The 57267-nt window shown below is 55.8% G+C and carries 56 protein-coding genes (1 of these 56 only partly in view); 17 read left to right on the forward strand and 39 right to left on the reverse strand.

Going from position 1 to position 57267, the window contains the following annotated elements; genetic code table 11:
* Positions 1–661: the 3' portion of a 3-mercaptopyruvate sulfurtransferase gene (gene sseA / locus IPZ49_RS02180; protein ID WP_063932848.1), read on the forward strand. It extends 185 nt beyond the left edge of the window; 661 of the gene's 846 nt are visible here — the last part of the coding sequence; the start codon falls outside the window, past its left edge; its stop codon occupies positions 659–661.
* The gene (locus IPZ49_RS02185) at positions 661–1431 is read left to right on the forward strand and encodes a MurR/RpiR family transcriptional regulator (protein WP_015572161.1); all 771 of its coding nucleotides are present in this window, start codon (positions 661–663) and stop codon (positions 1429–1431) included. The genes sseA and IPZ49_RS02185 overlap by 1 nt, the downstream gene beginning before the upstream one ends.
* Positions 1432–1448: 17 nt before the next feature.
* Here the strand turns inward: IPZ49_RS02185 and sseB are convergent, their stop codons facing one another.
* The 11 genes from sseB to trmJ form a co-directional block, all read right to left on the reverse strand.
* Positions 1449–2225: an enhanced serine sensitivity protein SseB gene (gene sseB / locus IPZ49_RS02190; RefSeq protein WP_032623766.1), complete on the reverse strand. Its 777-nt coding sequence runs from the start codon at positions 2223–2225 to the stop codon at positions 1449–1451.
* A gap of 96 nt (positions 2226–2321) precedes the next feature.
* On the reverse strand, positions 2322–3608 hold the full coding sequence (gene pepB, locus IPZ49_RS02195) for an aminopeptidase PepB (protein ID WP_063146772.1): 1287 nt from the start codon (positions 3606–3608) through the stop codon (positions 2322–2324).
* A gap of 53 nt (positions 3609–3661) precedes the next feature.
* Complete coding sequence (gene iscX / locus IPZ49_RS02200; protein ID WP_003860650.1) at positions 3662–3862, reverse strand: Fe-S cluster assembly protein IscX; 201 nt, start codon at positions 3860–3862, stop codon at positions 3662–3664.
* Position 3863: 1 nt separating this feature from the next.
* Entirely contained in the window at positions 3864–4199 is a 336-nt protein-coding gene (gene fdx, locus IPZ49_RS02205; RefSeq protein WP_003860652.1) for an ISC system 2Fe-2S type ferredoxin, read from the reverse strand.
* A gap of 1 nt (position 4200) precedes the next feature.
* Positions 4201–6051, reverse strand: a complete 1851-nt coding sequence (gene hscA, locus IPZ49_RS02210) for a Fe-S protein assembly chaperone HscA (RefSeq protein ID WP_063146773.1) — start codon at positions 6049–6051, stop codon at positions 4201–4203.
* Between the two features lie 14 nt (positions 6052–6065).
* Positions 6066–6581 (reverse strand): co-chaperone HscB, encoded by a 516-nt coding sequence (hscB, locus tag IPZ49_RS02215; protein WP_022649017.1) that lies wholly within the window; start codon positions 6579–6581, stop codon positions 6066–6068.
* A 198-nt stretch (positions 6582–6779) separates the two neighbouring features.
* A complete protein-coding gene (gene iscA, locus IPZ49_RS02220) occupies positions 6780–7103 on the reverse strand; it encodes an iron-sulfur cluster assembly protein IscA (RefSeq protein ID WP_003860659.1) in 324 nt (107 codons plus the stop codon).
* 13 nt (positions 7104–7116) lie between these two features.
* Positions 7117–7503, reverse strand: a complete 387-nt coding sequence (gene iscU / locus IPZ49_RS02225; protein ID WP_003860661.1) for a Fe-S cluster assembly scaffold IscU — start codon at positions 7501–7503, stop codon at positions 7117–7119.
* Between the two features lie 24 nt (positions 7504–7527).
* Complete coding sequence (gene iscS, locus IPZ49_RS02230; protein ID WP_006176692.1) at positions 7528–8742, reverse strand: cysteine desulfurase; 1215 nt, start codon at positions 8740–8742, stop codon at positions 7528–7530.
* A 117-nt stretch (positions 8743–8859) separates the two neighbouring features.
* On the reverse strand, positions 8860–9351 hold the full coding sequence (iscR, locus tag IPZ49_RS02235; RefSeq protein WP_003860665.1) for a Fe-S cluster assembly transcriptional regulator IscR: 492 nt from the start codon (positions 9349–9351) through the stop codon (positions 8860–8862).
* 236 nt (positions 9352–9587) lie between these two features.
* Entirely contained in the window at positions 9588–10313 is a 726-nt protein-coding gene (gene trmJ, locus IPZ49_RS02240; RefSeq protein WP_015572157.1) for a tRNA (cytosine(32)/uridine(32)-2'-O)-methyltransferase TrmJ, read from the reverse strand.
* A gap of 132 nt (positions 10314–10445) precedes the next feature.
* Here trmJ and suhB point away from each other — a divergent pair, with 132 nt between their 5' ends.
* A complete protein-coding gene (gene suhB / locus IPZ49_RS02245; protein ID WP_022649020.1) occupies positions 10446–11249 on the forward strand; it encodes an inositol-1-monophosphatase in 804 nt (267 codons plus the stop codon).
* Positions 11250–11309: 60 nt separating this feature from the next.
* On the opposite strand, the gene IPZ49_RS02250 is transcribed toward suhB, so the two are convergent.
* Entirely contained in the window at positions 11310–12290 is a 981-nt protein-coding gene (locus IPZ49_RS02250) for a nickel/cobalt transporter (RefSeq protein ID WP_063146774.1), read from the reverse strand.
* On the reverse strand, positions 12281–12919 hold the full coding sequence (locus IPZ49_RS02255) for a DUF1007 family protein (RefSeq protein ID WP_022649022.1): 639 nt from the start codon (positions 12917–12919) through the stop codon (positions 12281–12283). Before IPZ49_RS02255 ends, IPZ49_RS02250 begins: the two co-directional genes overlap by 10 nt.
* Positions 12920–13044: 125 nt before the next feature.
* On the opposite strand from IPZ49_RS02255, the gene csiE reads away from it, so the two are divergent.
* On the forward strand, positions 13045–14322 hold the full coding sequence (csiE, locus tag IPZ49_RS02260) for a stationary phase inducible protein CsiE (protein ID WP_063146775.1): 1278 nt from the start codon (positions 13045–13047) through the stop codon (positions 14320–14322).
* On the opposite strand, the gene IPZ49_RS02265 is transcribed toward csiE, so the two are convergent.
* Positions 14323–15462 (reverse strand): 3-phenylpropionate MFS transporter, encoded by a 1140-nt coding sequence (locus tag IPZ49_RS02265; protein ID WP_063146776.1) that lies wholly within the window; start codon positions 15460–15462, stop codon positions 14323–14325.
* 172 nt (positions 15463–15634) lie between these two features.
* Here IPZ49_RS02265 and IPZ49_RS02270 point away from each other — a divergent pair, with 172 nt between their 5' ends.
* On the forward strand, positions 15635–16057 hold the full coding sequence (locus IPZ49_RS02270; RefSeq protein WP_022649025.1) for a DoxX family protein: 423 nt from the start codon (positions 15635–15637) through the stop codon (positions 16055–16057).
* A gap of 53 nt (positions 16058–16110) precedes the next feature.
* Here IPZ49_RS02270 and glyA read toward each other — a convergent pair whose 3' ends face one another.
* Positions 16111–17364 (reverse strand): serine hydroxymethyltransferase, encoded by a 1254-nt coding sequence (glyA, locus tag IPZ49_RS02275; protein WP_003860678.1) that lies wholly within the window; start codon positions 17362–17364, stop codon positions 16111–16113.
* Positions 17365–17668: 304 nt separating this feature from the next.
* Between glyA and hmpA the strand changes: the two genes are divergently transcribed.
* On the forward strand, positions 17669–18859 hold the full coding sequence (gene hmpA / locus IPZ49_RS02280; RefSeq protein WP_032623756.1) for an NO-inducible flavohemoprotein: 1191 nt from the start codon (positions 17669–17671) through the stop codon (positions 18857–18859).
* Between the two features lie 80 nt (positions 18860–18939).
* On the opposite strand, the gene glnB is transcribed toward hmpA, so the two are convergent.
* From glnB to purL, 5 genes are all read right to left on the reverse strand, one after another.
* The gene (gene glnB / locus IPZ49_RS02285; protein ID WP_003860685.1) at positions 18940–19278 is read right to left on the reverse strand and encodes a nitrogen regulatory protein P-II; all 339 of its coding nucleotides are present in this window, start codon (positions 19276–19278) and stop codon (positions 18940–18942) included.
* 80 nt (positions 19279–19358) lie between these two features.
* Complete coding sequence (gene glrR, locus IPZ49_RS02290; RefSeq protein ID WP_015572150.1) at positions 19359–20696, reverse strand: two-component system response regulator GlrR; 1338 nt, start codon at positions 20694–20696, stop codon at positions 19359–19361.
* Positions 20693–21445, reverse strand: coding sequence for a two-component system QseEF-associated lipoprotein QseG (gene qseG / locus IPZ49_RS02295; RefSeq protein WP_032623754.1), 753 nt, complete (start codon positions 21443–21445; stop codon positions 20693–20695). The genes glrR and qseG overlap by 4 nt, the downstream gene beginning before the upstream one ends.
* Complete coding sequence (qseE, locus tag IPZ49_RS02300) at positions 21442–22875, reverse strand: two component system sensor histidine kinase QseE/GlrK (RefSeq protein WP_113788122.1); 1434 nt, start codon at positions 22873–22875, stop codon at positions 21442–21444. The genes qseG and qseE overlap by 4 nt, the downstream gene beginning before the upstream one ends.
* Positions 22876–23407: 532 nt before the next feature.
* A complete protein-coding gene (gene purL / locus IPZ49_RS02305; RefSeq protein WP_063146778.1) occupies positions 23408–27295 on the reverse strand; it encodes a phosphoribosylformylglycinamidine synthase in 3888 nt (1295 codons plus the stop codon).
* Between the two features lie 267 nt (positions 27296–27562).
* On the opposite strand from purL, the gene mltF reads away from it, so the two are divergent.
* Positions 27563–29113 (forward strand): membrane-bound lytic murein transglycosylase MltF, encoded by a 1551-nt coding sequence (gene mltF / locus IPZ49_RS02310; RefSeq protein WP_023306718.1) that lies wholly within the window; start codon positions 27563–27565, stop codon positions 29111–29113.
* Here the strand turns inward: mltF and tadA are convergent.
* The 4 genes from tadA to murQ are packed head-to-tail and all read right to left on the reverse strand — an operon-like array spanning position 29001 to position 32474.
* The gene (tadA, locus tag IPZ49_RS02315) at positions 29001–29540 is read right to left on the reverse strand and encodes a tRNA adenosine(34) deaminase TadA (RefSeq protein WP_022651606.1); all 540 of its coding nucleotides are present in this window, start codon (positions 29538–29540) and stop codon (positions 29001–29003) included. The genes mltF and tadA overlap by 113 nt on opposite strands.
* Before the next feature lie 24 nt (positions 29541–29564).
* Positions 29565–30200: a phosphatidylglycerophosphatase C gene (gene yfhb / locus IPZ49_RS02320; RefSeq protein WP_022649033.1), complete on the reverse strand. Its 636-nt coding sequence runs from the start codon at positions 30198–30200 to the stop codon at positions 29565–29567.
* Positions 30201–30203: 3 nt separating this feature from the next.
* Positions 30204–31568: a PTS transporter subunit EIIC gene (locus tag IPZ49_RS02325; RefSeq protein WP_046618955.1), complete on the reverse strand. Its 1365-nt coding sequence runs from the start codon at positions 31566–31568 to the stop codon at positions 30204–30206.
* 9 nt (positions 31569–31577) lie between these two features.
* Positions 31578–32474 carry an N-acetylmuramic acid 6-phosphate etherase gene (murQ, locus tag IPZ49_RS02330; protein ID WP_023306721.1) on the reverse strand — a complete coding sequence of 299 codons (897 nt, stop codon included), beginning with the start codon at positions 32472–32474 and terminating at the stop codon, positions 31578–31580.
* Between the two features lie 118 nt (positions 32475–32592).
* Here murQ and IPZ49_RS02335 point away from each other — a divergent pair, with 118 nt between their 5' ends.
* Positions 32593–33441, forward strand: a complete 849-nt coding sequence (locus IPZ49_RS02335; protein ID WP_023300733.1) for a MurR/RpiR family transcriptional regulator — start codon at positions 32593–32595, stop codon at positions 33439–33441.
* A gap of 56 nt (positions 33442–33497) precedes the next feature.
* Complete coding sequence (locus IPZ49_RS02340; protein WP_023300734.1) at positions 33498–33758, forward strand: YfhL family 4Fe-4S dicluster ferredoxin; 261 nt, start codon at positions 33498–33500, stop codon at positions 33756–33758.
* On the opposite strand, the gene acpS is transcribed toward IPZ49_RS02340, so the two are convergent.
* The 11 genes from acpS to rpoE form a co-directional block, all read right to left on the reverse strand.
* Positions 33755–34135 (reverse strand): holo-ACP synthase, encoded by a 381-nt coding sequence (acpS, locus tag IPZ49_RS02345; protein ID WP_015572144.1) that lies wholly within the window; start codon positions 34133–34135, stop codon positions 33755–33757. The genes IPZ49_RS02340 and acpS overlap by 4 nt on opposite strands.
* A complete protein-coding gene (gene pdxJ / locus IPZ49_RS02350; RefSeq protein ID WP_015572143.1) occupies positions 34135–34866 on the reverse strand; it encodes a pyridoxine 5'-phosphate synthase in 732 nt (243 codons plus the stop codon). Before pdxJ ends, acpS begins: the two co-directional genes overlap by 1 nt.
* A 75-nt stretch (positions 34867–34941) precedes the next feature.
* The gene (recO, locus tag IPZ49_RS02355) at positions 34942–35649 is read right to left on the reverse strand and encodes a DNA repair protein RecO (RefSeq protein ID WP_015572142.1); all 708 of its coding nucleotides are present in this window, start codon (positions 35647–35649) and stop codon (positions 34942–34944) included.
* A 17-nt stretch (positions 35650–35666) separates the two neighbouring features.
* Complete coding sequence (era, locus tag IPZ49_RS02360) at positions 35667–36572, reverse strand: GTPase Era (protein WP_022649038.1); 906 nt, start codon at positions 36570–36572, stop codon at positions 35667–35669.
* Positions 36569–37249, reverse strand: a complete 681-nt coding sequence (rnc, locus tag IPZ49_RS02365) for a ribonuclease III (protein WP_023300736.1) — start codon at positions 37247–37249, stop codon at positions 36569–36571. Before rnc ends, era begins: the two co-directional genes overlap by 4 nt.
* Before the next feature lie 223 nt (positions 37250–37472).
* A complete protein-coding gene (gene lepB / locus IPZ49_RS02370; protein WP_023306724.1) occupies positions 37473–38447 on the reverse strand; it encodes a signal peptidase I in 975 nt (324 codons plus the stop codon).
* A 15-nt stretch (positions 38448–38462) separates the two neighbouring features.
* Positions 38463–40268, reverse strand: a complete 1806-nt coding sequence (gene lepA, locus IPZ49_RS02375; protein ID WP_022649041.1) for a translation elongation factor 4 — start codon at positions 40266–40268, stop codon at positions 38463–38465.
* A 185-nt stretch (positions 40269–40453) separates the two neighbouring features.
* On the reverse strand, positions 40454–40930 hold the full coding sequence (gene rseC / locus IPZ49_RS02380; RefSeq protein WP_022649042.1) for a SoxR-reducing system protein RseC: 477 nt from the start codon (positions 40928–40930) through the stop codon (positions 40454–40456).
* Positions 40927–41880, reverse strand: coding sequence for a sigma-E factor regulatory protein RseB (gene rseB / locus IPZ49_RS02385; RefSeq protein WP_022649043.1), 954 nt, complete (start codon positions 41878–41880; stop codon positions 40927–40929). Before rseB ends, rseC begins: the two co-directional genes overlap by 4 nt.
* Positions 41880–42530 carry an anti-sigma-E factor RseA gene (rseA, locus tag IPZ49_RS02390; protein ID WP_022649044.1) on the reverse strand — a complete coding sequence of 217 codons (651 nt, stop codon included), beginning with the start codon at positions 42528–42530 and terminating at the stop codon, positions 41880–41882. Before rseA ends, rseB begins: the two co-directional genes overlap by 1 nt.
* Positions 42531–42561: 31 nt before the next feature.
* Positions 42562–43137: an RNA polymerase sigma factor RpoE gene (gene rpoE / locus IPZ49_RS02395; protein WP_006176728.1), complete on the reverse strand. Its 576-nt coding sequence runs from the start codon at positions 43135–43137 to the stop codon at positions 42562–42564.
* Positions 43138–43562: 425 nt separating this feature from the next.
* Here rpoE and nadB point away from each other — a divergent pair, with 425 nt between their 5' ends.
* The gene (nadB, locus tag IPZ49_RS02400; RefSeq protein WP_063146779.1) at positions 43563–45182 is read left to right on the forward strand and encodes an L-aspartate oxidase; all 1620 of its coding nucleotides are present in this window, start codon (positions 43563–43565) and stop codon (positions 45180–45182) included.
* On the opposite strand, the gene IPZ49_RS02405 is transcribed toward nadB, so the two are convergent.
* Positions 45167–45904, reverse strand: a complete 738-nt coding sequence (locus tag IPZ49_RS02405) for a tRNA1(Val) (adenine(37)-N6)-methyltransferase (RefSeq protein ID WP_058677483.1) — start codon at positions 45902–45904, stop codon at positions 45167–45169. The genes nadB and IPZ49_RS02405 overlap by 16 nt on opposite strands.
* Before the next feature lie 132 nt (positions 45905–46036).
* On the opposite strand from IPZ49_RS02405, the gene srmB reads away from it, so the two are divergent.
* Positions 46037–47365, forward strand: a complete 1329-nt coding sequence (gene srmB / locus IPZ49_RS02410; RefSeq protein WP_022649047.1) for an ATP-dependent RNA helicase SrmB — start codon at positions 46037–46039, stop codon at positions 47363–47365.
* 52 nt (positions 47366–47417) lie between these two features.
* Here srmB and grcA read toward each other — a convergent pair whose 3' ends face one another.
* Positions 47418–47801: an autonomous glycyl radical cofactor GrcA gene (gene grcA / locus IPZ49_RS02415; protein WP_063146780.1), complete on the reverse strand. Its 384-nt coding sequence runs from the start codon at positions 47799–47801 to the stop codon at positions 47418–47420.
* Positions 47802–48115: 314 nt separating this feature from the next.
* On the opposite strand from grcA, the gene ung reads away from it, so the two are divergent.
* Positions 48116–48805, forward strand: coding sequence for a uracil-DNA glycosylase (gene ung, locus IPZ49_RS02420; RefSeq protein ID WP_038416527.1), 690 nt, complete (start codon positions 48116–48118; stop codon positions 48803–48805).
* A gap of 39 nt (positions 48806–48844) precedes the next feature.
* Here the strand turns inward: ung and IPZ49_RS02425 are convergent, their stop codons facing one another.
* Complete coding sequence (locus tag IPZ49_RS02425; protein ID WP_023300740.1) at positions 48845–49930, reverse strand: tRNA/rRNA methyltransferase; 1086 nt, start codon at positions 49928–49930, stop codon at positions 48845–48847.
* Positions 49931–50134: 204 nt separating this feature from the next.
* Here IPZ49_RS02425 and trxC point away from each other — a divergent pair, with 204 nt between their 5' ends.
* From trxC to IPZ49_RS02450, 5 genes are all read left to right on the forward strand, one after another.
* Positions 50135–50554, forward strand: a complete 420-nt coding sequence (gene trxC, locus IPZ49_RS02430) for a thioredoxin TrxC (RefSeq protein ID WP_003860733.1) — start codon at positions 50135–50137, stop codon at positions 50552–50554.
* Positions 50555–50624: 70 nt separating this feature from the next.
* A complete protein-coding gene (gene tapT / locus IPZ49_RS02435; protein ID WP_022649050.1) occupies positions 50625–51323 on the forward strand; it encodes a tRNA-uridine aminocarboxypropyltransferase in 699 nt (232 codons plus the stop codon).
* 35 nt (positions 51324–51358) lie between these two features.
* Positions 51359–54022 carry a protein lysine acetyltransferase gene (gene pat / locus IPZ49_RS02440; protein ID WP_063146781.1) on the forward strand — a complete coding sequence of 888 codons (2664 nt, stop codon included), beginning with the start codon at positions 51359–51361 and terminating at the stop codon, positions 54020–54022.
* 109 nt (positions 54023–54131) lie between these two features.
* Positions 54132–55487 (forward strand): CDP-diacylglycerol--serine O-phosphatidyltransferase, encoded by a 1356-nt coding sequence (gene pssA, locus IPZ49_RS02445; protein WP_023306731.1) that lies wholly within the window; start codon positions 54132–54134, stop codon positions 55485–55487.
* A gap of 46 nt (positions 55488–55533) precedes the next feature.
* The gene (locus tag IPZ49_RS02450) at positions 55534–55857 is read left to right on the forward strand and encodes a YfiM family lipoprotein (protein ID WP_022649053.1); all 324 of its coding nucleotides are present in this window, start codon (positions 55534–55536) and stop codon (positions 55855–55857) included.
* On the opposite strand, the gene IPZ49_RS02455 is transcribed toward IPZ49_RS02450, so the two are convergent.
* Positions 55854–57161, reverse strand: a complete 1308-nt coding sequence (locus IPZ49_RS02455; protein WP_038416531.1) for an MFS transporter — start codon at positions 57159–57161, stop codon at positions 55854–55856. The two genes, IPZ49_RS02450 and IPZ49_RS02455, sit on opposite strands and share 4 nt — an antisense overlap.
* Positions 57162–57267 lie beyond the last annotated feature (106 nt).

The raw sequence follows: 57267 nt of genomic DNA on the forward strand, positions 1-57267 counted from the left end.
CTCTCCCCTGCCGCACATGCTGCCTCGCCCGGAAGCGTTTTCCGTGGCGATGCGCGAGCTGGGCATCAGCAAAGATAAACATCTTGTTGTTTACGATGAAGGTAATCTGTTTTCCGCGCCGCGAGCGTGGTGGATGCTGAAAAACTTCGGCGTGGAAAAGGTATCGATTCTGGCGGGCGGACTTGCAGGCTGGAAGCGCGACGAACTACCGCTTCAGCAGGGTGACGTCACGCTGCCGGAAGGGGAATTTGATGCCACGTTTGACGCTAACATGGTCAAGCGCCTGACCGACGTGCTGGTCGTGAGCCACGAAAACACGGCGCAAATCGTCGATGCGCGTCCCGCTCCACGTTTCAACGCAGAAGCGGACGAGCCGCGTCCGGGACTGAAACGCGGACATATCCCGGGGGCGCTGAACGTACCGTGGGGCGATCTGGTGTTTGAAGGCGAGCTGAAAACCACCGATGAATTGCGTGCCATTTTTGAACGTCAGGGCGTGGATTTGCATCGTCCGGTTATTGCCAGCTGCGGCTCCGGCGTGACGGCCTGCGTGGTGATCCTGGCGCTGGCAACCCTTGGCGCGAATGACGTGACGCTGTACGACGGCGCCTGGAGTGAATGGGGTGCACGGGACGATCTGCCGGTTGAACCGGCGAAATAATGGATAACCGCCTGGCAACGCTGTTAACGCGCGGGTCGTCGCTGACTCGCGCGGAGTATCGCGTCCTCGCCCACCTCACTGAGCATCCATTGCTGGTGGGCAACATCACGGTGCGCGAGCTGGCGCAGGCGACATTTGTCTCTACCGCGACGATTATGCGGCTGTGTCAGAAGCTGGGGTTTAGCGGCTTTAGCGAGTTTATCTGGCACTGCAAGCAGCTGCTTTCTGACACGCCGCATATCACCGTACAGCCTGAGCAACATGCGGAAATGCCCGCGCTTTTTACCCGGTTCGTTGCCAACTATCAGCAGACCTTCCAGTGGGTCACTCAGGACAAACGCCAGCAGTTTGCCAGCCTGCTGCGCCAGAAAGAGAGCTTCTTTCTCTACGGCGCCGGGTTTTCGTACCTTTTTGCCGAGTACCTGACCAAGAAGTTGCAGGTGCTGGGAAAAACGGCGTTCATCTCCGGGCCGGGAGACAGCCGGAATATTTTTCTCAGCAACGCCGCACGCTATCAGGTATTTATTGCCGTTTCGCGCAGCGGCGAAACGGAGCAGGTGCTGGATAAAGCGCGGATCGCCAAAAACGTCGGCATGACGATCGTCGCGTTTACCCGCGCGTCGGCCAATACGCTGGCAGGTATGGCCGACGTGCATTTTGCCCTCTATGACGAAGCGGTACATTTCGCCGCCGAAGCCGCAGGGGTGACGTCGTTTGAGTCGAATCTGGTGCTGCTGATGGATTTACTGTTGCTGGAAGCAACGGGGTGAAGGTCACCCCGCCGTAATCAGATAATGCGGTTGGTCTTGAGATCGCGCAGGAAGCCGCCCCAGCGACGCTCGTAGAACGGGGTGATGTGCTCGGTAATAAAGTGGCTGATGCCCTGCTCACCTTTCTTCACCTGACAGATATCAATCGGCTCATCGCCCGGCAGGGTGTCGGTCGCCACGCTTCCCGCCGCCTGGATGATCTCGTCGATATCGCCATCGGCCTCAATTCCAATCAGCAGAACAGGCTTTTCGTCAGCGCTCTCTTTGATGGAGCAGAGGAACGCGCGTTTTACCGGCTTGATGGTTTTAAACAGCGTGGTCAGGGAGTCAATCATCTGCGCGGGCGGCTCGGCCACTTCAGACAGTAGCAGCGTTTCGCCCCCTTCCAGCACCTCCTGGGTGCTGAGCGGGTTGCCCTCGTCACCAATCAGATGGCTGATTTCACGTGGAGTGAACTCTTTCCCGGTCGGCAGTTTGGCGTTGAGGAACAGCGTCTGCCCCAGGGTCATTTCGAACAGCGTGCGCACCGGCATCACCACGAACGCCTGTTCGTCTTCTACCGCTTCCTGCAAAGCCTCGAGCGAGGTAAAGAACGGGATCACCGATGTGCCGTCGTCTTTCTCCCAGTGCAGCAGATCCAGGGCGCTGTCTTCGACAACCTGCTCCCCTTCCGCGGCGGTGCCCGGCACCCAGACGGTGGATTCCAGCAGCGTGCGGAAAAAGGCCGGACGGTGGGCGGGCTCGGTCGCCGCCTGCTCCAGCAGGGTTTCTAATTCGTTTTTGGTTTCTGACATAGTTTGGCTACTTCACAATTGCCCGGCGGCGCAACGCTTGCACGGGCCTACGGGTTTTGTAGGCCGGGTAAGCGTAGCGCCACCCGGCAAAAAAGATCACTCAGCCGTCAGCAGGTTCGCCACGGTACGCACACCCAGACCGGTTGCGCCTGCTGACCACTGCTCAACCGCCGCTTTACGGTAGGTTGCGGAGCAGTCAATGTGCAGCCAGCCTTCATGGTAGTTCTCAACGAAGTGAGACAGGAAGCCTGCTGCTGTGCTGGCTCCCGCCGGGTACGCCGCGCTCGCGGTGTTGTTCAGCTCGGCGAAGTTAGACGGCAGCTGGCTGCGGTGGAACTCGGCCAGCGGCAGACGCCAGAACGGCTCGTTTTCCGCCGCCGCGCTGGCCAGCAGGCGAGCGGCCAGCTTGTCGTCGAAGCTGAACAGCGCATGGTAATCGTTGCCAAGGGCAGTTTTCGCAGCGCCGGTCAGGGTCGCCATGTCGATAATCAGCTCCGGCTTCTGCGCAGAGGCGTCGATCAGGCCATCGGCCAGCACCAGACGGCCTTCGGCATCGGTGTTCATCACCTCAACATTTTTACCGTTGCGGTAGCGAATGATGTCGCCCAGCTTGAAGGCATTGCCACTCACCATGTTATCCGCGCAGCACAGGTAGAGCTTTACGCGTTTGTTCAGACCACGGGTGATGGCGAACGCCAGCGCGCCGGTAATGGTCGCCGCGCCGCCCATGTCGGACTTCATGGAGTCCATGAACGCGCTCTGCTTCAGGCTGTAACCGCCGGTATCGAAGGTGATACCTTTCCCGACCAGACAGGCAAAGACCGGCGCTTCTTTATCGCCGGTTGGGTTGTAATCCAGCGCCAGCAGGACCGGAGGACGCTCGGAGCCACGACCCACGGTGTGGATACCCATGTAATGTTGTTCGCGCAGGTCTTCACCTTTGGTGATGCGGTAGGACATCTTGTCGTCCGCCACGCCGCACAGCAGGTCAACCGCGCGCTGCGCCAGCTGCTCAGGCCCCAACTCTTCCGCCGGGGCGTTGATGGTGTCGCGCACCCAGTCGATAATTTTCAGGCGGCTTTCCAGCTCTTTCTGACCGGCTTCATCGAGGTTCGCCCACTCAATTTTACGGGTGCCTTTCGGGCCTTTGTAACCCGCCCAGAAAGCCCAGCTGCGGTCGGTGTCCCAGCCTTCGCCAGCCAGAGTGACATGCTTAATGCCCAGGCCGTCAATTTTACGCGCGGCGCGCTGGATCAGGCCCAAATCATCGTTACCCGTCAGGTGCAGGGTAATACCGTCGTTATTGATGCTCCAGGTGGCTTTCTCGCCCCAGCGTGCGTCGGCTGGCTGCGTGGAGAGCGTAATCTTCATCGCTTCGGTCATTTTATTTGTCCTTATTAGCAAACGGGCCGCCTGAAGGCAGCCCGTTAAGTGATTTACTCTGCTTCATCTAACCAGACTAACAGAATCGCCTCCAGAATTTTTTCATTGGATGCGTTTGGATCGTCGTCAAAATCCTCTAAATCGCAGATCCACTGATGCATGTCGGTGAATCGTACGGTCTTCGGATCGAGATCCGGGTTCGCGTCGTAGAGCGCTTCGCCGATTTCACGGCTGTCTGTCCACTTCAGTCCCATATTAATGCTCGCGTGCGTGGTTGATGGTGTAGCGTGGGAATTCCACGACCAGATCTTCATCGGTCACCGCGGCCTGGCAGCTTAAGCGGCTGTCTGGCTCCAGACCCCATGCTTTGTCCAGCATGTCGTCTTCGTCTTCGGTGCTCTCGGCGAGAGAATCAAAACCTTCACGCACGATGCAGTGGCAGGTGGTACAGGCACAGGATTTTTCACAGGCGTGTTCCACTTCGATACCTGCACGCAGGGCTACATCGAGAATGGTTTCACCGGTCTTCGCTTCCAGAACAGCGCCATCCGGACAGAGGTCCGCATGAGGCAAAATAACAATCTTTGGCATATTAAACCTCGTCCACGGACTGGCCTTTCAGCGCGACGCGGACAGATTTGTCCATGCGGCGAGCAGCGAAGTCCTGGGTTTGTTTATCAACGTTTTTAATGGCTTCTTCTATTGTGTCAGCGTCATTGCCTTCGGCCACGGCGCTTAAGCGCGCAGCAGCCTCGTCAATCACCTGGCGCTCAGCGGCGCTTAACAGCGCGGCATCGGCAGCAAGCGCGCCGTTCAGGCTTTCCAGCACGCGTGCGGCTTCCACTTTTTGTTCCGCCAGCATACGCGCCTTCACATCCTGCTCGGCGTAGCTCATTGAGTCCTGAATCATGGAGGCGATTTCGCCATCAGTCAGGCCGTAGGACGGCTTCACCTGGATAGACGATTCCACGCCGGTGGATTTTTCCATCGCCGTCACGCTCAGCAGACCGTCCGCATCTACCTGGAAGGTGACGCGAATATGCGCCCCGCCCGCCGGCAGCGCCGGAATTCCTCGCAGCGCAAAGCGCGCCAGAGAGCGGCAGTCCTGCACCAGCTCGCGCTCGCCCTGCATCACGTGGATGGACATCGCGGTCTGGCCGTCTTTGAAGGTCGTAAACTCCTGCGCGCGCGCCACCGGAATGGTGGTGTTACGGGGAATAACTTTCTCCACCAGGCCGCCCATGGTTTCTAAACCCAGAGACAGCGGGATGACGTCCAGCAGCAGCATTTCGCTGTCCGGCTTGTTGCCGACCAGGATATCGGCCTGGATAGCGGCACCCACGGCAACCACTTTGTCCGGGTCGATAGAGGTCAGCGGCGTGCGGCCAAAGAATTCCCCTACGCGCTCACGTACCAGCGGCACGCGGGTTGAGCCGCCAACCATGACCACTTCCAGCACCTCGTTAGCCTCAACGCCCGCATCTTTCAATGCGCGACGGCAGGCCAGCAGGGTACGCTTAACCAGAGGCGCAATCAGTTCGCTGAACTGGTCGCGGGTGATCTCACCCTGCCAGCCTGCGACGTTCACGCTGACGGACTGCGCATCGCTCAGGGCGATTTTGGCGTCGATGGCCGCATCCAGCAGTTCACGCTGGACGCGCGCATCGCTGCGATCGCTGATGCCCGCCTGCTCGCGGATGTAGTCCGCCAGCAGATGGTCGAAGTCATCGCCGCCGAGCGCGGAATCCCCGCCGGTGGCCAGCACTTCGAACACACCGCGGCTTAAGCGCAGGATAGAGATATCAAACGTCCCGCCGCCGAGATCGTAAACCGCAATCACCCCTTCCTGACCGGAATCGAGGCCGTAGGCAATGGCTGCCGCTGTCGGTTCGTTCAGCAGACGCAGCACGTGCAGGCCCGCCAGACGCGCGGCGTCTTTGGTGCCCTGACGTTGTGCATCGTCGAAGTAGGCCGGAACGGTGATTACCACGCCGTCCAGATCGCCACCGAGCGTCGCCGTCGCGCGCGCCGCCAGCGCTTTGAGGATGTCAGCGGAAACACGAATCGGGTTCAGCAGACCGGCAGATGTCGCAATCATCGGCAGGCCGTTTTCGCTGGCCTGTAACTGGTACGGCAGATGCGGATAACGGGTCTGGATATCCGCCAGCGAGCGGCCCATCATGCGCTTAACCGAGCTGATGGTGTTAGCCGGATCGCGCGCGGCATTGGCGCGGGCATCAAAGCCGACCGCGTGACCCTGCTGCTGGTAGTGGACCACGGAAGGCAGCAGATGGCGGCCCTGCTCGTCAGCCAGCGTTTCCGCCTGGCCGCTACGCACGGTCGCCACGAGAGAATTGGTGGTGCCCAGGTCAATACCGACCGCCAGACGACGCTGGTGCGGTGCGGCGCTTAAGCCTGGCTCACTAATTTGTAATAAGGCCATAATTGCTTCCGAAATTAAAAATCGAGCAGCTTTTCTTCGAGTTGTTCAGCACTGCTTCGCAGTTTATCGAGAAAACGGAGTTTGCGCACAGTGTCTGCCGCCACGTCCCAGGTCTCGTTGTTCAGTTGCTCAACCATCTGCTGATGGCGGGTATCGAACATGCCCTTTACGCGCTGGAGAAAACGTTCCAGACGCGCTTCGTCTTTAGCCTGTTCAATTTCATCCAGCTCTTCGCGAAGCTCCAGCTGCTCCATCAGAAACGCGGTGTCGCGCACGGTATGCTGTTCGCTCGCCAGATCAAAACCGTGGAGCGAGAGCAGATATTCTGCACGCGCCAGCGGATGACGCAGCGTTTGCCAGGCCTGGTTGATGGTTGCGGAGTGTGATACCGCAGCCAGCTGCTCTGCCTGCGTCCCGCTGGCGAATTTATCCGGATGGTACTGACGCTGGAGATCCTGAAAACGGATCGTCAGCGCCTGGAGATCAATCGGGTATTGAGCGGGTAGTCCGAAGAGAGTGAAGTAATCCATAACAATCTCAGGGGTAGCCTGTTAGAACAAACCCCACGCGCAGCAAAGCCACGGTGGGGTTATACCTTCTTACTTCGCGCTGCAGATGCGTTGTCTGCGCTCGTTCACCCCAGTCACTTACTTAAGTAAGCTCCCGGGGATTCACTCGCTTGCCGCCTTTCTGCAACACGAATTAATCGGTATAACAGCGGAACGCGGTTAAACGTGGAAGCTTTCGCCGCAACCACACTCGTCTTTGACGTTCGGGTTCGTAAATTTGAACCCTTCGTTCAGGCCTTCTTTTACAAAGTCCAGCTGAGTGCCGTTGAGAAATTGCAGGCTTTTGCCATCGACCACCACCTTCACGCCCTTGTCTTCAAACACGGTGTCATCAGACGCCGGTTCGTCAACAAACTCCAGTACGTAAGCCATACCAGAACAGCCGGAGGTACGTACGCCCAGTCGCAGGCCAAAGCCTTTACCACGGTTCGCCAGAAAAGAGCTTACTCGCGCGGCAGCGCTGTCGCTAAGGGTAATCGACATACTCAAACCTCAATTATTTTGCTTCACGTTTGCTTTTGTAATCCGCAATGGCGGCTTTGATCGCGTCTTCTGCCAGAATTGAACAGTGAATTTTCACCGGCGGCAGTTCGAGTTCTTCAGCAATGTCCGTGTTTTTGATTGCCTGTGCTTCGTCCAGAGACTTGCCCTTCACCCACTCGGTGACCAGGGAGCTGGAGGCGATAGCAGAACCGCAGCCGTAGGTCTTGAAGCGCGCGTCTTCAATGATACCTTCATTGTTGACTTTAATCTGCAACTTCATCACGTCGCCACACGCTGGCGCGCCAACCATACCGCTACCGACAGATTCGTCGCTGTTGTCAAAAGAGCCAACGTTGCGCGGGTTCTCGTAATGATCGATAACTTTTTCGCTGTATGCCATGATTGAATTCTCCTTATGTACCGATTAGTGATGTGACCATTCAATGCTGTTCAGATCCACGCCCTGCTTGAACATTTCCCACAGTGGAGAAAGGTCGCGCAGACGGCCGATGGAGTTACGAACCAGTTTGATGGTGTAGTCAATCTCTTCTTCGGTAGTGAAACGACCTAAAGAGAAACGGATAGAGCTGTGTGCCAGCTCGTCAGTCATGCCCAGCGCACGCAGCACGTAGGATGGCTCCAGGCTTGCAGACGTACAGGCAGAACCGGAAGAAACGGCCAGGTCTTTCAGCGCCATGATCAGCGACTCGCCTTCAACATAGTTGAAGCTGACGTTGAGGATGTTCGGCGCGCCCTGCTCGAGATCGCCGTTCAGATAGACTTCTTCCATATCCTTCACGCCGTCCCAAAGACGGTTACGCAGCGTACGCAGGCGTGCCATCTCGCTTTCCATCTCTTCTTTCGCGATGCGATACGCTTCGCCCATGCCCACTATCTGGTGAACAGGCAAAGTACCGGAACGCATGCCGCGCTCGTGACCGCCGCCGTGCATCTGTGCTTCGATGCGGATACGTGGCTTACGACGAACGTACAGCGCGCCGATGCCTTTCGGGCCATAGATTTTGTGACCGGAGAAGGACATCAGGTCCACTTTCAGCTGGCTCAGGTCGATAGGCAGTTTGCCCACGCTCTGGGTCGCATCCACGTGGTAGATGATGCCGCGCGCACGGCACATTTCGCCGATGGTGGCGATGTCCTGCACAACACCGATTTCGTTGTTAACGTGCATGATGGAAACCAGAATGGTGTCATCACGCATCGCCGCTTCGAGCTCTTTCAGGTCGATGATCCCGTTGCTCTGCGGCGCCAGGTAAGTCACTTCGAACCCTTCACGCTCCAGCTGACGGCAGGTGTCCAGCACGGCTTTGTGTTCGGTTTTGCTGGTGATGATGTGCTTGCCTTTTTTCTGATAAAAGTTGGCTGCACCTTTGATCGCCAGGTTGTCGGATTCGGTCGCACCGGAGGTGAAAACAATTTCACGCGGGTCGGCACCGACCAGGTCAGCAATCTGATTACGGGCGATATCAACCGCCTCTTCAGCATGCCAGCCAAAACGGTGTGAACGGGAAGCTGGGTTACCAAAGTTTCCGTCCAGGGTCAGACACTGCATCATTTTCTCGGCAACACGCGGGTCCACCGGCGTGGTTGCGGAGTAGTCGAGATAAATCGGTAATTTCATTGCTCTATAAACTCCGTACATCGCTTCAATGCAAGGAATCAGGCAACCGGCTGGATGTACGACCGAGTACGCGGGGTGTGACCACCCCGGCCTGATTCTGAATACTTATCTTTTTAATTACGCGCGCAGTTTAACGTCGATGGCGTCCTGCGTGCGGGTGCTGCGTTGTGAATCCTGACTGTGCTGACGACCAGAAACATCCAGAACTTCCTGGTTATTAACCAGCTCACCCAGGGTGATGTTATTCAGGAAGCCGGTCAGACGGTCGCTCAGATCGCGCCACAGCGCGTGGGTCAGGCATTTATCGCCGCCCTGGCAGCCGCCTTTGCCCTGGCAACGGGTCGCATCTACGGATTCGTCAACTGCGCTAATCACTTCGCCAACCGCAATACTGCCCGCGTCTTTACCCAGCAGATAACCGCCGCCCGGGCCACGAACGCTGGACACCAGTCCATTTTTACGCAGTCTGGAGAACAGCTGTTCCAGATAAGAGAGGGAGATCCCCTGTCGTTCAGAAATATCAGCCAACGGAACCGGGCCCGCTTCGGAGTTGAGCGCAACGTCCAGCATCGCGGTCACGGCATAACGCCCTTTAGATGTCAGTCTCATGTCTTACTTAACCTCAAACTCGCCCCTGCCCGGGGTTTTTTATTGTAAAATGGGGGTATTGCATAGCAGGGCCAAGTCTGACATTCCTGACTAAATTGGTCAACTATTTACTTGACTGTTTTAGTCAGGTATTTAACCTTCTGTGCCGTATTTTTTGCCCGGCGGCGCTGCGCTTGCACGGGCCTACGGGCTTTGTAGGCCGGGTAAGCGAAGCGCCACCCGGCGAACACACGGCACTACTCTTTATTCTTCTGCTCAATAGACGCCAGGATCCCGCGCAGGATGTTCAGCTCCTGGCTTTCCGGGCGCGCCCGGGTGAACATACGGCGCAGCTTGTTCATCACCTGCCCTGGATGGCCTTCACGGATAAAGCCGGTCGAGAGCAGCGTCTGCTCCAGGTGGCCGTAGAAGCGCTCCAGATCGTCCACCAGCGGGTAGGCCGTCTCTTCTTTAGGTTCGACCGGTTTCTCCTGCGTCGCCAGCCATGCCATGCGCACTTCGTAGGCAATCACCTGCACCGCCATCGCCAGGTTCAGCGAGCTGTATTCCGGGTTTGCGGCAATCGCCACGTGGTAGTGGCATTTCTGTAATTCCTCGTTGGTCAGGCCAACGCGTTCACGACCAAACACCAGCGCAACCGGCGCCTGTTCCGCTTCTGAGATACTTTTCAGGCCGCATTCGCGCGGGTCCAGCATCGGCCAGGGCAGCGTACGGGAGCGCGCGCTGGTCCCCACCACCAGACTGCAACCGGCCAGGGCTTCGTCCAGGGTGTCCACAATCTGTGCATTCCCGATCACGTCGCTGGCGCCGGCCGCCAGCGCAATAGCCTGAGAGTCTGGTTTCACCAGCGGATTAACCAGCCACAGGTTCGTTAAGCCCATGGTTTTCATAGCGCGGGCCACAGAGCCCATGTTGCCGGTGTGCGATGTTTCGACCAGCACGATTCGAATGTTTTGCAGCATAATTTTTAGATGTCTGGATTCAGTGTCTGAAGAATATTCGGGCATATTATCATAAACGAGAGACATAATCCGATCCCGCTGCTATACTCTGCGCCGATTTTCCTGTTCTTTAACATCCAGTGAGAGAGACCGATGCATCCGATGCTGACCATCGCCGTGCGCGCAGCGCGCAAGGCGGGTAATGTAATTGCCAAACACTACGAAACCCCAGACTCCGTAGAAACCAGCCAGAAAGGCAGCAATGATTTCGTGACTAACGTCGATAAAGCCGCCGAAGCGATTATTATCGAAACGATCCGCAAATCTTACCCGCAGCACACCATCATCACCGAAGAAAGCGGTGAACATGAAGGTACCGATCAGGATGTTCAATGGGTTATCGATCCACTGGATGGCACCACCAACTTCGTTAAGCGCCTGCCACACTTCTCTGTGTCTATCGCAGTACGCATCAAAGGCCGTACTGAAGTCGCCGTTGTTTACGATCCAATGCGTAACGAACTGTTCACCGCGACCCGCGGTCAGGGCGCGCAGCTGAACGGCTACCGTCTGCGCTGCAGCAATGCACGCGATCTGGACGGCACGATTCTGGCGACCGGCTTCCCGTTCAAGGCGAAGCAGCACGCAACCACTTATATGAATATCCTCGGCAAACTGTTCACCGAATGCGCGGACTTCCGTCGCACCGGCTCTGCTGCACTGGATCTGGCCTACGTGGCGACCGGCCGCGTTGACGGTTACTTTGAGCTGTCACTGAAGCCGTGGGACTTCGCGGCGGGCGAGCTGATCGCACGTGAAGCTGGCGCGATTGTTTGTGACTTCACCGGCGGCCATAACTATATGTCTACCGGCAACATCGTTGCAGGTAACCCGCGCGTTGTTAAAGCCATGCTGGCAAACATGCGTGAAGAACTGAGCGATGCGCTGAAGCGTTAATCCAGTCTGTTAAGCCCGGTGGCGCTACGCTTACCGGGCCTACAAACCCCTCAGGTATGGCTAAAAAGGCCGCAACCCCCTTCCCACCGGCACCGCACTTATCCACATCGTGACCGCAGCCACCAGCAGAATCACCCCGCCCGCCAGCGCAAGCGTCGTCCAGCCAACCTGTCGCCACAATACCGGCGTTTTATTGCCGCTGAGTTTTACCGCCAGCTGACGGAAGCTGTGCACCAGCAAGGCTAACGAAGAGATAGTCAGAGATGTTCCCGCCGCCATCGCCAGCGCCGAGATCATGCCCCAGCCAAATACACCTATCACTTTGCTGAACAACAGCACCATGATTGCGCCCGAGCACGGACGCATCCCCATTGAGAGAACAATCATCAGGCGCGCACGCCAGTCGTCACCATTCTGTAATTGTTCCTGCGTCGGCAGATGCTGATGCCCGCACCCGCAGTTTTCATGGTGAACGTGATGCGGCGCAAAGATTTTGAATTTTGGTTTTTGCAGCAACGCGCGCAATTTTTTCAGCGCCCGCCAGCAGAGAATCAGCCCCAGCACGCCTACCAGCGCGTAACTTCCCTTCTCCAGCCAGAAGCTGCTCATATGCAGCTGGCGGGCCGGGAGCTGTAGCAGCGAAAGGACGACCACGACCAGCGCAATTGCCACACCGCCCTGAAGTAAAGAGGAAGCCAGCGTCAGGCCGATACTCGATTTCAGCTTCGACGGATGGGTGGCAAGCCAGGTCGTGATGACGATTTTGCCGTGCCCCGGCCCCAGGGCATGCAGCACGCCATAGATAAAGCTGAACGCCAGAAGAGAGCCGCCCGCTTTGGACGGATTTTCCGCCACGGCTTTCAGCAGCCCGCTCATCTGCTGATTAACTTCCCGCTGCCAGAGGATACTTTTCATCATCACCTGCGGCCATGCCTGCCACAGCCAGAGCGCGCCGCCAGACGCTAACAGCAAAAAGAGCGCCAGAGGCCAGAGGTGCAGCCAGCGACGCGGCTTACTGACGGGGGAGGAGATCACTGACATTGTAACGTCACCTCCTGCGCAAACTGTTTTCCTAATTCCATGTCTTCTGGAGGCGCATCTTCTTTATCAAGGGAAACGGCAAAGTTCAGCGTCTCTTCACTGGGCGTCGGCGTGTGCACGGCAATTTTGCAGCTTTTTTGCAATATTTCTGGCAACTGTACGTCGCTGTCCTGGGCGTAATGCATATCGACATAGTAGGTTGGGTCAAACGTGGAAAACCTGTACTTCTGCCCGGCCAGCGGCTGAGGGTGCGCCAGCGGAAGGATAAACGTCAGCACCGCCTGATGGCCGTCGCGGGTCATACCGTACTCCGTGGGACGGTTAAGAAATTTCACCTTTTGTCCGTTGTGCCAGAACTCGGTGAAGTAGTGCTGACCCAGCACGTTGGCCATGACTTCCGCCGCCAGCTTTTTCCAGATCTCGTCGCCGGGCTTTGCGTTTCCGGCATCGTACAGCAGGTCGGCGGAGGTGATTTCATCCATCGTCCAGCGCATCTTCAGGCCGCTGAGCTGTGTGCCGTCCGTCACCAGTTCGGTTTTCAGGCTGATAAAGCTGTGAGGATGTGCGCTGGCGGCGGAGGTGATAACCGCCAAAAATAACGCTGTCACGCTTTGTTTAACTGTTTGCATCAATTCCTCACGTCAAAAATTCTGTGATGTTCGCCAGCAATCCTGAATGAAAGGCCTGCCGGCGCGCTTTTCAGCGCCCATCCTTTAGCTATTCTTATCAAACATTCACACTGGATACCCGACAGATGATGACGACGCTTGAAATTCCATCTGTGCTTTCCAGTTCGCAGCGCCGTTGCCAGGTGCTTTTGATGCTTTACCTGCCCGATGCTGCCGTCACCGCACAGAGCATAATCGCTGCCAACGGCGTGGACGACGTCCTGGCACGGCAAGATATAGCCGAGACGCGCGATGAAATCCAGCGCTATCATCGGCTTGATATCGTCACGCACCATGACGGTTGCTACCGTATTGAGGGCTCCGCCCTGAATCAGCGTTTGTGCCTGCTGCACTGGCTGCGCAGGGCGCTTCGGCTGTGTCCACATTTTGTCGCCCAACAGTTTACCCCTGCCTTAAAAACCGCGCTCAAACAGCACGGCATTGCCCGCCCGCTTTATGACGATGCGAACCTTCGGGCGCTTATCAACTTTTGCGCGCGCAAGCTTCAGCGCCAGTTTGAGTCCCGCGACGTACAGTTTTTACAGCTTTATCTGCAATATTGTCTTATTCAGCATCATCTGGGCAATACGCCGGAGTTTTCAACCGTTCAGCGCAGCTGGACGCAATCGAGAGGGGAATACTTTACGGCGCAGGAAATTGTCCGTCACTGGAAACGGCGCGTCCCGCAGGGAACGCACCGTGATGAACAGCTGTTCCTGGCGCTGCTGTTTATGATGCTCCGCACACCCGACCCGGTACTGGATAAACACCAGCAGGATCAGCGCCTGCGTCGGGCCATCGTGCGTATGATTGCCCGTTTCCGGGCGCAAACCGGGATGAACTTCAGCGATGAGCAAGGGCTGACCGATCAGCTGTATATTCATCTGGCTCAGGCGCTAGACCGCTCCTTATTTGACATCGGCATCGACAACAGTCTGCCGGAAGAGATCCACCGTCTATACCCCCGGCTGCTGCGCACCACTAAAGAGGCGCTGTTTGAGCTGGAAGCCGAATTTGGCCTGCGATTCTCCGGTGAAGAGATGGCTCTGGTGGCGGTGATTTTTGGTGCCTGGCTGATGCAGGAAACCGATCTTCATGAAAAACAGGTGGTCCTGTTAACGGGGGAAGATAAAGCCTGCGAGGAGTTAATTGAGCAGCAGCTTCGCGAGCTGACGCTGCTGCCGCTCAATATTCGTTATCTTAGCCTGGAGGCGTTTAAGAAAGAGGGCGCCCCCCGCGAGGCGGCGCTGGTCATTACGCCTTATCCAACCGCCCTGCCGCTGTTCTCGCCGCCGCTCATTCATGCCGTTGAGGCCCTGAACACGCAGCAGCAGGAACATATTCGCGTTATGCTCGAATCCTAGTTACGTGCGAGCAGCGACTTTAGGGCGGATGACAATGGCCGGTAAAGCGACCAGCGCCATCACCCAGAACACACTGTGCCCCAGGTGCTGATAGAGGAAACCGGCAAATACGGTCATCACCGCAATACTGCCGCCCATCGCCACCGCTGAATAGACCGCCTGAAGACGGATAACGTCCCCACCCTCTCGCGCCGCGATGTAGCGCATCGCCGCCAGATGGCAGACGGTGAAGGTTCCGCAGTGCAGAATTTGCGCCACAATCAGCCACGGCAGATCCGTCGTCCAGCCCATGATGCCCCAGCGCGCTACGCCGCAAACGGCGGAAAGCAGCAGCAGGTCACGCGCCCCGAAACGACGGAACAGTTTTTGGCTCAGCGCGAAGATAATGACCTCCGCTACCACGCCGAGCGACCACAGGTAGCCTACCGCAGAAGCCGAGTAGCCCGCCCCCTGCCAGTAGATGGCGCTGAAGCCGTAATAGGCCGCATGCGCCCCCTGAAGCAGACAGACGCAGGCCAGGAAACGCCAGCTTTGCGCCACCAGCGAGCGCCAGGCGGGCCAGCCAGCGCTCTCCTGATGGCGGCTTTCGCCCTGCGGCATCACCGACGGACGCAGCAACATACCGAGCAGCATCGAGGCGATGCCGAGCGTTAACAGCGCCAGAATGGCGCGATAGTCATAGAGGCTGACCAGTTTCCCGACCAGCGCAGAGCCGATCACGAAGGCAATCGATCCCCACAGGCGCACGCGGCCATAGTCCATGGTGATCTGCTTTTGCCAGGTGTTCGCCAGGGCATCCGTCAGCGGCACCAGCGGGGAGAAGAACAGATTAAAGCCAACCATCACCACCATCAGCCAGGCAAACTGGTGGCTGACCCAGAAGCAGGCCGCAAAGACCAGCGTCAGCAGGGCCAGAATACGCACGGCTTTAATCAACAGAGAGGGATCGCTGACGCGAGGCGCTATCAGCAGGCTACCCAGGAAACGTGCCACCAGCCCCGCGCCCAGCAGGATGCCGATGGTCTCAGGCGTCAGACCAATTCCCTTGAGCCAGACGCTCCAGAAAGGCAAAAAAATACCGTAACTAAAGAAATAGGTGAAATAGCTGAGCGCCAGCCAGCGCGTGGAATGCAAGACCATGAATCCCTCCCGAAATGGAGGCGATAGTCTGGCGTTAATCCCTGACTTTAGCAAGTCGTTAGCGCGCTATAAATTAACTAAAAATTAACATCATCACCAGCCGTACAGCGTATGGCGAGAGCGGTAAAACTGTATTACGTTTATAAGACATCGCCTGAAGAGGTCGTTTGCCATGAACAGCTTACGTTATTTCGATTTCGGATCCTCTCGTTCTCTCCTGCTTTTAATTGCCCGCATTGCTATCGTGGTCCTGTTTATTATTTTCGGTTATCCCAAGCTGACGGGGTTTAGCGGCACCGTTCAGTACATGACGTCGCTCGGCGCCCCCATGCCCATGCTGGCCGCGATTATTGCGGTGGTAATGGAAATCCCCGCCGCGATTCTGATCGTTCTGGGCTTTTTTACCCGCCCCCTCGCGGTGATCTTTGTCTTCTATACGCTGGGAACGGCGGTGATTGGACACCACTACTGGGAAATGACGGGCGATGCGGTCCTGCCAAATATGATTAACTTCTATAAAAATGTGAGTATCGCTGGCGCCTTTATTTTGCTGGCGATAACCGGGCCGGGGGCCATCTCCCTCGACCGACGTTAGCCCATAAAAAAAGGCCGCATGAGCGGCCTTTTTCAGTTCTGAAACGCAGAGAATTATGCGTACACCGGGAAGCGTGCGCAGATGTCCAGAACTTTACCTTTAACGCGCTCGATAACCGCGTCGTCATTGATGTTGTCCAGAACGTCACACATCCAGCCCGCCAGCTCTTTCACTTCCGCTTCTTTAAAGCCACGGCGAGTTACGGCCGGAGAACCGATACGGATACCGGAAGTCACGAACGGGCTCTTCGGATCGTTTGGCACGCTGTTTTTGTTCACGGTGATGTTGGCGCGGCCGAGGGCTGCGTCAGCTTCTTTACCGGTCAGGTTCTTGTCGACAAGATCCAGCAGGAACAGGTGGTTTTCAGTCCCGCCGGACACCACTTTGTAACCACGGTTCAGGAACACTTCCACCATCGCTTTGGCGTTTTTAGCAACCTGCTGCTGATAAACCTTGAACTCTGGCTCCATCGCTTCTTTCAGCGCGACGGCTTTCGCGGCGATAACGTGCATCAGCGGGCCGCCCTGGGCGCTTGGGAACACGGCGGAGTTCAGCTTTTTGTACAGCTCTTCGTCACCGCCTTTCGCCAGGATCAGGCCACCGCGTGGACCCGCCAGGGTTTTGTGGGTGGTGGTGGTCACAACGTGCGCATGTGGAACCGGGTTCGGGTAAACGCCAGCGGCAATCAGACCGGCAACGTGCGCCATGTCGACGAACAGGTACGCGCCGATGCTGTCAGCGATTTCACGCATTTTTGCCCAGTCAACGATGCCGGAGTAAGCAGAGAAGCCACCGATGATCATCTTCGGCTTGTGCTCTTTGGCCTGCTTCGCCATGTCTTCGTAGTCAATTTTACCGGACTCATCAATACCGTAAGGGATGATGTTGTACAGTTTGCCAGAGAAGTTAACCGGAGAGCCGTGAGTCAGGTGGCCGCCCTGCGCCAGGTTCATACCCAGAACGGTATCGCCCGGCTGCAACAGCGCGGTGTAAACAGCGAAGTTAGCCTGAGAGCCAGAGTGCGGCTGGACGTTCGCATAGTCAGCGCCAAAGAGTTCTTTCGCACGGTCAATCGCCAGCTGCTCAACGATATCAACGTATTCGCAACCGCCGTAGTAGCGCTTGCCCGGATAACCTTCAGCATATTTGTTGGTCAGCTGAGAACCCTGCGCCTGCATCACGCGCGGGCTGGTGTAGTTTTCGGAGGCGATCAGTTCGATGTGCTCTTCCTGACGTACTTTTTCCTGCTCCATAGCCTGCCACAGTTCGGCATCATAATCGGCAATGTTCATTTCACGCTTTAACATCCGCATCTCCTGACTCAGCTAACAAGTAAATTTTTGGCCTGAAAAGGCAGTCCTGTTGGACGACGGGCAACAGTATAACTGAATAGTTCTGCGATAACAGGTCTTGACAAACGATTTTACGCAAACGTTTACCTCCACGCCACGCAAGGGTTTGAGCAATAAAGCTCTCGCCATTTTCAACGGATTTCTTTTCAGCTTTGTGATGCATATTTTTCACGATGCAAAGAACCATTTACATTGCAGGGGTATTTTTATAAGATGCATATAAAATACATCATTAAAGTAACATCAGAAGGAAGCTGCTATGCTCGACGCCCAAACCATCGCTACCGTGAAAGCCACAATCCCCCTGCTGGTTGAAACGGGTCCTAAACTGACCGCTCATTTCTACGATCGCATGTTCGCGCATAACCCGGAGCTCAAAGAGATTTTCAACATGAGCAACCAGCGTAACGGCGATCAGCGCGAAGCGCTGTTTAACGCTATTGCCGCCTATGCCAGCAACATCGAAAACCTGCCGGCTCTGCTGCCTGCGGTGGAAAAAATCGCGCAGAAGCACACCAGCTTCCAGATCAAACCTGAGCAGTACAACATCGTGGGCAGTCACCTGCTGGCAACCCTGGACGAAATGTTCAGCCCGGGCCAGGAAGTGCTGGATGCCTGGGGTAAGGCATACGGCGTGCTGGCAAACGTGTTCATCAACCGTGAAGCGCAGATCTACAGCGAAAACGCCAGCAAGAATGGCGGCTGGGAAGGCACGCGTGCTTTCCGCATCGTTGAGAAAACCCCGCGCAGCGCACTGATCACCAGCTTTGAGTTTGAGCCGGTAGACGGCCAGCCAGTTGCCGATTACCAGCCGGGGCAGTATCTGGGCGTCTGGCTGAAGCCTGAAGGCTTCCCGCACCAGGAGATTCGCCAGTACTCCCTGACCCGCAAGCCAGACGGCAAAGGCTATCGCATTGCGGTTAAACGTGAGGAAGGCGGTCAGGTATCCAGCTGGCTGCATAACGTCGCCAGCGTGGGTGATATCGTTCATCTGGCCGCGCCAGCGGGTGATTTCTTTATGGCGGTGGAATCGGGTACCCCGGTGACGCTGATTTCCGCAGGTGTTGGTCAAACCCCAATGCTGGCGATGCTGGATACGCTGGCAAAATCAAACCACAGCGCGCAGGTTAACTGGTTCCACGCGGCCGAAAACGGTGATGTGCACGCCTTTGCAGATGAAGTGAAAGCGCTCGGAGCGGGTCTGCCACACTTTACCGCGCATACCTGGTATCGTTTACCCACGGAAGCTGACCGCGCAGCGGCACGTTTTGACAGCGAAGGCCTGATGAATTTAGGGCAGCACGAAGGGGCGTTTAGCGCACCGGGGATGCAGTTCTACGTGTGTGGGCCGGTAGCGTTTATGCAGTATGCCGCGAAGCAGCTGGTAGACCTGGGCGTGAACAAAGACAACATTCATTACGAATGTTTCGGCCCGCATAAAGTGCTGTAATCGCCCGGCGGCGCTGCGCTTGCACGGACCTGCGAAGGGTTCTGTAGGCCGGGTAAGCGCAGCGCCACCCGGCAAGAATGTTAAATCGCCGCGTCGTCTTCTTCGCCGGTACGGATACGGATCACGCGCGCCACGTCAAAGACGAAGATTTTCCCGTCGCCAATTTTACCGGTCTGCGCCGTGCGGATGATGGTATCCACACAGGTATCGACGATATCATCGCTCACCACGATCTCGATTTTCACTTTCGGCAGAAAGTCCACCATGTACTCTGCGCCACGGTAAAGCTCGGTGTGGCCCTTCTGACGACCAAAACCTTTCACTTCAGTTACGGTCATCCCGGTGATGCCTACTTCTGCCAGCGCTTCACGTACATCATCCAGTTTGAAAGGTTTAATAATCGCATCAATTTTTTTCATGGTGGGTCCTTAAACTCTTGCCAGTAAGCAGCCTCGTAATCGGTTGCTCACAGTATCATATTTAGGCGAATTTTGCGGTATTACTCTTTAAAATCGTTCGCTTCCAGCTCGTGGCGTGAGAGCAATTTATAGAACTCGGTACGGTTACGCCCGGCCATGCGCGCCGCGTGGGTCACGTTGCCTTTGGTGATTTGCAGCAGCTTGCGCAGATAGTTCAGCTCGAACTGATTTCGCGCTTCCGCAAACGTCGGTAAGGCCGTGTTTTCCCCCTCGAGCGCCTGCTCCACCAGCGCATCGCTGATCACCGGCGATGACGTCAGCGCCACGCACTGCTCAATCACGTTCACCAGCTGGCGTACGTTACCCGGCCAGCTTGCGGTCATCAGGCGTTTCATCGCATCGGTGGAGAACGCGCGCACAAATGGTTTGTGGCGGTCAGCGGCCTGGCGCAAAAGGTGATTTGCCAGCAGCGGGATATCTTCCGCACGCTCGGCCAGCGCCGGGATTTTCAGGTTGACGACATTCAGTCGATAGTAGAGATCTTCGCGGAACTCGTTGCGCGCCATCACCTTGGGTAAATCACGGTGGGTGGCGGAAATAATACGCACGTTGATATCGATATCGCGGTTGCTGCCAAGCGGACGCACTTTCCGCTCCTGCAACACGCGCAGCAATTTGACCTGCAGCGGCGCGGGCATATCGCCAATTTCATCAAGGAACAGCGTGCCCCCCTCAGCCGCCTGGAACAGCCCTTCACGGCTGCTCACCGCGCCGGTAAAGGCGCCGCGGGCATGGCCGAAGAGCTCTGATTCGAGCAGCTGTTCCGGCAACGCGCCACAGTTAATGGCAATAAAAGCATTTTTACTGCGCGGGCTGGCGTTGTGGATCGCCTGGGCGAGGATCTCCTTCCCGGTCCCGCTCTGGCCGTTGATCAGCACGCTAACGTCGGATTGCGCCACCATCCGCGCCTGTTCCAGCAGGCGCAGCATTACAGGGCTACGCGTCACGATGGATTCACGCCAGGCGTCGTCGCCGGATGGCGCCGCGTGCTCAAGGGCGCTGTCGATCGCTTTATAGAGGGCGTCTTTATCCACCGGTTTGGTGAGGAAGCTGAATACCCCCTGCTGCGTCGCTGCCACCGCATCAGGAATAGATCCGTGAGCGGTGAGGATAATCACCGGCATCCCGGGCTGCTGCTTCTGGATCTCCGTGAACAGTTGCAGGCCATCCATTTCATCCATGCGCAAATCGCTGATCACCAGATCGATTTTCTCACGGCTGAGCACTTTCAGCCCCTCCTGCCCGCTTTCAGCGGTGACCACGCTGTAGCCTTCGCTGACCAGACGCATCCCCAGCAGCTTTAACAGCCCGGGATCGTCATCCACCAGTAACAGATGGGCAGGTTTACGGCTTGTCATGGCTTCACATCCTCTTGTTTCGGCGTCTCACTGTCTGGCGTCGTGGCAGAGTTGCCTTTCGACCCATCAGGCAGATAGCTGCCTGCCGGCTTACGCGTCGAGAGCTGTCTTTCGATATCGGTCAGATTTTCGAGCTTGCGGGTGGTGGTTTCCAGCTGCTCGCGCAGCGACTCCTGCTGCTGGCGAAGCGCATCAAGCTCGCTGTCGCTTGACTGCTGCAATTTGCTGTAGCGGAAACGCTCTTCAGACAGCTGTAATTGCAGGGTTTGTCCGTCCCGCCAGAGCTGATAGACCGGGCGCACCTGCGGGGGAATATTGATCACGTAAGTATCCAGCCGCGTCACGTTGGCGCGGCGTTCGACAGGCGTGATTCTGGCATCCGCCATCACGATCCCGCGTTTAAATGCGTCCTGCCAGGTATCGTCCACCAGCATCGCCGCCTGGGCACGGGCCTCGGCGGGCGCCAGCCGCTGGGCGCAGTCTATTCCGCGCAGCCAGAACAGCGGATTGGATTCAACATCACGCCCCGACAGGCTCCAGATATCATCGCAACGTGTCGAAAGGAAATCAGCCAGCTGTTTTTGCGGCCATTTATCTTCCTGTTTGTGGCTAATTGCACTTTTCGGTGCATGGGTTACACAGCCTGCCAGCAGTAAGCAGGGCAGGCTGAGGCGCACATTTTTGCTGGAAAACACCGCGCGCAGTGCGCGGTAAAAGACGTGTGACATACTCACCAGGTTGTTATTCATTTCATTGATTTTTCCGGCTCAAGAGGCAGTTCGATACGAAAACAGACATCGGCGCGTTCATCACTCACGATGTTAAGCTCACCCTGCATGCGTCGTATGCAGTCGCGGGCAATACTCAGCCCCAGACCACTTCCTTTTACCGCACCTTTTCGCTGATGACTCCCCTGGAAGAAGGGTTCAAAGATCATCGTTTTTTCATCATCCGGAATCGGGCTTCCGGTATTCGCTACGTCAATAAATACCCGCGAACCGTTGTTATTGCTTCTGATATAAATGGTACCGGATTCAGTACCATAGTGCACCGCATTGGAATAAAGATTATCCAGTACGCTCATTAACAGCATCGGTTCTGCAAGACAGGCTGGCGCGTTGAGTTCCACCTGGGTATGCATCATTTTAGCTCTTGCTGGCAGGCTATGGGCGGAGATCACCATGTCCACCAGCGGTTCAATCTCAACGCTTTCAAGCACCACAGCACCATCCGCCAGCTTACGGTTATAGTCCAGCAGTTGTTCAATAAGCTTTTGTAAATTGCGGCTGCTGGCATCCAGAATCGCCACGATCTCTTTTTGCTCAAGGGTTAACGGCCCCGCCACTTCGTCGGCCAGCAGTTCCGTACCTTCACGCATGCTGGCCAGCGGCGTTTTGAGTTCGTGTGATATATGGCGCAGGAACTGGTGGCGCTGCGATTCCAGCCACGCCAGGCGCTCTGAAAGCCAGATGATGCGTTGACCGACCGAGCGCAGCTCGCGCGGGCCTTTAAAAACGACCGTATCCCCGAGAGATTTACCCTCCCCCAGGCGGTTAATCATCCGCTGGATCCCCTTCACGGGGCCGATGATCATGCGGGTAAAGAGCAGCACCAGCCCCAGGCTGACGAGGAACAGCACCAGCGCCTGCCAGCCGAAGAACTGGCCGCGCTCGGCAATCTCCTGCTGAAGCTGCTGACCACGGGAAAAGATAACCGTACGGGTGGACTGAACCATCTCCGTATTGGCGTTCGCGAAGGCTTCAAGTCGGGCGGCGGCGGCGGCATCAGGACCGCTGTTTTTGCACTGGAGCTGCGCCAGATCGTTCAGATCCTGACGCAGCGCCTGATAGAGTTTGTCATCTGGCAGCACCCCGGCGTGGGCGTCCAGCATTTCGCTGTAGCGTTTACGCTGGTTCTGATAGACCCTCTCCAGCGTGCGATCGTCCAGCACGCAGTACTGGCGATAGCTACGCTCCATCTCAAGCGCGGCGTTGGTCATCGCCTCGCTACGGCGAGCATCAATAAGCGTGGTGCGGTTAGTCAGGGCCGCCTGAGCACTTAACGCGTTCAGGCTTTGCCAGGCCTGCCAGGCCAGAACCAGCAAAGGTAGCAGGATCAGCAGGAAGGCCATCATAACGAGCTGTCGCAGGGAGCGAGGGAAAGCGGGCCAGCGTTTCAACACATTACTCTCTTCATCCGGTTTTGAGGAGAGCGTAACTGAGTCTGCCCTTCAGATACAACAAAGCCGGGTAAAAACCCGGCTTTGTCATGGAATAAGGCGGTGCCTAACTCGACGTTTCGCCCTGGCCTGATAAAGCATTGCAATAATCAGTAGTTGGACGGCAGGCACCTTTTTGTGCGTCATTCGAAGTTTATGTAGCACGTCCCGAAGGGGCTGACATAAGAAGGTGAATGAGCCACTGGTTACTATTATGCAACACGCGTGCCAGATTGCAAAAATTAATGCTATCCTTATGATTAGTAATATTTTTATTATCAAAACGTATTGATTGTTACGTGAATGATTTCCAGGCTAAGTGTCGCTATTAAGCAACACCTTAACGGGAACCTGTCCTGCCGCATATAAATCAACAGGTTAAATGTCTCCTTTTGGAGACACTCAGACCAGAGAGTTGTCGCGATTTTGCGACAGAGACAAAAAAGCCCGGTGGCGCTAGCGCTTACCGGGCCTACAGTCAGGGCGTAGAAACTTAACCTAGTTGTTTACGTGCGTTGCGGAAAATGCGCATCCACGGGCTGTCCTCGCCCCAGTTTTCCGGGTGCCAGGAGTTGCTCACGGTACGGAAGACACGCTCCGGGTGCGGCATCATAATCGTCACCCGACCGCTTTCGCTGGTGACCGCGGTAATGCCATTTGCCGAACCGTTCGGGTTAGCCGGATAGGTTTCGGTGACCTTGCCAAAGTTATCAACAAAGCGCAGCGCCACCAGTCCTTTGCTTTCAAGCTGAGCCAGGTGCGCCGCATCACGGACTTCAACCTGACCTTCACCGTGCGAAACCGCGATTGGCATCTGCGAACCGACCATCCCCTGCAACAGCAGAGACGGGCTTTGGGTTACTTCTACCAGGCTGAAGCGCGCTTCAAAGCGGTCAGACTGGTTACGCACAAAGCGCGGCCAGGCTTCGCTGCCCGGGATCAGCTCGCGCAGGTTAGACATCATCTGGCAGCCGTTACACACCCCCAGCGCCAGCGTCTGCGGACGGTGGAAGAAGGTTTCAAACTCGTCACGTACGCGGCTGTTGAACAGGATGGACTTCGCCCAGCCTTCGCCCGCGCCCAGCACGTCACCGTAGGAGAACCCCCCGCAGGCGACCAGTGCCTGGAAATCATCCAGCCCGGTACGCCCTGCCAGCAGGTCGCTCATGTGGACGTCGATGGCGTCAAAGCCCGCCCGGTGGAAGGCCGCTGCCATCTCAACGTGGGAGTTAACGCCCTGCTCGCGCAGCACGGCCACTTTCGGACGCGCACCGGTCGCAATGAACGGCGCGGCAATGTCTTCGTTGATGTCGAAGGTGAGCTTCACGTTCAGGCCAGGATCGTTGTCGTTCGCCTTCGCGTTATGCTCCTGATCGGCACATTCCGGGTTGTCACGCAGGCGCTGCATCTGCCAGGTGGTTTCCGCCCACCACATACGCAACGTGGTGCGGCTTTCGCTGAACACCGGGTGGCCGTCGGCTTCAATCACGAAACGGTCGCCCTGCACCGCTTTACCGAGATAGTGCACGCAGTCTGCCAGACCGTGCTGCGCCAGAATCGCTTCCACCGCGTCGCGATCTGCGGCGCGTACCTGAATGACCGCGCCAAGCTCTTCGTTAAACAGCGCCGCCAGGCGGTCTTCGCCAAGCGTTGCAATGCTTGCTTCAACGCCGCAGTGGCCGGTGAAGGCCATCTCTGCCAGCGTCACCAGCAGGCCGCCATCGGAACGATCATGGTAGGCAAGCAGCTTACGCTGCGCCACCAGCGCCTGAATTGCGTCGTAGAAGCCTTTCAACTGTGCGACGTCCCGCACGTCGGCTGGCTTTTCGCCGAGCTGGCGGTAAACCTGTGCCAGCGCGGTGGCACCCAGCGCGTTATGGCCTTTGCCGAGGTCAATCAGCAGCAGGGCGTTATCTTCAGTGGAAAGCTGCGGCGTAACGGTATGACGCACGTCTTCCACGCGCGCAAACGCGGTGATCACCAGCGACAGAGGCGAAGTCATCTCGCGCTGCTCGCTGCCTTCATGCCAGCGGGTTTTCATCGACATGGAGTCTTTACCCACCGGAATGGTCAGGCCGAGCGCAGGACACAGCTCTTCACCCACCGCTTTTACCGCTTCGTACAGGCCCGCGTCTTCGCCAGGGTGACCGGCAGCGGCCATCCAGTTCGCGGAAAGTTTGATGCGTTTGATGTCGCCAATCTGCGTCGCGGCGATATTGGTCAGCGCTTCACCGACCGCCAGACGGGCAGAAGCGGCGAAGTCCAGCAGAGCCACCGGGGTGCGTTCACCCAGCGCCATCGCTTCGCCGTAGTAGCTGTCGAGGCTCGCGGTGGTCACGGCGCAGTTAGCGACCGGGATCTGCCACGGGCCGACCATCTGATCGCGTGACACCATACCGGTCACGGTACGGTCGCCGATGGTGACCAGGAAGGTTTTCTCCGCCACCGCAGGCAGGTGCAGCACGCGGTTAACCGCTTCCGCCACAATAATGCCCTGACGATCCAGCGCTTTACCCGCCGCTTTGCGGGTTGTAACGTCGCGGGTCATCTTCGGCGTTTTGCCGAGAAGCACGTCGAGCGGCAGATCGATCGGCTGGTTGTCGAAATGGGTATCACTGAGAGTCAGGTGCTGCTCTTCGGTAGCTTCACCGATGACGGCATACGGCGCGCGCTCGCGGCGGCACAGCTCGTCAAACAGCGGCAGCTGATCGGCAGCAACCGCCAGCACGTAGCGTTCCTGGGATTCGTTACACCAGATTTCCAGCGGGCTCATGCCTGGCTCATCGCTCAGGATATCGCGCAGGTTGAAGCGCCCGCCGCGACCGCCGTCGCTCACCAGCTCAGGCATGGCGTTAGAGAGCCCACCCGCGCCCACGTCGTGGATGAACAGAATCGGGTTGGCATCGCCGAGCTGCCAGCAGCGGTCGATCACTTCCTGACAGCGGCGCTCCATTTCCGGGTTGTCGCGCTGCACGGACGCGAAGTCGAGATCCGCATCAGACTGGCCGGAAGCCATAGACGAGGCTGCACCACCGCCCAGACCAATGTTCATTGCCGGGCCGCCGAGCACGATCAGCTTCGCGCCCACGACGATCTCACCTTTTTGCACGTGATCGGCGCGAATGTTGCCGATCCCGCCCGCCAGCATGATGGGTTTGTGGTAGCCGCGCAGCTCTTCGCCGTTGTGGCTGTCCACTTTCTCTTCGTAGGTACGGAAGTAACCGTTCAGCGCCGGACGACCAAATTCATTGTTGAACGCCGCGCCGCCCAGCGGGCCTTCGGTCATGATATCCAGCGCGGTCACAATGCGCTCTGGCTTGCCGAAATCTTCTTCCCACGGCTGTTCAAAGCCCGGGATACGCAGGTTGGAAACGGAGAAACCGACCAGACCCGCTTTTGGTTTCGCGCCGCGACCGGTCGCACCTTCGTCACGGATTTCACCGCCGGAGCCGGTCGCCGCACCCGGCCACGGAGAGATGGCCGTCGGGTGGTTGTGGGTTTCCACTTTCATCAGGATATGCGCAGGCTCCTGGTGGAAGTCATAGCGCCCTGCTTCGCGGTCGGCGAAGAAGCGGCCCACCTCGGAACCTTCCATCACCGCGGCGTTGTCTTTATAGGCAGACAGCACGTGGTCAGGGGTTTGCTCCATGGTGTTTTTGATCATTTTGAACAGCGACTTCGGCTGCTGTTCGCCGTCGATAATCCAGTCGGCGTTGAAAATTTTGTGGCGGCAGTGCTCGGAGTTGGCCTGCGCGAACATATACAGTTCGATGTCGTTCGGGTTGCGATTCAGCTTAACGAATGCATCCTGAAGGTAGTCGATTTCATCTTCTGCGAGCGCCAGACCAAGACGCAGGTTTGCGTCGATCAGCGCCTGACGCCCCTGCCCCAGCAGATCCACGCTCTGTACCGGCGCAGGCTGATGGTGGGAGAACAGTTTCTGCGCATCATCCAGAGAGTCAAACACGCTCTCCATCATGCGGTCGTGCAGCTCCGCTGTCACGGCCTGCCACTGCGCGTCGCTCAGGGTTGACGCTTCCACATAGTACGCCACGCCGCGCTCCAGACGGTTAATCTGGCTCAGGCCGCAGTTGTGAGCGATGTCGGTGGCTTTGGAAGACCAGGGGGAGATGGTGCCAGGACGTGGCGTGGCGAGGATTAATTTGCCGGTCGGCGTATGGCTGCTCAGGCTTGGGCCATATTTAAGCAGACGTTCCAGCTGTACGCGCTCCTCTGCATTCAGGGGGGCATTCAGGTCAGCAAAATGGACATACTCAGCGTAAATATTGCTTACCGGAAGGTCGGCCGCCTGAAAACGTGCCAGCAGTTTATTAATACGGAAGGCAGACAGTGCAGGCGAACCACGCAGAATTTCCATCATAAGTCTCTCGTCTTCGAAGCGCCGGGGCGCTTACAGTGTGCGCAAGGGGGGAAAACGGGCGTCATTATAGAGAATCCTGAGCGCTGACGAAACCGTTTGCGTCGAAATAAAATCATCCTTTTTGTTTAACAATAGATGTGACCTGTCTCTCTAATTGGTTGCCAACTGGCGCTACTTTGCGCAAAATGCCGCTCAATCAATGGCAAACTCTACTCTTAACATGACTACAGCACACTGAGGCAACCGGCGTCGCAGAGAATTAACTAATTGAAAAAATTAAAGATTAATTATCTGCTCATCGGCATTGTTACGTTGCTGCTGGCAGTGGCCCTCTGGCCGTCTATCCCCTGGTTCGGCAAGGCCGAAAACCGTATCGCCGCCATTCAGGAGCGGGGGGAGTTGCGCGTCAGTACCCTCTCCTCTCCGCTTATATACGACGATATCAACGGTAAAACCATTGGTCTTGATTACGAACTGGCACAGTTGTTTGCGGACTATCTGGGCGTGAAGCTGAAAGTCACCGTGCGGCAGAACATCAACCAGCTGTTTGATGATTTAGACCATGACCGTGCCGATATTCTCGCCGCAGGTCTGGTGTACAACAGCGAACGCAGCAAAAACTATCAGCCGGGCCCGACCTATTACTCCGTGTCGCAGCAGGTGGTTTATCGTGTGGGTAGCTTGCGCCCGCGCTCACTGGCCGACATTACCGACCAGCAATTGACCATCGCGCCAGGCCATGTGGTGATTGACGATCTGCGGGCGTTGAAAGAGAACAAATACCCGAACCTCAGCTGGACGGTCGATCCTAAACTCGGCACTACCGAATTGCTGGAGCAGGTAAAAGATAAAAAGCTGGCCTATACCATTGCTGATTCGGTGGCGATCAGCCTTTTCCAGCGCGTTCATCCTGAAATCGCCGTGGCGCTGGATGTGACCGATGAACAGCCGGTAACCTGGTTTACCCAGTTAGACGACGATCAAACCGTCTCTGCGGCTATGCTCGATTTCTTTAATTCCATCAATGAAGACGGCACCCTGGCGCGTCTGGAAGAGAAATATCTCGGTCACGGTGACGATTTTGATTACGTTGACACCCGCTCCTTCCTGCGCGCGGTGGATAGCGTGCTGCCGGACCTGCAACCGCTGTTCGAGAAGTACGCTCAGGAGATTGACTGGAAGTTACTGGCGGCAATTTCCTACCAGGAATCGCACTGGGATGCTCAGGCCACCTCCCCCACGGGCGTTCGCGGGTTGATGATGCTGACCAAAAATACCGCGCAGAGCCTCGGCATTAGCGATCGAACCGATGCGGAACAGAGCATCAGCGGCGGCGCGCAATATTTACAGGATATGATGGCGAAAGTGCCGGAGACGGTCCCTGAAGGGGAGCGGATCTGGTTTGCGCTGGCCGCCTATAACATGGGTTATGCCCATATGCTCGACGCGCGGACGCTGACGGCAAAAACCAAAGGTAACCCGGACAGCTGGTCAGATGTAAAACAGCGCCTGCCGCTGCTTAGCCAGAAACAGTGGTACCAGAAGCTGACGTACGGCTATGCGCGCGGGCATGAAGCGTATGCCTACGTGGAAAATATTCGTAAGTATCAGATAAGCCTGGTGGGATATCTGCTGGAGAAAGAAAAAGAGGCGGCCGAGGCGCAACAGCTGGCTGAAAGCTATCCGGTGGTCGCACCGGACGAGCTTAATCACCCTGCGGTTTCAATTCTGCCTTTTGTTGCTTTTTCTGCTGCCGACGCATTCGAAAAAAGTCACTTAACAGACCCGAACATTCTGGTGCAAGTACCCCGCCGATAGTTTTCACCTGGTGGTTCATCCCCGGATGCCCAAGCACGTCCATCAGTGAACCAGCAGCGCCCGTTTTTTCATCCCGCGCACCAAACACCAGCGTACCGATTCGGCTGTGCACCATCGCCCCGGAGCACATCACGCACGGTTCAAGGGTGACGTACAGGGTGGTATCAAGCAGACGATAGTTTTGCAGCACCAGTCCGCCCTGACGCAGCGCCATAATTTCAGCATGCGCGGTAGGATCGTGACGGCCAATCGGACGGTTCCACCCTTCACCAATTACCTGATTGTTATGGACCAGCACCGCGCCCACGGGAACTTCGCCCTCTTCCCAGGCGCGCTGAGCCAGCGCCAGCGCGTGGCGCATCCAGTATTCATGATTGTGTTCAGGGTTGGACAAGGGCTGATACTCCAGTCGAAAAGCGGGCGGCATTATACACAGCCGGTACAGATAAGACTATTCGAGTTGCTGAAGTTCGCCCAGAGGCGTGACGCGCCAGCGGTGCTGGCAAAAATAGAGCAGCGGGTTGTCCTGCTTGCTGTCGCTGTAGCCGCTGTACAGACGCAGCGGCGTACCGATGCGTTTCTCCAGCTGCACCACTTTTTCATGTCCGAGGCAACGCAGGGTGAGCACCCAGCCGCCGTAGCCGCGCGCGATCTGCGTGGCGATAAGGTTTACGCGCGGCAGCCAGGGCGTATCATAATAGACCTGCTCCACCAGCGTCTGCGGGGAGCCGGTAATCAGCCAGATATCGGCATCGTTGGCGTCGAGATAGCTGGTCAGGCGCGCCTGGACCACGGGAAACGCGGCGACGTGCCCGCGAAACCAGTGGGCAAAATCCTGTTCAAGCTGCTTAAGACGCGCTTCGCTATGACCAAACGTACATCCCCAGAGCAGCAGGCTCATCGGCCAGCGCGCTGAACGGCCTTTCACCAGTAGCGCGATGCCAATAACGGGTAACAGGGGCAATACCAGCAACGCGTTAAGGGGCTGGCGCCGCAGCAGATAGCGCATAAAGGTGCCGAACATATCCTGCTGATGCAGCGTTCCATCCAGATCAAAAAAGACAACGCGACGCTCGTGATTTGCCAAACCTTACTCCTCTGGGTCGTTGAATCCTAATAGCCAGGTAAACAGGAACCCGGCGATCACCGCTACCAGATAGCCTAACAGATAGAGCATCACTTTTCCGGTCACGATGGTTAATGCCAGCGGTAAACCGGAAATCCCGAAGGTGATAACGGTCGCCACTTTCCAGTAGCTAATCAACGCCCCGCCCACCGCGCCACCGAGACAGGCGGCCAGGAACGGCTTGCCCAGCGGCAGCGTAACGCCGAAAATCAGCGGCTCGCCGATACCGAGCAACCCGACCGGCAACGCCCCTTTAATGACCTTTTTCAGACGTGCGTTGCGGGTTTTCATCAGCACCGCGATGGCCGCGCCGACCTGCCCAACGCCCGCCATCGACAGGATCGGCAGCAGGGCGTTATAGCCGTGCGCCTGTACCAGTTCGACGTGAATCGGCACTAGCCCCTGATGCAGACCGGTCAGCACTAACGGCAGGAAGGTTCCGGACAGCACAGCCCCCACCAATAACCCACCGCGATCGATAGCCAGAGACGCGCCGTGGGCGATGGCTTCAGAGATGGCGCCGCCTAACGGTTGCAGCGCCACAATCGCCACGCTCCCGGTAATCAATGTGGTCAGCAGCGGGTTGAGGATCAGCTCAATCGAGCCTGGCAGCACCGCGCGCAGCTTTTTCTCGATCCAGCACATCAGAATGACCACCAGCAGCACGGCAATCACCCCGCCGCGGCCAGGCTGAAGCGCCTCGCCAAACAGCGTAATCTGCGCCAGCTGCGGGCTGGAGAGAATACCCGCCATAACGCCGCCCATCGCCAGCGAGCCGCCAAACACTTTGGCCGTGTTCACCCCCACCAGAATGTTCATGATGGCAAACACCGCGCTGCCGAAAATCGCCAGAATACCCAGCAGGTTCGGATACTGCGTGGCAAAATCCCCGACAATATCCGGACGCTTAAGAATATTGATAATCCCGGTGATCAGCCCCGACGCGATAAACGCCGGGATCAGCGGAATAAAGACGTTAGCCAGTTGGCGCAGCGCATCGCTCATAGGGGCTTTGTATTTGGCTTTCGCCTGCGCTTTGGTGCGTTCCGCATCGTCAAAGGCGGGAGCCGTTTCACCGCCCGTCATCAGGGCGCGCATGGCATCTACCACCTGCGCCGCTTTGCCCGGACCGACAATCAACTGGTGCTGTTGCCCCTGCTTAACGTACCCGCTCACGCCGGGAAGCTGCTTAAGGCGCGTCAAATCAAGCTGTTCGTCGTTATGCACCTCGACGCGAACACGCGTCATACAGTTCTCAAGACGCTGAATATTTTTTTCCCCACCGATCCCGAGCAGGATGTCGTTGGCGAGCGCTGCTGTTTTGTCCATACACGCCTCTTATTGGTGTTCTAATGCCGCCCGTAAAAACCCGTGATGGGCTTCGAGTCTGGCTCTGGCCGCGGCTGCATCCAGCCCGGTTAATATCATCAGAATGGCGGGTTTTACATCGTGATCGGTCTGCTGAAGCACCTTTTCCGCCTCTTCACGACTGGCGCCTGTCGCTTCCATCACCATGCGACACGCTCTGTCCACCAGCTTGATGTTAGTGGCCTGCATATCCACCATCAGGTTTTGGTAGACCTTGCCAAATTTCACCATCGCGCCGGTGGAGATCATATTGAGCACCAGCTTCTGCGCGGTACCCGACTTCAGCCGTGTGGAGCCGGTGAGCGCTTCCGGCCCGACGACCGGAGAGATGGCAATGGCGGCCACCTGCGCAATCGGCGAGCCCGGGTTACAGGAGATGGCCACTGTGGTGCACCCGGTCTGTCTGGCATATTCCAGTCCACCAATGACGTACGGCGTACGACCAGAAGCCGCCAGCCCGACCACCAGATCCTGCGCGGTCAGGTTTAGCGCCCTGAGATCATCTTCCCCAAGCTGTTTATTGTCTTCTGCCCCTTCTACCGCTTTCAGCAGCGCGCCGGGGCCACCGGCAATCAGGCCAACGACCAGCCCGTGCGGAACGCCAAAAGTCGGCGGACATTCTGAGGCATCCAGCACCCCGAGGCGCCCGCTGGTTCCCGCTCCCATATAAATAATGCGTCCTCCTGCTTTGAGAGCGTCGGCAGCGGCGTCTACGGCTTTTGCTACCTCAGGCAATGTCTCTTTGACTGCCAGCGCGACGAGGGTATCCTGTTGATTAAAGCGGTTTACCAGCTCCAGCGTGGACAGTGCATCAAGATCCATGGTTTGCGGGTTACGCGTTTCAGAAACAAGAGAGCCAAGATTCATGTTATTTACCTCTGGAATTTTTAATTCATAATAAACGCACTATAATGGAATATAAAATTCATTCAGGCGAGCAAAATTCGTATTTGCGCGGGTAATCACATTTTCGCCAGGAGACCGTATGAACTGTTTAATTCGTATTCGTCAGCGCTACGCAGGGTTTGCCCAGAGTGATAAAAAGCTGGCGGATTTTTTACTTTCTCAGCCCGATCGCGCGCGACACCTCAGCTCCCAGCAGCTGGCAGGCGAAGCCGGAGTGAGTCAGTCGAGCGTGGTGAAATTCGCCCAGAAAATAGGCTATAAGGGCTTTCCGGCGCTAAAGCTGGCGATCAGTGAAGCACTGGTGAGCAACCCGAATCCGCAGTCAATGCCGGTGCATAACCAGATCCGTGGCGACGATCCGATGCGTCTGGTGGGCGAAAAGCTGATCAAGGAGAACGTGGCGGCAATGCATGCCACGCTGGATGTAAACACGGAAGAGAAGCTGCTGGAAAGCGTAGCCATGCTTCGCGACGCGCGGCGTATTGTGTTGACCGGGATCGGCGCCTCCGGACTGGTTGCGCGTAACTTTGGCTGGAAGCTGACAAAAATCGGCTATAACGCCATCGTTGAACAGGATATGCACGCGCTGCTGGCGACCGTGCAGGCCATGGATCCTGACGATTTACTGCTGGCCATCTCCTATTCCGGCGAGCGACGTGAAATTAATATGGCCACCGACGAAGCCCTGCGCGTAGGGGGAAAAATTCTGGCGATTACCGGATTTAGCCCGAATGCGCTCCAGCAACGGGCAACCCGCTGCCTGTATACCATTGCCGAGGAACAGGCCACTCGCAGCGCGGCGATTTCGTCGACGAGTGCGCAGATGATGCTGACGGACCTGCTGTTTATGGCGCTGGTTCAGCAGGATCTGGAGCGTGCGCCAGAACGTATTCGGCACAGCGAAGAGCTGGTAAAAAAACTGGTCTGAACAACGAATGAGCGTATAATGCCCGCCCTGTTTGTGATGTTTCTGAGAATTTCCTGATGGCGCTGTTAATCACCAAAAAATGCATCAACTGCGATATGTGCGAACCCGAATGCCCGAACCAGGCGATTTCGATGGGCGACAGCATTTATGAGATTAACAGCGACCGCTGCACCGAATGCATCGGCCACTATGAAACGCCGACCTGCCAGAAGGTGTGCCCAATTCCCAATACGATCTTAAAAGATCCGGCACACGTCGAGAACGAAGAACAGTTGTGGGATAAGTTTGTCCTGATGCACCATGCGGACAAAATTTAACTCTCAATAATCACCGTCGCACAGGCATAGTGGCGTTCATCTGCAAGCGTTACGTGCATGTGCGCCACGCCCAGCTTTTCCGCCAGCTTAAGCGCCTCCCCCCATAAACGCAGACGTGGCTTACCCAGCTCATCGTTAAACACTTCAAACTGGTTAAACGCCAGGCCGTTACGAATGCCCGTGCCGAACGCTTTCGCCGCCGCCTCTTTTACCGCGAAGCGCTTTGCCAGAAAGCGCACCGGCTGTTGATGCGCCTCCCAGATAGCCCATTCGTTATCGCTCAGCACGCGTCTTGCGAGGCGATCGCCGCTGCGGGCGATCACCGCTTCAATGCGGGCTATTTCGACGATGTCGGTGCCTAAGCCCAGAATAGCCATTACTGACGCGCTTCCAGCATCAGGCGCTTCATCTCGGACACCGCCTCTTTCAGGCCGCTCATCACCGCACGACCAATAATGGCGTGGCCAATGTTCAGCTCATGCATTTCCGGCAGGGCAGCAATGGCTTTTACGTTGTGATAGGTCAGGCCGTGTCCGGCGTTCACCTTCAGTCCCAGGCTCGCGGCGTAGGTTGCCGCTTTGGCGATTCGCTCCAGCTCTTTCGCCTGCGCTGCGTCGTTTTCGGCATCGGCATAGCAGCCGGTGTGAATTTCAATATACGGCGCACCCACGTCGGCAGCGGCTTTAATCTGGGTGAAATCGGCGTCGATAAATAAAGATACCAGGATACCGGCATCCGCCAGGCGTTTGCAGGCATCGCGCATTTTGTCGAGCTGCCCGGCCACATCGAGACCGCCTTCGGTGGTCACTTCCTGACGCTTTTCCGGCACCAGGCAGCAGAAATGCGGTTTGGTCTCGCAGGCAATCGCCAGCATCTCTTCTGTCACCGCCATCTCCAGGTTCATGCGGGTATCCAGCGTCTGACGCAGGATGCGCACGTCGCGGTCAGTGATGTGGCGACGATCTTCACGCAGGTGGACGGTAATGCCGTCGGCGCCAGCCTGCTCAGCGATAAATGCCGCCTGAACCGGATCGGGATACGCGGTACCGCGTGCATTACGTAACGTGGCGATGTGATCGATATTGACGCCTAACAGTAATTCAGCCATGACAATCCTCGGTATTTTTGGTCATTTACCTTCTCCCTCTCCCTCCGGGAGAGGGCTGGGGTGAGGGGTAAAACATTAGCGTTTCGGCATAAACTGCCTGAATAATTCGCGGCTCTTTAAAGGTTTGCCCCCAAGATACGGCTTGAGCGCGATTCGGGTAAAGCGTTTTGCCGCACGCAGGGTGTCGGCGTCCGGGAACTCGCGTTCATACAGTGCTCTGAGCTGGCGCCCGGTAAAAGTGCTGTTATCGACGACGACACTGGCAATAAAGCCCTTTTCCTCACGATAGCGATAGGTCATGGTGTCTTCTACCTCGTCTCCGCTTCCCGCACAGTGCAGAAAATCAACGCCGTAACCAAGGTGCCCGAGCAGCGCCAGTTCGAAACGACGCAGCACAGGCTCAGGGGTGCCGGTTGCGCCAGCAAGTGCCTGAATACAGTGCAGGTAATCAAAGAAAAGTTCAGAGAAGCGGGTCTCATGTTCAAGAACCCGTGAAATGAGTTCGTTGACATACAAACCGCTGTAGAGCGTGATACCAGAAAGAGGAAGCGCCAGGGAGACGGCTTCAGCACTGCGCAGGGTTTTGACTTCCCCTCGCCCGCCAAAGCGGACCAGCAGCGGGGTGAAAGGCTGCAAGGCACCTTTCAGATTAGAACGTCTGGAACGTGCGCCTTTGGCAACAAGGCGCACGCGACCGGACTCTTCCGTGAAGACGTCCAGCATCAGGCTGGTTTCGCTCCAGGGACGACTATGCAGGACAAAGGCGCGCTGCCATCCATCCATATGCTCGTCGTCTTAGGTTACTGATCTTCGCCGTAACCGAGGCTGCGCAGCGCACGCTCATCATCGGCCCAGCCAGATTTCACTTTCACCCACAGTTCCAGGTGAACCGGTGCTTCAAACATGTCCATCATGTCTTTACGGGCTTCGATTCCGATAGTTTTGATCTTGGCACCTTTATTGCCGATCACCATCTTCTTCTGCCCTTCTCGCTCAACGAGGATCAGACCGTTAATATCGTAGCCGCCACGCTCGTTGCTCTGGAAACGCTCGATCTCCACCGTCACAGAGTACGGCAGTTCAGCGCCCAGGAAACGCATCAGCTTCTCACGGATGATTTCAGACGCCATAAAACGCTGAGAGCGATCGGTGATGTAGTCTTCCGGGAAGTGATGAGTCGCTTCCGGCAGATGTTTACGCACGATGCCCGCGATGGTATCGACGTTCAGACCCGTTTCCGCAGACAGCGGGACGATGTCCAGGAAGTTCATCTGGCTGCCCAGCCATTGCAGATGCGGCAGCAGATCGGCTTTTTCCTGCACGTTGTCCACTTTATTGACCGCGAGGATCACCGGCGTTTTGCCGTCACGCAGCTTGTTCAGGACCATTTCGTCGTCCGGCGTCCAGCGGGTGCCTTCCACAACGAAAATCACCAGCTCTACATCGCCAATGGAGCTGCTCGCCGCCTTGTTCATCAGACGGTTGATGGCACGCTTCTCTTCCATGTGCAGGCCCGGGGTATCGACGTAGATCGCCTGATACGCGCCTTCAGTATGGATACCAACGATGCGGTGACGCGTGGTCTGCGCCTTACGCGAGGTAATGGAAATCTTCTGTCCAAGCAGATTATTCAACAGGGTGGATTTGCCAACGTTCGGACGTCCGACGATGGCAATAAATCCGCAATACGTTTTTTCTTCGCTCATTCCAGCTCCAGCATTTTTAACGCCTGTTCGGCGGCAGCCTGTTCAGCCTTACGACGGCTTGAACCCGTGCCGACCACCGGTTCACTCAGGCCACTGACCTGGCAATGGATGGTAAATTCCTGATCGTGCGCTTCGCCACGTACCTGCACCACCAGATAGGATGGCAGCGGGAGGTGACGACCCTGCAAATATTCTTGCAGACGCGTTTTCGGATCTTTTTGTTTATCGCCCGGGCTGATTTCGTCCAGACGGGTCTGATACCAGTTCAGGATCATCTTTTCTACGGTCTGGATATCGCTGTCCAGGAACACGCCACCGATTAATGCCTCGACCGTATCGGCAAGAATGGATTCACGACGGAACCCACCACTTTTCAGCTCACCCGGCCCCAGACGCAGACACTCACCCAGCTCAAACTCGCGTGCGATTTCAGCGAGGGTGTTGCCGCGCACCAGCGTGGCGCGCATGCGGCTCATATCACCTTCGTCCACACGCGGAAAACGATGATAAAGCGCATTTGCAATCACGAAACTTAAAATAGAGTCGCCTAAAAACTCGAGACGCTCATTATGTTTGCTGCTGGCACTGCGATGGGTTAATGCCTGTTGCAACAACTCCTGATGATGAAAAGTGTAGCCCAGCTTCCGTTGAAGCCGATTAATTACGATGGGGTTCATGCGATACCAATAAATGAATGCGTCAAAAATGCAGCACACGAAACCGACCTGAGAAAACCAACGCGGTTTCGTGTGCCGTGGCACCCTTGCAGGGCCAACCTTAAACTTCGGGGGAATATTCTATACGCAACGACAGGGGATGTCGTTAGTTCAAAGAGATTTATCGCTGAAATAATTCACGTAGCGGCGAATAAAAGCCGCTACGTGTTATTTTTGACGAAAATTAATGAATTCCGCCAATACGATTCAGGCGAACGCCGGTCGGCCACTCGCCTTCCTGCTTCTCGAAACTCATCCAGATAGCGGTTGCTTTACCGACCAGATTCGCTTCCGGCACAAAGCCCCAGTAACGGCTGTCCGCAGAGTTATCGCGGTTGTCACCCATCATGAAGTAGTGTCCCGGCGGCACAATCCAGGTCGCCAGCTGCTGGCCCGGCTGCTGGTAGTACATTGCCAGCTGGTCCTGTGCGATTGGCACAGTCAGAATGCGGTGAGTGACATCGCCCAGCGTCTCTTTGCGTTCAACCAGACGAATACCGTTCTCTTTGGTTTCACCTTTTGGCACCTGGAAGAATCCGCTGGTCGCTTCACCGCCATTACGGCGGGCGAAGGTCTGCACAAAATCACCTGGCTCAACGTTGGAGTAAGTGACTGGCAGCGCATTTTCACATGCAGTTCCAGAGCTACAGCCTGGCTGAATCCTCACTTCCTTCGCTATCGGATCGTAGGTTACTTTATCGCCCGGCAGACCTACCGCGCGTTTAATATAATCCAGCCGTGGATCTTCCGGATATTTAAACACCACGATGTCGCCACGTTTCGGATGACCCGTTTCGATCAGCGTTTTCTGGTAGATCGGATCTTTGATGCCATAGGCAAACTTCTCAACCAGAATGAAATCACCGATCAGCAGCGTTGGCATCATCGATCCTGACGGGATCTGGAACGGTTCATAGATAAATGAACGCACCACCAGCACAATCGCCAGCACCGGGAAGACCGATGCCCCTGTTTCCAGCCAGCCCGGTTTTGGGCCGACTTTTTTCAGGGTTTTCGCGTCCAGCGTATCGCCCGCGGCAGCCTGCGCGGCAGCCTGACGTTCACGGCGTTTTGGGGCGAAGATAAACTTATCCAGGCACCATAACAGACCTGTTACCAGGGTAGCGATGACCAGGATCAGGGCAAACATGTTCGCCATGCCAACTCCTTAAGGTTATTTACCGTTTCCGTCTTTACCAACATGAAGGATGGCAAGGAATGCTTCCTGCGGCAGCTCAACGTTACCGACCTGCTTCATACGCTTCTTACCTTCTTTCTGCTTCTGCAACAGCTTTTTCTTACGGCTGACGTCGCCGCCGTAGCACTTAGCCAGAACGTTTTTACGCAACTGCTTCACGGTTGAACGGGCAATGATGTGGTTACCAATGGCCGCCTGAATCGCAATGTCAAACTGCTGACGCGGGATCAGCTCTTTCATCTTCTCAACCAGCTCACGACCACGGTACGGTGCGTTATCGTTGTGGGTGATCAGCGCCAGGGCATCAACACGCTCGCCGTTGATCAGCACGTCCACGCGAACCATGTTGGAGGCCTGGAAGCGTTTGAAGTTGTAGTCCAGTGACGCATAGCCACGGGAGGTAGACTTCAGACGGTCGAAGAAGTCGAGCACCACTTCCGCCATCGGAATTTCATAGGTCAGCGCCACCTGGTTACCGTGGTACACCATGTTGGTCTGCACGCCACGCTTCTCAATACACAGGGTGATCACGTTGCCGAGGAACTCCTGCGGCAGCAGCATGTGACACTCTGCGATAGGCTCGCGCAGTTCCTGAATATTATTCAGCGGCGGGAGCTTGGAAGGGCTGTCGACGTAGATGACCTCTTTCGACGTGGTTTCTACTTCGTAGACAACCGTCGGGGCGGTGGTGATCAGATCCAGATCGTATTCACGCTCCAGACGTTCCTGAATGATCTCCATGTGCAGCAGACCGAGGAAGCCACAGCGGAAGCCGAAGCCCAGCGCCGTTGAGCTTTCTGGCTCATAGAACAGGGAAGCATCATTGAGGCTCAGCTTTCCGAGCGCATCGCGGAAGTTTTCGTAATCGTCGGAGCTGACCGGGAACAGACCCGCATAAACCTGCGGTTTCACCTTTTTGAAGCCTGGCAGCGCTTTATCTGCCGGGTTACGTGCGCCGGTCAGGGTATCGCCCACTGGCGCGCCGAGGATGTCTTTAATTGCACAGACCAGCCAACCCACTTCGCCGCATTTCAGTTCGGTACGGTCAACCTGTTTTGGCGTGAAGATGCCAAGGCGGTCAGCGTTGTAGACCTGCCCGGTGCTCATGACCTTGATTTTGTCGCCTTTACGCATGGTACCGTTTTTAATACGCACCAGCGAGACAACACCCAGGTAGTTATCAAACCAGGAGTCGATGATCAGCGCCTGGAGCGGCGCATCCGGGTCACCTTCCGGCGGCGGAATGTCACGCACCAGACGTTCCAGTACATCCGGAACACCTACGCCGGTTTTTGCCGAGCAGCGCACTGCATCGGTCGCATCGATACCGACGATGTCTTCAATTTCTTCCGCTACGCGCTCAGGATCGGCGGCTGGCAGGTCGATTTTATTCAGAACCGGCACCACTTCGAGATCCATTTCCATGGCGGTATAGCAGTTTGCCAGCGTCTGGGCCTCTACGCCCTGCCCGGCATCCACCACCAGCAGCGCGCCTTCGCAGGCCGCCAGCGAGCGTGACACTTCATAAGAGAAGTCAACGTGCCCTGGGGTGTCGATAAAGTTCAGCTGGTAGGTTTCACCATCGGAAGCCTTATAGTCGAGCGTCACGCTCTGGGCTTTAATGGTAATACCGCGTTCGCGTTCCAGGTCCATGGAGTCCAGAACCTGGGCTGCCATTTCACGATCAGACAGGCCACCGCAAATCTGGATAATACGGTCAGACAGCGTCGACTTACCGTGGTCAATGTGAGCAATGATCGAAAAGTTACGTATGTTCTTCATATAGTTAAATAATTATGCCTTACGAATTCCTGGAGGCCGCTGTTCTTAGCCTGACGTTTTTCAGTGCGAAAACGCAGCATTCTACACTACAACCTCGTCTGCTGGAAATGCACTTAGAGTCAGGTATAGCGCGAAGAGACGGCGTTTACTTTATTGCGATGTAAATAATAATAAAGCCCGGCAGATCACCGGGCCTCAGAAGAGAGCGTCTCAACACGAAGTTGGTCGGGTGCCAGTGCAACGCTGAGAATGACGGGCTGCCAGGCTTCCCGGGCGGTAAGCCTTGGGGAAACGCCTTTAGCAAGCCAGAACCCGCCCACACCGCCCAAGGCGGCACCGCACATGGCGGCCAAATCTGTGCCGAACAGCATCTGGAAAACCCCGCCCATCACGAAAAGTCCGGCGAGCGGAGAAAGGTAAACCAGTATGGCGGAAGTGAGCAGGCTGCCTTCAGCGATGCCGAGCTCCACTTTTTGCCCTGCCACCAGCGGCTGATCGCTCGACACAGCAATAGTGTGCGACGTTTGCGGCCCCAGCTTATTCAATACGCGGCTGCCGCAACCGGCTCGCGAAGCGCAGCTGCTGCATGATGCTTTAACGTCACAGCTGACAAGCGCTACGCCATCCTGCCAGGATACGACCGTCGCCCACTCTTTAATCATTGCGCAGCCCTGAATTTAATGCTGTCTGAAATACGTTTTGCTGTTGGCGGCGGTAATTCACCAACAATGGTAATTTCCGCATTATCGCGTACCGTCGTGCTAACCGTCCGGCGACCGGTACGGAGCATCTGTTCGGAACTGTTCGCCGTAGCGCGATTGATATTCACCGAGAAGCTAAATAGCCCATCGGAATAGAGGCGCGATTCAACCGGTGTTTCGATAGTCGGCAGCTGGCGACGGCTGCTGGATACTTCGCTGAATCCTTGCGGGATCCAGGAAGGTACCCAGTTGAAATTGACAGAATCGCCGGCAGGTACGGAAAGCAAAGGCGGCAGGCTGGCTTTGGCCAGATTCTGCATACTGTTGCCAACCTGACCGTTCACGTCGAAGGAGATCACGCGGAACTGCTCCAGCGTTTCACCGTCGCGATCGAGCAGATCAACGCGCATCGGCAGCTTCGTCTCTGCGTCAATCCAGACGATATAGCTGTAACGTGTCCCATCCCGCGCGACTACGCGGATCACTTCGCACAACCTGTCGGCAATACGCGTTCGCCCCACCGAGATAAAATCATAGTAGGGGGCGAGACGTTTAAAATCGGTGTAAATGAGCGATGGCAGGGAATCAACGATGTAGTCACCATTGAGCGTAAACGGCTCAAGGCCTGGCTCGAAATAGCTGATTTCGTTCCCACGCTGGACCACTTCCCGACGCGGGCCATCCATCTGTAAAAGCTGGGCGAGCGGCTGATTATCAAGGCGGGCGTGGCGATAGCGTAACGATTCGACACCCTGCTTATTGATGCTAATAAATGCCAACTCGTAATTGAGTGACTGGCTGGCCAGATTCATTTGCTGCAACAACGCCCCGGATGAAACATCAGCCGAGGCGTTAGCAGAGAAGAACAGGCTACCCGCCATCAAAGACATGGCGAACCAAAGTTGCTTCATTACTGCGATTGCGTTCCTAAAGTTTGGTTTCCTGGCACCTGCACAGCAGCCTGCTGGGTTTGGGCCTGCTCAAACTGAAGCTGCTCGGAGTGCAGACGACGCTGCAACTCGTAATCCTGCAACATCGCATTAATGCGACGACGCTGCTCCTGTACCTGCTGTTGCTGTCCGCCGCTTGCGGAGGCATCTGCCGGTACGCCCAGGCTAACCGGACTGGCTTTACCCATCATCGGCAGCGTATTGAACACTGGCGCTTCAGGCTGCTGACTGGCTTCAGACTGGGTATTATAGTGCTGGACCCCAACGATAACTGCAAGCGATACACACGCAGCGACTCCCATCTGGGTGAGCTGGCTGGCCCATGGACGCACCTTGTGCCAGAACGGCATTTTCTGCCATTGGTGAGGTGCAGGCTGCGCTTCAGGAATAAGCGGCGTGGTCTGATGAACAGGTTCGTTCTCAATGGCCGCCATAACGCGTGCTGAGATATCGAAATGGAGAACATCGCTGGTATCACCCCGCAGAGTGTCGCGGATAAGATGATAGTTCTCCCAGGTCTGTTGCATTTCGGGAGAATGAGACAACTCATCGAGCAGCTCACTATCCAGCATTTCACCATCCATTAAAGCGGAAAGTTTTTCTTTCTGCATGCCTAATACCTTTTCCAGTATCCCGCTATCGTCAACGCCTGATAAGCGGTTGAACTTTATTATCAATGGCTTCTCGCGCACGGAAAATTCGTGAACGAACCGTGCCGACCGGACAATCCATGATGGCGGCTATCTCTTCATAGCTTAGGCCATCCAGCTCCCGTAACGTAATTGCCATGCGTAAATCTTCCGGGAGCGACTCGATCGTGCGAAAAACGATTTGTCTCAGTTCTTCTGACAACATTAAGTTCTCAGGGTTCGAAATTTCTTTCAGCGCGCCGCCACTTTCGAAGTTTTCTGCATCGATAGCGTCAACATCACTTGAAGGCGGACGACGCCCCTGAGCAACCAAATAATTCTTAGCCGTATTGACTGCAATACGATACAGCCAGGTATAAAAAGCACTATCCCCCCGGAATGAATCCAGCGCGCGATAGGCCTTAATAAAAGACTCTTGTACCACATCAGGAACATCGCCTGACGGTACATAGCGGGAAACCAGACTCGCTACCTTATGCTGGTAGCGCACCACCAGTAGGTTAAAAGCTTTCTGATCTCCCTTCTGGACCCGTTCAACCAGGACCTGGTCCGTTAACTGCTCGCTCATCCGAGGTAATGTCTCCCCAAACCAAATTCCACGCGTTATCGAAACGCCACTCTAACAACATTGCACTTTGAGCAAGCACCGCATTAGAGCGTCTGTTCTTCAATAAGTTCCGTAACGCCTTTGTTTTTGTTCATCGCGCCGCAGACCGTTCATTTTCTCTCATTATAAGTCTGTTCACGATACGCACCCGCTTTCTGACAAGAATCATTAACTTTATCGTCAGAAGAGTAACGCAACACAGGCTTTATTTCACCACAAAATCTGAAGCTAACGATCTGCTTCGCAAAATAATTCCAGTCATTTAGCGATGATTTAACTTCCGGCCATCCGTTTAGTCATTGCAACACGCTTCAAAAAAAACGTGCGATAACTCGCATCACAATGCTATTCTGCCCAGACCATGTTTAGTAAATTAAACAAACATCATGAATACAACGCCTGAACTCCATTGTGATGTACTGATTATCGGCAGCGGTGCTGCTGGCCTCTCCCTCGCGCTGCGCCTGGCGGAACATCAGAACGTAATCGTGCTGAGTAAAGGGCCGATGAGCGAAGGTTCCACCTTCTATGCACAAGGCGGTATTGCCGCCGTGTTTGATGAAACGGACAGCATTGCCTCACACGTAGAAGACACTCTGATTGCCGGTGCCGGGATCGTGGATGAGCATGCCGCAGAGTTTGTCGCCAGCAATGCCCGCCACTGCGTGCAATGGCTTATCGACCAGGGCGTGCTGTTTGATACGCAGGTTCAGCCTAATGGTGAAGAGAGCTATCATCTGACCCGTGAAGGCGGACACAGCCATCGCCGTATTCTGCACGCTGCTGATGCAACAGGAAAAGCGGTTGAAACCACATTGGTCAGCAAAGCCCTCAGCCATCCCAATATTCGGGTGCTGGAGCGCAGTAACGCCGTCGACCTGATTATTTCCGATAAAATTGACCTGCCCGGCACGCGCCGTGTTGTCGGCGCATGGGTGTGGAATCGGAATAAAGAGAAGGTGGAAACCTGCCAGGCTAAAGCCGTTGTGCTGGCGACCGGCGGCGCCTCCAAGGTTTACCAGTACACGACTAACCCGGATATCGCCTCCGGAGACGGTATCGCCATGGCCTGGCGCGCAGGCTGCCGCGTAGCGAATATGGAGTTTAATCAGTTCCATCCTACCGCCCTGTTCCACCCGCAGGCACGTAACTTCCTGTTAACTGAAGCGTTGCGCGGCGAAGGCGCGTATCTCAAGCGACCGGACGGTTCCAGGTTTATGCCGGACTTCGACCCCCGAGGTGAACTTGCCCCGCGGGATATCGTGGCCCGCGCCATTGACCACGAGATGAAGCGGCTTGGCGTGGACTGTATGTATCTGGACATTAGCCATAAACCGGCAGACTTTATTCGCCAGCACTTCCCGATGATTTATGAAAAGCTGCGGAGTCTGGGTATCGATTTAACCCGCGATCCGGTGCCGATTGTGCCTGCCGCTCACTATACCTGTGGCGGGGTGATGGTTGACGATCATGGTCGTACCGACGTGGATGGTTTGTATGCGATCGGCGAGGTCAGTTACACCGGCCTGCATGGTGCGAATCGCATGGCATCAAACTCATTGCTGGAGTGTCTGGTGTATGGGTGGTCGGCTGCGGAAGATATAACCAAACGCATGCCCTATGCACGTCCAACAACGCACCTGCCAGCATGGGATGAAAGTCGAGTAGAGAACCCGGACGAACTGGTGGTTATCCAGCATAACTGGCACGAGCTGCGGCTTCTCATGTGGGATTATGTCGGGATTGTACGCACAACGAAGCGTCTGGAACGCGCGTTACGCCGCATCATGATGTTACAGCAGGAAATTGATGAATATTACGCCAACTTCCGCGTTTCCAATAATCTGCTGGAGCTGCGCAACCTTGTGCAGGTTGCCGAGCTGATTGTACGCTGTGCGATGATGCGCAAAGAGAGTCGTGGCCTGCATTATACGCTGGACTATCCCGACCCGCTGGAAACGTCCGGCCCGTCGGTGTTGACGCCGCAGGTTCACATAAACAGATAAAAGGCCTGGGTCAGGGCAGTGTAATCTTCGGAATAACGCTGGTCTGGCCCGCGAATAACCATCCTGTCGGTAAAGCACTCCCCCTCTTTCGGCGAGAGCGCCAGCAACACACGGTGCGGTAAGCGACCTTCCGTATCCGAAATATCGGTACGAAGACGCAAACTCCAGCCGATATCCCGAGCGATCTCAATGAAGGTGTTACCCGTGCTTTCGGGCAAGACCACGCAGAAAAATCCCTCTTCCGAGATGAGTTCCGCCGCGCTGGTCAGTAGCGCCTTGTGATCGAGCGAGCCGGTGTAACGTGCCTGCTCGCGTTCCGGCGTTCCACACTCCACACCTGGCGTGAAATACGGCGGATTGCTGACGATCAAATCGTAACGCGCAGTCTGCTCCAGTGCCCAGGTCAGGACATCGGCACATTCCACCCTGATCCGTTCTGCCCACGGAGAATCGGCAGCGTTTTCGCTTGCCTGCTGGGCCGCCTGAGGATCAAGCTCAACGGCGTCGATAGTGACGTGTTCTTCGGTACGCTGCGCCAGCATCAGCGCCTGAAGTCCGCTGCCCGTACCAATATCCAGAATGCGTTTTACACCTGCGACAGGGGCCCATGCACCCAGTAAAATACCGTCTGTACCGACTTTCATTGCGCAACGATCGTGCGCCACAAAAAATTGTTTAAACGTAAAACCATCGCGGCGCAACTGCGCTTTGAGTTGAGACATGTCAGGGCAACCTTCTGTGTGAAACTGGAGTAGCATAGGGGAAAGCGAAGTGGTCGAAAAGCGATATCCATACAAACAGATGAAGATTACAGCCGTAACGTCTATAATCAGCGCCCCACACAGAGGTAGAACATGACTGTAACGACTTTTTCCGAACTTGAACTCGATGAAAGCCTGCTCAATGCTCTTGAGAGTAAAGGCTTTACACGCCCGACCGCCATTCAGGCCGCGGCCATTCCGCCTGCGCTTGAGGGCCGCGATGTGCTCGGTTCTGCGCCAACCGGCACGGGGAAGACAGCAGCCTACTTGCTGCCTGTGTTGCAGCATTTGCTCGATTTTCCGCGTAAAAAATCAGGGCCGCCGCGCATTTTGATCCTGACCCCGACCCGTGAACTGGCGATGCAGGTTGCCGAACACGCGCGTGAGCTGGCGGCGAACACCCATCTGGATATCGCGACCATCACCGGCGGCGTAGCGTATATGAACCACGCCGAAGTGTTCAGCGAAAACCAGGATATCGTTGTCGCGACGACAGGCCGTCTGCTGCAATACATAAAAGAAGAGAACTTCGACTGCCGGGCGGTGGAAACGCTGATTCTCGATGAAGCTGACCGCATGCTGGACATGGGCTTTGCCCAGGATATCGAACACATCGCGGGTGAAACGCGCTGGCGTAACCAGACAATGCTGTTCTCGGCAACCCTTGAAGGGGATGCCATTAAAGATTTCGCCGAACGTCTGCTGGAAGATCCGGTGGAAGTGTCCGCTACGCCATCGACGCGTGAGCGTAAGAAGATCCACCAGTGGTACTACCGCGCAGATAACCTTGAGCATAAAGTTGAGTTGCTGAAACATCTGCTGAAGCAGGAAGAAGCAACCCGTACCATCGTCTTCGTACGTAAACGCGAGCGCGTGCATGAGCTGGCAGAAATGCTCCGCAACGCTGGCATCAACAACTGCTATCTCGAAGGTGAAATGGCACAGGTTAAGCGTACCGAAGGGATTAAGCGCCTGACCGATGGTCGCGTGAATGTGCTGGTTGCAACCGACGTTGCCGCGCGCGGGATCGACATCCCGGACGTGAGCCATGTGATCAACTTTGATATGCCTCGCAGCGGTGATACTTACCTGCACCGTATTGGTCGTACCGGCCGTGCGGGCCGCAAAGGGATTGCTATTTCTCTGGTAGAAGCGCACGACCATCTGCTGCTCCAAAAAATTGGCCGCTACGTTGATGAGCCGCTAAAAGCTCGTGTGATTGACGAACTTCGTCCGACGACACGTGCGCCGAGTGAAAAAATGACGGGTAAACCGTCCAAGAAAGCGCTCGCGAAACGTGCTGAGAGAAAAGAGAAAGAAAAAGAGAAGCCGCGCGTGAAGCAGCGCCACCGCGATACCAAAAATATTGGTAAGCGCCGTAAGCCAAGTTCTGCTGCGCCAGAGACAAAAACTGAAGAGTAAAAAAAAGCCGGGACATTCCCGGCTTTTTTATTCCACCCCCGAAGCTGAAACCTTACAGGCTTTCAGTAAAGGTACGGGCGATAACGTCGCGCTGCTGTTCCGGAGTCAGAGAGTTGAAACGCACCGCATAGCCAGACACACGGATGGTCAGCTGCGGGTATTTTTCTGGGTTCTCAACAGCATCCATCAGCGTTTCACGACGCAGGACGTTAACGTTCAGGTGCTGACCACCTTCCACGCGCACTTCTGGTTGCACTTGCATTGGAATTTCACGGTATTCAATTTCGCCCAGTTTGCTCACCGGAATGATTTCGTCTTCCGCAAAACCTGCTTTCGCTACTACACAGCGCGCTTCGTTTTTCTCGCTGTCCAGCAGCCAGAAAGAGTTCAGCAGATCGTCATTTGCAGCTTTAGTAATCTGGATACCTGTAATCATGTGTTGCCTCCCTTAGGCTACATTAACTGATGCTGGCCTTTTGCGGCCAATTGGTAAAACCATTGTTTGTTGTGTGTATATATAACATTCAGACCCGGGTGATTTATTGATTTAAATCAACAAAATCACTAACCACATAAAGAGTGTGGTCTGAATTTTTTGTTTTAGATCAATTTTAATGATTTACCAATTCAACTTACCCTGCCTGGTTTTCAACATAAATTGAGACACTTAGCCGCTTTTCCGCGGGTAATTTTGCTCACCAGGCATTAGCAGGTAAGCTAGGCAGAGAATGAAATTCGCAGGAGAGCGAGATGACAACACCTTTAACCTGGCATGACGTGCTGGCAGAAGAGAAGCAGCAGCCCTATTTTATTAATACCCTCAGTACCGTTGCGGCTGAACGGCAGGCCGGCCAGATAATTTATCCACCGCAGAAAGATGTATTTAACGCCTTTCGCTACACCGAACTGAGCGACGTGAAGGTGGTTATACTGGGGCAGGATCCGTACCATGGTCCCGGGCAGGCTCACGGACTGGCATTTTCCGTGCGTCCGGGCGTGGCCATTCCCCCTTCTCTGCTGAATATGTATAAAGAGCTGGAAGGAACGATTCCGGGTTTCACCCGCCCTAATCACGGTTATCTGGAAAGCTGGGCGCGCCAGGGCGTGCTGTTGCTGAATACCGTATTAACCGTCCGGGCGGGTCAGGCACACTCCCACGCCAGTCTGGGATGGGAAACCTTTACCGATAAGGTTATCAGCCTAATCAATGAGCATCGTGAAGGCGTCGTGTTTTTACTCTGGGGTTCACATGCCCAAAAGAAAGGGGCGATTATCGATCGTCAGCGCCATCACGTACTGAAAGCACCGCACCCGTCGCCGCTGTCTGCGCATCGCGGTTTCTTTGGCAGTAACCATTTTGTTCTGACGAATGAGTGGCTGGAAAAGCGTGGCGAAAAGCCGATTGACTGGATGCCTGTGTTACCGGCAGAGAGTGAGTAGGGTTTGAATGTGCCGGGTCAGGCCCGGCACATATAAGGCTTATGCCTTGTTCTGACGCCACCATTCGGCCAGCAGCACGCCGGTCGCAACGGATACGTTCAGGCTTTCAACGTTGCCAGTGCCGTCGATAGAAACGCTCATGTCAGCGCTGGAGAGTGCCGCATCAGACAGACCATCGCGCTCCTGACCTAACACCAGCACCATTTTGCGCGGCAACGTCGCTTTAAACAGCGGCGTAGCGGCACGGCTTGAGGTGGTGACAATGGTGTAGCCCGCGTTACGGAATTGCTCAAGGGCCTCCAGCACGCTGTCGCCGGTGATCGGCTGAACATGCTCAGCACCGCCTTCCGCGGTACGGATTGCCGCACCGGATTCCAGCAGCGCGGCATCCTGCAACAGAACGCCTTTCACGCCAAAGTGCGCGCAGCTACGCATCATAGCGCCCAGGTTATGCGGGTTACCCACATCTTCCAGCGCCAGCACACAGTCATCGGCATCCGCCTGGCTGACCCACTGCTGCACGGTGGTGCCGTTACGTTTTTTGATCAGGAAGCAGACGCCGCCGTGGTGTTCAGTCCCGGACGCTTTTGTCAGCTCGGCATCGTCAACCACGTGGTAGGCTTTACGGTTCGCCGCCATCCAGCGCAGCGCTTCTTTAAAGCGCGGGGTCACGCTCTGGATAAACCATGCGCGAACGATACACTCCGGGCGGCTCTGGAACAGGGCCTGACAGGCGTTCTCGCCATATACACGGGTTTCTTCCGCACGCTGACGACGCAGCACTTCCGGATCGATAAAGCTTTTTCCGCTGATACCGCCGTGATCGGCTTTTTCGGTCGCCTCTTCACCGGGCGCGCGCGAAACGGTACGCCATGGCGATCCACCGTCGCGGACAAAATCATCGCGTTTGCGATCGTCACGCTTACGGTCATCACGTTTGCGGTCATCGCCGCGGTTATTTCTGTCATCGCGGGCGGGGCGACGGCCACCGTCTGCACGAGAAGACGCCGGACGCCCGCCACCTTTTCCGGTACGCGGATTTTGGGTGCGTTTATCAGAGTCATCATCACTGCGGACATACATCACTTTGACCTTGCCGCTTTTGTTTTTCATTTCGTCGTTCATGCTTTTCTCCACCAGCGCTGCGCGAAGCGCGCAGATTACCCGATGTGCAAGCTCATAGCCATAATTTCGTACAAAAGCCTGTGACTATTGTTCCCATTGAATAAAACGCGTTGTCGATTTATACAGGCTCACTGATAATATGTAACATATCAGAAACATTATCGGCGTTCTGCCGTTGTTCCAAGGCTCTATCAGAGGTTAGTTATGAATACCGTATGTGCCAACTGTCAGGCTTTAAACCGCATTCCGGACGATCGGATGGATGACGGTGCGAAATGCGGGCGTTGTGGCCACGAATTATTTGATGGCGATGTCATTAACGCGACGGGTGCTACGCTGGACAAACTCCTCAAGGACGATCTGCCGGTTGTGGTCGATTTCTGGGCACCGTGGTGCGGCCCCTGCCGTAACTTTGCGCCCATCTTCGAAGACGTGGCTGAAGAGCGCAGCGGGAAAATGCGTTTTGTTAAAGTGAATACCGAAGCGGAACGTGAACTCAGCGCCCGTTTTCGCATTCGCAGCATTCCAACCATTATGATTTTCAAAAATGGGGAAGTGATCGACATGCTCAATGGTGCAGTACCGAAGGCGCCTTTCGACAGCTGGTTAAACGAATCCCTGTAACATTCACGGGGCACATCTTGTGCCCCGTTCTCTCCTCTGCGAAAATGGGTTTTTTCCTGCCTTTTCGCCCATGACTGATAACGCTGTACTTCAATTACGCGCCGAGCGCCTTGCGCGCGCAACCCGCCCTTTTCTGGCCCGAGGCAATCGTATTCGCCGCTGCCAGCGCTGCCTTTTACCGCTGAAAGTGTGTCTGTGCGAAACGCTTGCACCGAGCGAGGCTAAAAGCCGTTTTTGTCTGGTCATGTTCGATACCGAACCGATGAAGCCCAGCAACACGGGGCGTTTGATCGCCGATATTCTGCCCAATACCGCAGCATTTCAGTGGTCGCGCACTGAGCCACCTCAGGCTCTGCTTGACCTGGTGGCAAACCCGGACTATCAGCCCATGGTCGTTTTCCCGGCATCATATGCAGGCGAACAACGCCAGGTGCTTACGGCGCCACCATCCGGTAAGCCGCCGCTGTTTATTATGCTCGACGGCACCTGGACCGAAGCAAGAAAGATGTTTCGCAAAAGCCCTTATCTTGATGCGCTGCCGGTGATTTCCGTCGATCTGTCGCGCGTTTCGGCCTATCGCTTACGAGAAGCGCATGCCGAGGGTCAATATTGCACCGCTGAAGTCGCCATTGCGCTACTGGATCTGGCGGGCGATACCCAGGCGGCCAGCGCATTAAGCTCCCACTTCTCCTGCTTCCGCGAACGTTATCTGGCAGGAAAAACCGTTCATAAGGGTAGCGTCACAGCAACAGAGACAGAAAGCGTTTAAAATCATCAGGTCGCTTGCATTCACAGGAGGCCTGCATGAGCCAGAGAGGGTTAGAAGCGCTACTCCGTCCGAAATCCATTGCCGTTATTGGCGCCTCGATGAAACCGGACCGCGCAGGGTATCTGATGATGCGTAACCTGCTGGCTGGCGGGTTTAACGGCCCGGTCATGCCCGTTACGCCCGCTTATAAAGCGGTACAGGGGGTGCTGGCGTGGCCGGACGTGCAAAGTTTACCGTTTGTTCCCGACCTCGCCGTGCTCTGTACGCATGCGAAACGAAACCTCGAATTGCTTGAGTCGCTCGGTCAGAAAGGCTGTAAAACCTGCATTATTCTTTCCTCGCCTCCTGAACAGCAGCCCGAACTGCTGGCCTGCGCCAGCCGCTACCAGATGCGCATTCTTGGTCCAAATAGCCTCGGTCTGCTTGCGCCCTGGCAAGGGCTGAATGCCAGTTTTTCCCCGGTTCCGATCCGTAAAGGCAAACTGGCCTTTATTTCACAGTCGGCAGCGGTATCCAATACCATCCTCGACTGGGCGCAGCAGCGTGAGATGGGCTTTTCCTATTTCATCGCCCTCGGCGACAGCCTGGACATTGACGTCGATGAGCTGCTGGATTTCCTGGCGCGTGACAGCAAAACCAGCGCTATCCTGCTCTACCTTGAACACCTGAGCGACGCCCGTCGTTTTGTGTCGGCGTCGCGTAGCGCATCGCGTAATAAACCGATTCTGGTCATCAAAAGCGGGCGCAGCCCCGCGGCTCAGCGCCTGCTGCATTCCCATTCCGGGATGGATCCCGCATGGGATGCAGCGATCCAGCGCGCCGGTTTACTGCGGGTACAGGATACGCACGAGCTTTTTTCCGCCGTCGAAACGTTGAGCCACATGCGTCCCCTGCGCGGTGAAAAGCTGATGATTGTCAGCAACGGAGCCGCTCCCGCCGCCCTGGCGCTGGACGAGCTCTGGCTACGCAACGGCAAGCTGGCCACGCTGGGTGAAGAGACGCTCCAGCGCCTGCGGGACGCGTTACCGGGAAGCGTTGTTCCCGATAATCCCCTCGATTTGCGCGATGATGCCAGCAGCGATCGTTACATTAAGGCGATCACGATTTTGCTGGATAGCCAGGACTTTGATGCGCTGATGATTATCCATTCGCCCAGCGCGGTTGCGCCAGGCAGCGAAAGTGCACGAACGCTGATTGAGGCTGTCCGAAACCATCCGCGCGGCAAATACGTCACCCTGCTGACCAACTGGTGCGGCGAGTTCTCCTCGCAGGAAGCGCGACGTCTGTTTAGTGAAGCCGGGTTGCCAACCTACCGTACGCCAGAGGGCACCATAACCGCGTTTATGCATATGGTTGAGTACCGCCGCAACCAGAAGCAGCTGCGTGAAACGCCTGCCCTACCGGGCAACCTCACAGCAAATTCGGTGGACGTACACAGTTTATTGCAACAGGCCATCGAAGAGGGCGCCACTTCGCTTGATACGCATGAAGTGCAACCCATTCTTGGCTGCTATGGGATGCAAACACTGCCGACCTGGATTGCCGGTGACAGCGCTGAGGCGGTACATATCGCTGAGCAGATTGGCTATCCGGTCGCGCTGAAGCTGCGCTCCCCCGATATTCCGCACAAATCGGATGTTCAGGGCGTCATGCTGTATCTGCGCACCGCGACAGAAGTACAACAGGCCGCGGATGCCATTATCGATCGCGTTAAAATGACGTGGCCACAGGCCCGGATCCACGGCCTGCTGGTGCAGAGCATGGCTAACCGAGCAGGTGCGCAGGAGCTGCGCGTGGTCGTCGAACACGATCCGGTTTTTGGTCCACTTATTATGCTGGGTGAAGGCGGCGTTGAATGGCGGCCAGAAGAACAAGCGGCTGTCGCGCTTCCACCTCTAAACATGAACCTGGCGCGTTATTTGGTTATTCAGGCCATCAAAAGTAAAAAAATCCGCGGCAGAAGCGCTCTGAGGCCGCTTGATATCGCCGGGTTAAGCCAGTTTCTGGTGAAGGTCTCCAACCTCATTGTTGACTGTGCGGAGATCCAGCGCCTGGACATCCACCCGCTCCTCGCTTCCGGAAATGAATTCACTGCCCTCGACGTGACGCTGGAAATTGCGCCATTTGTCGGTGACCGGGAAAGCCGTCTCGCCATTCGTCCTTATCCTCTCCATCTGGAAGAGTGGGTGGAGATGAAAAATGGAGAGCGGGCACTGTTTCGCCCTATCCTGCCGGAAGACGAGCCGCTGCTGCGAGCGTTCATCTCGCAGGTGACGAAAGAAGATTTGTACTATCGCTATTTCAGCGAAATTAATGAATTTACCCACGACGATTTAGCCAATATGACCCAGATCGACTACGATCGAGAAATGGCGATTGTGGCGGTCCGCCGTTCCGCAGAGGGAGAAGAGATCCTCGGCGTGACGCGTGCCATTTCCGACCCGGATAACGTGGATGCGGAGTTTGCCGTACTGGTGCGTTCCGATCTTAAAGGTTTGGGTTTGGGCAGACGGCTGCTCGAAAAACTCATTGGTTATACGCGCGATCACGGATTGTCACGGCTCAATGGCATTACTATGCCAAATAATCGGGGTATGGTGACCCTGGCGCGGAAGCTCGGTTTTGACGTTGATATCCAGCTGGATGAAGGCATTGTCTCTTTGTCCCTCAGCCTGACTTCGACGGATAAACAAGAGTAAGCTGCTGGAAATGTTACCCACTTTTCCCGGCACTGGGGTATCATTGTCCGCTTATGTTGTTTGCCTGGTACAGACAACCCTTCAATGAACAGAGAAGAAACGCACTGTGATGTTGTCAAAATTTAAGCGTAATAAACATCAACAACACCTTGCTCAACTACCGAAGATTTCTCAGTCAGTTGATGATGTAGAGTTCTTTTATGCTCCCGCTCATTTCCGGGAGACGCTTCTTGAAAAGATTGCCAGCGCTACGCGACGTATTTGCATTGTGGCGCTCTATCTTGAACAAGATGAAGGTGGGCGTGCGATCCTGAACGCGCTCTATGAAGCGAAACGTCAGCGTCCGGAACTGGATGTTCGCGTGCTGGTTGACTGGCACCGTGCTCAGCGTGGCCGTATTGGTGCGGCTGCCTCGAATACCAATGCTGACTGGTATTGCCGCATGGCCCAGGAAAATCCGGGTATTGATATACCGGTATATGGCGTACCGGTGAATACCCGTGAAGCGCTTGGCGTTCTTCATTTTAAAGGATTTATCATTGATGACAGCGTCCTTTATAGCGGCGCCAGTCTGAATGATGTGTATCTCCATCAGCTCGATAAATACCGTTACGATCGCTACCATCTTATCCGTAATCCGCAGATGACCGACATCATGTTCAACTGGGTTGATAAAAACCTGGTTCATGGCCGGGGTGTGCACCGTCTTGACGATCCTCATCGCCCGAAAAGCCCGGAAATCAAAAACGACGTTCGCTCCTTCCGCCAGGAGCTGCGCGATGCGGTTTATCGTTTCCAGGGTGATGCCAATAATGAAGAACTGTCCGTTACGCCTCTGGTAGGCCTGGGTAAATCCAGCCTCCTGAACAAGACTATCTTCCATTTGATGCCGTGCGCGGAGCATAAGCTCACCATCTGCACCCCGTACTTCAACCTTCCCGCCGTTCTGGTGCGTAATATCATTCAGTTGCTGCGTGATGGTAAAAAGGTGGAAATCATTGTCGGGGATAAAACGGCAAACGACTTTTTCATTCCGGAAGATCAGCCTTTCAAGATCATCGGCGCACTGCCTTATCTCTATGAGATTAACCTGCGCCGCTTTCTGAGCCGTTTACAGTACTATGTGAACACGGACCAGCTCGTCGTGCGCCTCTGGAAAGATGAAGATAACAGCTATCATCTCAAAGGAATGTGGGTTGATGACGAGTGGATGCTGCTGACCGGTAATAACCTGAACCCACGCGCCTGGCGTCTGGATTTGGAAAACGCCATTCTGATTCACGATCCTCAGCATGCGTTAGCCGCGAAACGCGATCGTGAGCTGGAGCTTATACGCACGCATACCACAGTGGTTCGTCATTATCGCGATCTGCAAAGCATCGCTGATTACCCGGTGAAAGTTCGCAAGCTGATTCGCCGTCTACGTCGGATCCGTATCGATCGCCTCATCAGCCGCATTCTGTAATACACGAGCCCTGTCATCGACGGGGCTTTTTTTATGGAGCCTGTTAATGCGTACGCCTTGCCTGATAATCCCTCTTTTGCTGACAGGTTGCAGCCATATGGCTAATGATAACTGGTCGGGTCAGGATAAAGCTCAGCACTTTCTGGCGTCTGCAATGATGTCCGCTGCGGGTAATGAGTATGCGCTGCACCAGGGTTATAGCAGGGATCGTAGTGCCACAATAGGCCTGATGTTCTCCATCAGCCTGGGGGCATCAAAAGAACTTTGGGATAGCCGCCCCTCGGGAAGTGGCTGGAGCTGGAAAGATTTTGCCTGGGACGTAGCCGGGGCAACAACCGGCTACGCCGTCTGGCAGATGGCGCATTATTAAAGGCGGATACCTTTTCCTTTGCGATGCAGCATCAGCGAGACAATAAACGCCAGCGCCCCCATAACGGTGACATACCAGAAGAAGGTCGTTTCACTGCCCCATGACTTAAGGGATAACGCGACATACTCTGCCGAACCGCCGAACAGGGCGTTTGCAACCGCATAAGAGAGGCCTACGCCCAGCGCCCTCACCTGTGCGGGAAACATTTCCGCTTTCAAAATGCCACTGATTGCCGTGTAAAAACTGATAATAATGAGCGCCACCATGATTAAAGCGAAAGCGGCATACGGAGAGGTTGTATGCTGTAGCGCCGTCAAAAGCGGAACGGTACCCAGGGTGAGCATGCCGCCAAAGATCAGCATGGAGGTACGGCGACCAATTTTGTCCGACAGCGCGCCGACAATCGGCTGGATGAGCATAAAGACGAGTAACGCCACCGTCATGACGACACTCGCAACGTTTGCATGCATGCCCGTGGTGTTAACCAGATATTTTTGCATGTAGGTGGTGAAGGTATAGAAACTTAGCGAGCCCGCGGCGGTAAAACCTAACACCATCAAAAATGCTTTGCGGTTTCGCCAGAGCCCCTTCATCGAGCCCGCCTCTTTCAGCGCCCTGACCTCCTGTTGAGAGGTTTCATCAAGCTGACGGCGTAGCCACAGGGCGACAACCGCCAGGGCAGCGCCCATAGCAAACGGGATGCGCCAGCCCCAGGCGCGCAAATCTTCATCGCTAAGGATTTGTTGCAGGATCACCACAACCAGTAACGCCAATAGCTGTCCGCCAATGAGGGTTACATACTGGAATGATGCATAGAAACCTTTGCGCCCTTCAACCGCCACTTCGCTCATGTATGTCGCACTGGTGCCATATTCGCCACCGACCGATAGCCCCTGGAACAGACGTGCCAGCAACAACAACGCCGGTGCCCATGTTCCGATAGTCTCATAACCGGGCAGGCAGGCAATCACCAGCGAGCCGACGCACATCATGCATACAGAGATGAGCATGGATGTCTTGCGCCCTTTCCTGTCCGCGATCCTGCCGAATAGCCAACCACCGATAGGGCGCATCAGGAACCCGGCGGCAAAAACGCCTGCGGTTTGCAAAAGCTGAGTTGTGGTGTTCCCTGACGGGAAAAAGATATGCGCAAAGTAGAGTGAACAAAATGAATAGACGTAAAAGTCAAACCACTCTACAAGGTTTCCTGATGAGGCCCCAACGATTGCCCAAACCCGACGGCGAGTATCCTTACCTGCCAAATTGGTGTTATCCGTATCTGCACTGGCTACGGTTTCTGTCATTTTAATATCCCCTGTCTCACATTGCGGGCCTTTGCCCACAAACAGTAAAACCGGATTTAAAACGAATCGTTAGGTAAATAAAATGTTTCCGATATGTTTCATTGCG

This window comes from Enterobacter cloacae complex sp. S2, from assembly GCF_015159675.1.
In the GTDB taxonomy this organism is placed as follows: domain Bacteria; phylum Pseudomonadota; class Gammaproteobacteria; order Enterobacterales; family Enterobacteriaceae; genus Enterobacter; species Enterobacter intestinihominis.

Coding starts and splice junctions, on each gene's coding strand:
- glyA (WP_003860678.1), bottom strand. CDS start 17,364: ATGTTAAAGCGTGAAATGAACATTGCCGATTATGATGCCGAACTGTGG.
- iscX (WP_003860650.1), bottom strand. CDS start 3,862: ATGGGACTGAAGTGGACAGACAGCCGTGAAATCGGCGAAGCGCTCTAC.
- tapT (WP_022649050.1), top strand. CDS start 50,625: ATGACTGATAACGCTGTACTTCAATTACGCGCCGAGCGCCTTGCGCGC.
- recO (WP_015572142.1), bottom strand. CDS start 35,649: ATGGATGGATGGCAGCGCGCCTTTGTCCTGCATAGTCGTCCCTGGAGC.
- pdxJ (WP_015572143.1), bottom strand. CDS start 34,866: ATGGCTGAATTACTGTTAGGCGTCAATATCGATCACATCGCCACGTTA.
- iscA (WP_003860659.1), bottom strand. CDS start 7,103: ATGTCGATTACCCTTAGCGACAGCGCTGCCGCGCGAGTAAGCTCTTTT.
- grcA (WP_063146780.1), bottom strand. CDS start 47,801: ATGATTACAGGTATCCAGATTACTAAAGCTGCAAATGACGATCTGCTG.
- lepA (WP_022649041.1), bottom strand. CDS start 40,268: ATGAAGAACATACGTAACTTTTCGATCATTGCTCACATTGACCACGGT.
- IPZ49_RS02265 (WP_063146776.1), bottom strand. CDS start 15,462: ATGGTCTTGCATTCCACGCGCTGGCTGGCGCTCAGCTATTTCACCTAT.
- pssA (WP_023306731.1), top strand. CDS start 54,132: ATGTTGTCAAAATTTAAGCGTAATAAACATCAACAACACCTTGCTCAA.
- iscU (WP_003860661.1), bottom strand. CDS start 7,503: ATGGCATACAGCGAAAAAGTTATCGATCATTACGAGAACCCGCGCAAC.
- ung (WP_038416527.1), top strand. CDS start 48,116: ATGACAACACCTTTAACCTGGCATGACGTGCTGGCAGAAGAGAAGCAG.
- IPZ49_RS02270 (WP_022649025.1), top strand. CDS start 15,635: ATGAACAGCTTACGTTATTTCGATTTCGGATCCTCTCGTTCTCTCCTG.
- suhB (WP_022649020.1), top strand. CDS start 10,446: ATGCATCCGATGCTGACCATCGCCGTGCGCGCAGCGCGCAAGGCGGGT.
- IPZ49_RS02335 (WP_023300733.1), top strand. CDS start 32,593: ATGAACTGTTTAATTCGTATTCGTCAGCGCTACGCAGGGTTTGCCCAG.
- pepB (WP_063146772.1), bottom strand. CDS start 3,608: ATGACCGAAGCGATGAAGATTACGCTCTCCACGCAGCCAGCCGACGCA.
- acpS (WP_015572144.1), bottom strand. CDS start 34,135: ATGGCTATTCTGGGCTTAGGCACCGACATCGTCGAAATAGCCCGCATT.
- csiE (WP_063146775.1), top strand. CDS start 13,045: ATGATGACGACGCTTGAAATTCCATCTGTGCTTTCCAGTTCGCAGCGC.
- rseA (WP_022649044.1), bottom strand. CDS start 42,530: ATGCAGAAAGAAAAACTTTCCGCTTTAATGGATGGTGAAATGCTGGAT.
- srmB (WP_022649047.1), top strand. CDS start 46,037: ATGACTGTAACGACTTTTTCCGAACTTGAACTCGATGAAAGCCTGCTC.
- purL (WP_063146778.1), bottom strand. CDS start 27,295: ATGATGGAAATTCTGCGTGGTTCGCCTGCACTGTCTGCCTTCCGTATT.
- IPZ49_RS02250 (WP_063146774.1), bottom strand. CDS start 12,290: ATGTCAGTGATCTCCTCCCCCGTCAGTAAGCCGCGTCGCTGGCTGCAC.
- rseB (WP_022649043.1), bottom strand. CDS start 41,880: ATGAAGCAACTTTGGTTCGCCATGTCTTTGATGGCGGGTAGCCTGTTC.
- IPZ49_RS02325 (WP_046618955.1), bottom strand. CDS start 31,568: ATGGACAAAACAGCAGCGCTCGCCAACGACATCCTGCTCGGGATCGGT.
- rpoE (WP_006176728.1), bottom strand. CDS start 43,137: ATGAGCGAGCAGTTAACGGACCAGGTCCTGGTTGAACGGGTCCAGAAG.
- rseC (WP_022649042.1), bottom strand. CDS start 40,930: ATGATTAAAGAGTGGGCGACGGTCGTATCCTGGCAGGATGGCGTAGCG.
- era (WP_022649038.1), bottom strand. CDS start 36,572: ATGAGCGAAGAAAAAACGTATTGCGGATTTATTGCCATCGTCGGACGT.
- IPZ49_RS02185 (WP_015572161.1), top strand. CDS start 661: ATGGATAACCGCCTGGCAACGCTGTTAACGCGCGGGTCGTCGCTGACT.
- pat (WP_063146781.1), top strand. CDS start 51,359: ATGAGCCAGAGAGGGTTAGAAGCGCTACTCCGTCCGAAATCCATTGCC.
- rnc (WP_023300736.1), bottom strand. CDS start 37,249: ATGAACCCCATCGTAATTAATCGGCTTCAACGGAAGCTGGGCTACACT.
- fdx (WP_003860652.1), bottom strand. CDS start 4,199: ATGCCAAAGATTGTTATTTTGCCTCATGCGGACCTCTGTCCGGATGGC.
- iscS (WP_006176692.1), bottom strand. CDS start 8,742: ATGAAATTACCGATTTATCTCGACTACTCCGCAACCACGCCGGTGGAC.
- IPZ49_RS02405 (WP_058677483.1), bottom strand. CDS start 45,904: ATGTCTCAACTCAAAGCGCAGTTGCGCCGCGATGGTTTTACGTTTAAA.
- IPZ49_RS02425 (WP_023300740.1), bottom strand. CDS start 49,930: ATGAACGACGAAATGAAAAACAAAAGCGGCAAGGTCAAAGTGATGTAT.
- IPZ49_RS02340 (WP_023300734.1), top strand. CDS start 33,498: ATGGCGCTGTTAATCACCAAAAAATGCATCAACTGCGATATGTGCGAA.
- IPZ49_RS02450 (WP_022649053.1), top strand. CDS start 55,534: ATGCGTACGCCTTGCCTGATAATCCCTCTTTTGCTGACAGGTTGCAGC.
- hscB (WP_022649017.1), bottom strand. CDS start 6,581: ATGGATTACTTCACTCTCTTCGGACTACCCGCTCAATACCCGATTGAT.
- iscR (WP_003860665.1), bottom strand. CDS start 9,351: ATGAGACTGACATCTAAAGGGCGTTATGCCGTGACCGCGATGCTGGAC.
- glnB (WP_003860685.1), bottom strand. CDS start 19,278: ATGAAAAAAATTGATGCGATTATTAAACCTTTCAAACTGGATGATGTA.
- sseB (WP_032623766.1), bottom strand. CDS start 2,225: ATGTCAGAAACCAAAAACGAATTAGAAACCCTGCTGGAGCAGGCGGCG.
- murQ (WP_023306721.1), bottom strand. CDS start 32,474: ATGAATCTTGGCTCTCTTGTTTCTGAAACGCGTAACCCGCAAACCATG.
- trxC (WP_003860733.1), top strand. CDS start 50,135: ATGAATACCGTATGTGCCAACTGTCAGGCTTTAAACCGCATTCCGGAC.
- lepB (WP_023306724.1), bottom strand. CDS start 38,447: ATGGCGAACATGTTTGCCCTGATCCTGGTCATCGCTACCCTGGTAACA.
- trmJ (WP_015572157.1), bottom strand. CDS start 10,313: ATGCTGCAAAACATTCGAATCGTGCTGGTCGAAACATCGCACACCGGC.
- hscA (WP_063146773.1), bottom strand. CDS start 6,051: ATGGCCTTATTACAAATTAGTGAGCCAGGCTTAAGCGCCGCACCGCAC.
- qseG (WP_032623754.1), bottom strand. CDS start 21,445: ATGAATAACAACCTGGTGAGTATGTCACACGTCTTTTACCGCGCACTG.
- tadA (WP_022651606.1), bottom strand. CDS start 29,540: ATGCCGCCCGCTTTTCGACTGGAGTATCAGCCCTTGTCCAACCCTGAA.
- nadB (WP_063146779.1), top strand. CDS start 43,563: ATGAATACAACGCCTGAACTCCATTGTGATGTACTGATTATCGGCAGC.
- hmpA (WP_032623756.1), top strand. CDS start 17,669: ATGCTCGACGCCCAAACCATCGCTACCGTGAAAGCCACAATCCCCCTG.
- IPZ49_RS02455 (WP_038416531.1), bottom strand. CDS start 57,161: ATGACAGAAACCGTAGCCAGTGCAGATACGGATAACACCAATTTGGCA.
- IPZ49_RS02255 (WP_022649022.1), bottom strand. CDS start 12,919: ATGCAAACAGTTAAACAAAGCGTGACAGCGTTATTTTTGGCGGTTATC.
- glrR (WP_015572150.1), bottom strand. CDS start 20,696: ATGACAAGCCGTAAACCTGCCCATCTGTTACTGGTGGATGACGATCCC.